The 40742-nt window shown below is 54.2% G+C and carries 35 protein-coding genes (1 of these 35 running past the window's edge); 17 read left to right on the forward strand and 18 right to left on the reverse strand.

Annotated features, from left to right (window positions below; translation table 11 throughout):
* From M2374_RS17510 to hemH, 4 genes are all read left to right on the forward strand, one after another.
* Nucleotides 1-1557: the 3' portion of a pyruvate formate lyase family protein gene (locus M2374_RS17510; RefSeq protein ID WP_181688410.1), read on the forward strand. It extends 735 nt beyond the left edge of the window; 1557 of the gene's 2292 nt are visible here — the last part of the coding sequence; its start codon lies beyond the left edge, outside the window; it ends in the stop codon at nt 1555-1557.
* A 5-nt stretch (nt 1558-1562) separates the two neighbouring features.
* A complete protein-coding gene (locus tag M2374_RS17515; RefSeq protein ID WP_244958389.1) occupies nt 1563-2471 on the forward strand; it encodes a glycyl-radical enzyme activating protein in 909 nt (302 codons plus the stop codon).
* A gap of 165 nt (nt 2472-2636) precedes the next feature.
* Nucleotides 2637-3281 (forward strand): adenylate kinase, encoded by a 645-nt coding sequence (adk, locus tag M2374_RS17520; RefSeq protein WP_115259192.1) that lies wholly within the window; start codon nt 2637-2639, stop codon nt 3279-3281.
* Between the two features lie 222 nt (nt 3282-3503).
* The gene (hemH, locus tag M2374_RS17525; protein ID WP_115259982.1) at nt 3504-4466 is read left to right on the forward strand and encodes a ferrochelatase; all 963 of its coding nucleotides are present in this window, start codon (nt 3504-3506) and stop codon (nt 4464-4466) included.
* Here the strand turns inward: hemH and aes are convergent.
* Nucleotides 4463-5422: an acetyl esterase gene (gene aes, locus M2374_RS17530; protein ID WP_115259191.1), complete on the reverse strand. Its 960-nt coding sequence runs from the start codon at nt 5420-5422 to the stop codon at nt 4463-4465. The two genes, hemH and aes, sit on opposite strands and share 4 nt — an antisense overlap.
* A 153-nt stretch (nt 5423-5575) precedes the next feature.
* On the opposite strand from aes, the gene M2374_RS17535 reads away from it, so the two are divergent.
* Nucleotides 5576-6880: an inosine/guanosine kinase gene (locus M2374_RS17535; protein WP_135912448.1), complete on the forward strand. Its 1305-nt coding sequence runs from the start codon at nt 5576-5578 to the stop codon at nt 6878-6880.
* A 104-nt stretch (nt 6881-6984) separates the two neighbouring features.
* Here the strand turns inward: M2374_RS17535 and ybaL are convergent, their stop codons facing one another.
* The gene (ybaL, locus tag M2374_RS17540; RefSeq protein ID WP_115259190.1) at nt 6985-8664 is read right to left on the reverse strand and encodes a YbaL family putative K(+) efflux transporter; all 1680 of its coding nucleotides are present in this window, start codon (nt 8662-8664) and stop codon (nt 6985-6987) included.
* A gap of 225 nt (nt 8665-8889) precedes the next feature.
* A complete protein-coding gene (locus tag M2374_RS17545) occupies nt 8890-10110 on the reverse strand; it encodes an MFS transporter (protein ID WP_181688409.1) in 1221 nt (406 codons plus the stop codon).
* A 162-nt stretch (nt 10111-10272) separates the two neighbouring features.
* On the opposite strand from M2374_RS17545, the gene ushA reads away from it, so the two are divergent.
* Nucleotides 10273-11925: a bifunctional UDP-sugar hydrolase/5'-nucleotidase UshA gene (gene ushA, locus M2374_RS17550; protein WP_137400394.1), complete on the forward strand. Its 1653-nt coding sequence runs from the start codon at nt 10273-10275 to the stop codon at nt 11923-11925.
* A 241-nt stretch (nt 11926-12166) separates the two neighbouring features.
* Here the strand turns inward: ushA and ybaK are convergent, their stop codons facing one another.
* From ybaK to copA, 3 genes are all read right to left on the reverse strand, one after another.
* Nucleotides 12167-12646, reverse strand: a complete 480-nt coding sequence (ybaK, locus tag M2374_RS17555; protein ID WP_181506133.1) for a Cys-tRNA(Pro)/Cys-tRNA(Cys) deacylase YbaK — start codon at nt 12644-12646, stop codon at nt 12167-12169.
* 201 nt (nt 12647-12847) lie between these two features.
* Nucleotides 12848-13642, reverse strand: a complete 795-nt coding sequence (locus M2374_RS17560; RefSeq protein ID WP_146717220.1) for a TraB/GumN family protein — start codon at nt 13640-13642, stop codon at nt 12848-12850.
* Nucleotides 13643-13795: 153 nt separating this feature from the next.
* Nucleotides 13796-16297 carry a copper-exporting P-type ATPase CopA gene (copA, locus tag M2374_RS17565; RefSeq protein ID WP_181688408.1) on the reverse strand — a complete coding sequence of 834 codons (2502 nt, stop codon included), beginning with the start codon at nt 16295-16297 and terminating at the stop codon, nt 13796-13798.
* Nucleotides 16298-16406: 109 nt separating this feature from the next.
* Here copA and cueR point away from each other — a divergent pair, with 109 nt between their 5' ends.
* Nucleotides 16407-16817, forward strand: a complete 411-nt coding sequence (gene cueR / locus M2374_RS17570) for a Cu(I)-responsive transcriptional regulator (RefSeq protein ID WP_096758018.1) — start codon at nt 16407-16409, stop codon at nt 16815-16817.
* Here the strand turns inward: cueR and M2374_RS17575 are convergent.
* Genes M2374_RS17575 through M2374_RS17590 form a run of 4 tightly spaced genes read right to left on the reverse strand, consistent with a single transcriptional unit; the run spans nt 16814 to nt 21037 of the window.
* On the reverse strand, nt 16814-17530 hold the full coding sequence (locus M2374_RS17575; RefSeq protein ID WP_137400391.1) for a DUF3142 domain-containing protein: 717 nt from the start codon (nt 17528-17530) through the stop codon (nt 16814-16816). The genes cueR and M2374_RS17575 overlap by 4 nt on opposite strands.
* Nucleotides 17500-19644, reverse strand: coding sequence for a hypothetical protein (locus M2374_RS17580; protein WP_181688407.1), 2145 nt, complete (start codon nt 19642-19644; stop codon nt 17500-17502). Before M2374_RS17580 ends, M2374_RS17575 begins: the two co-directional genes overlap by 31 nt.
* A gap of 26 nt (nt 19645-19670) precedes the next feature.
* A complete protein-coding gene (locus M2374_RS17585; RefSeq protein ID WP_181688406.1) occupies nt 19671-20123 on the reverse strand; it encodes an NfeD family protein in 453 nt (150 codons plus the stop codon).
* Nucleotides 20120-21037, reverse strand: a complete 918-nt coding sequence (locus M2374_RS17590) for an SPFH domain-containing protein (protein WP_096758014.1) — start codon at nt 21035-21037, stop codon at nt 20120-20122. The genes M2374_RS17585 and M2374_RS17590 overlap by 4 nt, the downstream gene beginning before the upstream one ends.
* Before the next feature lie 132 nt (nt 21038-21169).
* Between M2374_RS17590 and fetA the strand changes: the two genes are divergently transcribed.
* Together fetA and fetB are read left to right on the forward strand one after the other, a co-directional pair.
* Nucleotides 21170-21847, forward strand: coding sequence for an iron efflux ABC transporter ATP-binding subunit FetA (fetA, locus tag M2374_RS17595; RefSeq protein ID WP_181490491.1), 678 nt, complete (start codon nt 21170-21172; stop codon nt 21845-21847).
* A complete protein-coding gene (fetB, locus tag M2374_RS17600; RefSeq protein ID WP_117342149.1) occupies nt 21834-22613 on the forward strand; it encodes an iron efflux ABC transporter permease subunit FetB in 780 nt (259 codons plus the stop codon). The genes fetA and fetB overlap by 14 nt, the downstream gene beginning before the upstream one ends.
* A gap of 105 nt (nt 22614-22718) precedes the next feature.
* On the opposite strand, the gene M2374_RS17605 is transcribed toward fetB, so the two are convergent.
* The 3 genes from M2374_RS17605 to tesA form a co-directional block, all read right to left on the reverse strand.
* Complete coding sequence (locus tag M2374_RS17605) at nt 22719-23573, reverse strand: co-chaperone YbbN (protein WP_115259180.1); 855 nt, start codon at nt 23571-23573, stop codon at nt 22719-22721.
* Nucleotides 23574-23632: 59 nt separating this feature from the next.
* Nucleotides 23633-24403, reverse strand: coding sequence for an SDR family oxidoreductase (locus M2374_RS17610; RefSeq protein WP_096758010.1), 771 nt, complete (start codon nt 24401-24403; stop codon nt 23633-23635).
* Between the two features lie 163 nt (nt 24404-24566).
* Nucleotides 24567-25181, reverse strand: a complete 615-nt coding sequence (gene tesA / locus M2374_RS17615; protein WP_135953037.1) for a multifunctional acyl-CoA thioesterase I/protease I/lysophospholipase L1 — start codon at nt 25179-25181, stop codon at nt 24567-24569.
* Here tesA and ybbA point away from each other — a divergent pair.
* From ybbA to M2374_RS17645, 6 genes are all read left to right on the forward strand, one after another.
* Entirely contained in the window at nt 25152-25838 is a 687-nt protein-coding gene (gene ybbA / locus M2374_RS17620; protein ID WP_181688405.1) for a putative ABC transporter ATP-binding protein YbbA, read from the forward strand. The genes tesA and ybbA overlap by 30 nt on opposite strands.
* Nucleotides 25835-28249, forward strand: coding sequence for a putative ABC transporter permease subunit YbbP (ybbP, locus tag M2374_RS17625; RefSeq protein ID WP_259155291.1), 2415 nt, complete (start codon nt 25835-25837; stop codon nt 28247-28249). The genes ybbA and ybbP overlap by 4 nt, the downstream gene beginning before the upstream one ends.
* Nucleotides 28250-28439: 190 nt before the next feature.
* A complete protein-coding gene (locus M2374_RS17630) occupies nt 28440-29573 on the forward strand; it encodes a porin (protein ID WP_135912438.1) in 1134 nt (377 codons plus the stop codon).
* Between the two features lie 283 nt (nt 29574-29856).
* Complete coding sequence (locus M2374_RS17635) at nt 29857-30687, forward strand: MetQ/NlpA family ABC transporter substrate-binding protein (protein ID WP_117342153.1); 831 nt, start codon at nt 29857-29859, stop codon at nt 30685-30687.
* A 62-nt stretch (nt 30688-30749) separates the two neighbouring features.
* A complete protein-coding gene (gene sfbB, locus M2374_RS17640; protein WP_181688403.1) occupies nt 30750-31766 on the forward strand; it encodes a virulence-associated ABC transporter ATP-binding protein SfbB in 1017 nt (338 codons plus the stop codon).
* Nucleotides 31759-32418, forward strand: a complete 660-nt coding sequence (locus M2374_RS17645; protein WP_005125237.1) for a methionine ABC transporter permease — start codon at nt 31759-31761, stop codon at nt 32416-32418. The genes sfbB and M2374_RS17645 overlap by 8 nt, the downstream gene beginning before the upstream one ends.
* On the opposite strand, the gene mnmH is transcribed toward M2374_RS17645, so the two are convergent.
* The 5 genes from mnmH to M2374_RS17670 all read right to left on the reverse strand — a co-directional run bounded on the left by mnmH (nt 32415) and on the right by M2374_RS17670 (nt 36597).
* Nucleotides 32415-33500 (reverse strand): tRNA 2-selenouridine(34) synthase MnmH, encoded by a 1086-nt coding sequence (gene mnmH / locus M2374_RS17650; RefSeq protein ID WP_181490488.1) that lies wholly within the window; start codon nt 33498-33500, stop codon nt 32415-32417. The genes M2374_RS17645 and mnmH overlap by 4 nt on opposite strands.
* Nucleotides 33501-33596: 96 nt before the next feature.
* Nucleotides 33597-34664 carry a 5-(carboxyamino)imidazole ribonucleotide synthase gene (purK, locus tag M2374_RS17655; protein ID WP_115259173.1) on the reverse strand — a complete coding sequence of 356 codons (1068 nt, stop codon included), beginning with the start codon at nt 34662-34664 and terminating at the stop codon, nt 33597-33599.
* Nucleotides 34661-35170, reverse strand: coding sequence for a 5-(carboxyamino)imidazole ribonucleotide mutase (gene purE / locus M2374_RS17660; protein ID WP_096758002.1), 510 nt, complete (start codon nt 35168-35170; stop codon nt 34661-34663). The genes purK and purE overlap by 4 nt, the downstream gene beginning before the upstream one ends.
* Nucleotides 35171-35276: 106 nt before the next feature.
* Nucleotides 35277-35768, reverse strand: coding sequence for a hypothetical protein (locus tag M2374_RS17665; RefSeq protein WP_135912434.1), 492 nt, complete (start codon nt 35766-35768; stop codon nt 35277-35279).
* Nucleotides 35752-36597, reverse strand: a complete 846-nt coding sequence (locus tag M2374_RS17670) for a winged helix-turn-helix domain-containing protein (protein ID WP_117342275.1) — start codon at nt 36595-36597, stop codon at nt 35752-35754. Before M2374_RS17670 ends, M2374_RS17665 begins: the two co-directional genes overlap by 17 nt.
* 588 nt (nt 36598-37185) lie before the next feature.
* Here M2374_RS17670 and M2374_RS17675 point away from each other — a divergent pair.
* A complete protein-coding gene (locus tag M2374_RS17675; RefSeq protein ID WP_220133086.1) occupies nt 37186-37554 on the forward strand; it encodes a hypothetical protein in 369 nt (122 codons plus the stop codon).
* Nucleotides 37555-37868: 314 nt separating this feature from the next.
* Nucleotides 37869-40742 (forward strand): inverse autotransporter beta domain-containing protein (locus tag M2374_RS17680; RefSeq protein WP_404979246.1); only part of this gene is annotated, 2874 nt, incomplete at its 3' end.

The following is a 40742-nucleotide window of genomic DNA, read 5'->3' on the forward strand; positions in this document are numbered from 1 at the left end:
GACAAACCTGCAACTTTCATCCAGGGGATTGAACTGAGCTGGCTCTACAGCCTGTGTGCTGGCGTGGTGAATTATGGCCGTATGGATGACTACCTGGGTGATTTATTGGTGGCCGATCTTGACGCCGGACGTCTAAGCGAACGTCAGGCCATTGCGTGTATCCGTTCCCACTACCGCCTGATTGAAGCGCGGAAAACCACGGTGAATGGTCGCGTGGTGGTTGGCGGGAAAGGGCGGCGTAACCCGAAAAATGCGGATGTCTATTGTCGACTGGCGATCCAGGCCGTTGAGGAAAATGGTGATACGGAACCGCAATTTACTTTACGTATTTATCAGGGAATGGACAACGCAATCTGGCAACAGGCATTGACGGTGATTGGCACCGGCCTGACCTATCCCATTCTGTATAACGATGACGTCAATATTCCGGCGGTGATGGACGCGATGCAGGTGGAGGAAACGGAGGCCGAGCAGTATGTTCCTTTTGGCTGCGGCGAGTTTGTGCTGGCCGGGCGAAGCGTAGGCACGCCGAATACCTGTATTAACCTGCTTAAAATTCTCAATATCTCGCTCAGCGGCGGCATCGATTTTTGGGATGGTAAACAAAAAAGCGGCGGTGTGGCGTTAACCCCGCCAGAACAGATATCGTGCTTTGATGACGTGCTGAATAACTACCAGCGGTTGCTGGATTACTACATTGATATCACGGCGCACGCTCAGGCGTTGTCGTATCGGGTGATGAATGAACAGGTCGGCTTCTTGTTTACCTCGATCCTGACGGCAGACTGCGTGGCGCGCGATAAGGCGCTGCTTGACGGCGGCGTGCGCTACCTCGGCGGTACTAACGAAACCTACGGCAATACCAATGCGGCAGATTCACTGGCGGCAATCAAACAGGTTATTTTTACCGAGCAGCGTTATGACTACACAACGTTGATTGCGGCACTGAAAGCGGATTTCGTGGGCTATGACGACCTCAAGCGGGCACTGATCGCGGCGACCAAGTTTGGTAATGATGACAATGCGGCGGATGACCTGGCGGTGATGATGCATCGCTATGTTTGTACCGGCGTACGCGATGCGGCGAAGCGGGTAGGGCTGGACAGCTATCTGGTGGTGATCATCAACAATCAGGTGAATACCGAATGGGGGCGTGCAACCAGCGCTTCAGCCGATGGGCGGCATAAAGGTATTTATATGAGCAACGCCAACAACCCGCAGAGTGGGGCGGATAAAAATGGTCCGACGGCGATGCTGAACTCACTGCTGAAACTGGAGGCAAAATATCACGCCGGTTCGGTACAAAACATCAAATTCAGCAAAGGGTTATTCAACACCCGTCGCCCGCTGGTGGAGGCGTTGATGCACTCTTATTTTGAGCGCGGCGGGCCGCAGTTGATGGTCAGCGTGGTGGGTAAGGGGGAGTTGGAGGCGGCGTACCAACACCCGGAAAACTACCCTAATTTGATTGTTCGCGTCGGTGGTTTTAGCGCGCGTTTTGTCAATCTGGACCGAGATGTACAGCAGGAAATCCTGAACCGTACGCTGAACGACTGAGGTGGATGATGAGCGAAGCGGGCACGGTTTTTGATATTCAGAAATTTTCACTGCACGATGGGCCGGGGATCCGCACCACCGTCTTTCTGAAAGGATGCCAGATGCGCTGCGTCTGGTGCCACAATCCGGAGTCGCTGAGAGCCGAAAAGCAGCTGGCGTTTCTGGAACATAAGTGCCTGCAATGTCAGCGTTGCGCAGAGGTCTGTCCGCACGGATGCCACCAGTTTGCCCAAGGGCGGCATGAGATAGATTATGCCGCCTGTCAGGCGTGCGGACGCTGCGTTGAGGCATGCCCGGCGCAGGCGCTTAAAATCTATGGGCAGACCCGGAAGGTGACTGAGATCCTTGAAGAGGTCATCAAGGATAAACCCTACTTTGACAAAACCGGGGGCGGCATAACCTTGTCCGGCGGGGAGGCGATGTTCCAGTTTCCCTTTGCGCTGGCGCTGGCAAAAGCGGCGAAAACCGCCGGTTTGCACGTCTGTCTTGAAACGAACGGCGCCTCTCGTCCCGAGCGGTATCGCGAAATCGCCCCGTGGGTGGATCTGTTTCTTCTCGATTACAAAGTGACCGACGCGCGTGCACATAAAGCCCATACCGGTATTGCGAAACACGTGGTGGAGAGCACGCTGGACACGCTTAATGAGATTGGCGCACAGGTGATCCTGCGCTGCCCGCTGATTCCGGGATATAACCTCAATGATGCGCATCTGGCGGCGATCCGCACGATAACCGAACGCTATGCGGCTATCCTGCACAGTGAAATATTGCCCTACCATAATCTCGGCATGGCGAAACATCGTGAGCTTGGACAGATCCCGGTATGCACGATTAGCGTACCGGATGAGGCAACGGTGGCACAGGCACTGGAAAAATTGAATCAGAACGCAGGAAAGACCGTGCGTCGGGGGTAAGCGCGGGGTGTTTGGGTAGAATATAGCGTACGCAATTAATGATATTTCACGATATCCTGCTGTTAAACGTTTCAGCGTCAAGCGCCTTTCTTGAGCCAATTGCGTGATGGTGGTATCGTTTAGCGCTTTTTTAAAATATCGACAACCTTTAAGGGGATTTTCGTAATGCGTATCATTCTGCTTGGCGCTCCGGGCGCGGGTAAAGGGACTCAGGCTCAGTTCATCATGGAGAAATATGGTATTCCGCAAATCTCCACCGGTGATATGCTGCGTGCTGCCGTGAAATCTGGCTCCGAGCTGGGCAAACAAGCGAAAGACATCATGGACGCCGGTAAACTGGTGACCGATGAGCTGGTGATCGCGCTGGTCAAAGAGCGTATTACACAGGAAGACTGCCGTAATGGTTTCCTGCTGGACGGCTTCCCACGTACTATTCCGCAGGCTGACGCCATGAAAGAAGCGGGTATCGTGGTGGATTACGTTCTGGAATTCGCGGTACCGGACGAACTGATCGTTGACCGTATTGTTGGTCGTCGCGTTCACGCGGCATCTGGCCGTGTTTATCACATCAAATTCAACCCACCTAAAGTTGAAGGCAAAGACGATGTGACCGGCGATGAACTGACCACCCGTAAAGATGACCAGGAAGAGACCGTGCGTAAGCGTCTGGTTGAATACCATCAGATGACTGCCCCGCTGATTGGTTACTACCAGAAAGAAGCTGAAGCGGGTCAAACCAAATACGCGAAAGTTGACGGTACGCAGGCTGTTGCCGCTGTTCGCGCTGACCTGGAAAAAATCCTCGGTTAAGTTTTAGCGTTGTGAACCCCTTATCAGGCCTGCCATTATCTCGTAGGCCTGATAAGCGCAGCGCCATCAGGCAATCGGTGCCGGATAGCGGCGTAAACGCCTTATCCGGCCTACCGGTATCGTTAGCGCCATCAGGCATATTCTTACCTCTCGCAGCAATTAGTTCTTCTTCCTCGCTTTTCCGCTACAATTATCAACAATTTGAATCAATACGAGGCGGTAATGCGTCAGACGAAAACCGGTATCCTGCTGGCAAATCTCGGCACCCCCGATGCCCCCACACCCGAAGCAGTTAAACGTTATCTGCGCCAGTTTTTAAGCGACACACGCGTGGTCGATACTCCCCGTCTGCTGTGGTGGCCGCTGCTGCGCGGAGTGATCCTGCCGCTGCGCGCGCCGCGCGTCGCGAAGCTATACCAGTCAGTCTGGATGGATGAAGGCTCGCCGCTGATGGTCTACAGCCGCCGTCAGCAACAGGCGCTGGCAAAATGCCTGCCGGATACGCCGGTTGCGCTGGGGATGAGCTACGGTTCCCCCTCGCTGGAAAGCGCGGTCGACGAACTGCTAGCGAGCGGCGTTGAACACATTGTGGTGTTAACGCTGTATCCGCAATACTCTTGTTCAACGGTGGCCGCGGTGTGGGATGAACTGGCGCGCATTTTAGCGCGCAAGCGTGCGATCCCCGGCGTCTCCTTTATTCGCGATTACGCAGACGACAGCGCGTATATTGATGCGCTGGCCAAAAGCGCCCGTGATGCGTTTGCCCGGCACGGCGAACCCGATTTACTGCTGCTTTCTTACCACGGTATTCCACAGCGCTACGCTGATGAAGGCGATGATTACCCGCAACGCTGTCGCGACACCACGCGGGAGCTGGTGTCGGCGTTAGGGCTGCCGCCGGAAAAGGTGATGATGACCTTCCAGTCACGCTTCGGTCGGGAACCATGGCTGACGCCATATACCGACGAAACGCTCAAAATGCTGGCGGAAAAAGGAACCCGGCATATCCAGGTCATGTGTCCGGGATTTGCTGCTGATTGCCTTGAAACTCTGGAGGAAATCGCCGAGCAAAACCGAGAAATTTTCCTCGAAGCGGGCGGGCAGAAATACGAATATATTCCGGCGCTGAATGACGCACCGGAACACATCGAAATGATGCTGAAACTGACCGCTGCCTATCGCTAAAGCTGCGCTCTGAAGAAACGCGCGCCATCCCGCAAGGCATCGTCGGCGGTTTTCATCATCCGCGAGTAATGCAGGAAGGCGTGCAGCGTGCCGAGGTACATTTTGTACTGACAGGGCTGCCGATGCGCCTGGAGCGTCTGGAACAGTAAGCGGCTGTCGTCAATCAGCGGGTCAAACTCTGCACTGGCGATAAAACACGGCGGCACATCGCGGGTGAGATCGTTGTTAAATAAACAATAGTACGGCGACTCGCGGTCATCGACGCTGCGCAGATAGGCGTCTTCGTACATCTGCAGATCGTCTCGCGTTAAGCCATCCCATTCTCCGCCCATCAGTCGTCGGCTGATCGAATCCCGTAAACCGTACAGCCCGTACCACAACAGCACGCCCGCGACCTTACCGCAGGCTATTTGCTTATCGCGTAGCCACAGTGCGCTGGCAAGCGCCAGCATGGCGCCTGCGGAATCACCGGCAAAACCGATATTCTCTACGTTCAGCGCATAGTCAGCGGCATGGTGATGAAAGTACTGGCAGGTCGCGACAATTTCTTCGATGGCCTGTGGAAAGCGCGCTTCCGGCGAAAGTGAATAGTCGATGCCAATTACCGTGCAGCGCGTGTAACTCGCCAGCAAGCGCATAATGCGATCGTGCGTATCCAGATTACCGAGAATAAAACCGCCGCCGTGCAAATAGTACAGCGTGGCCTGGCTATGGGGTTGGGGGGAGTAAATCCGCGTCGCCACCGGGCCGCACGCGGTAGAAATGACGCACTCCCGGGTACTCATCTGCGGAGCATCGGCATTCCAGAACTGACGCTCATGCACGTAGTGTTGGCGTTGGGCAACGAAATCATCCGCGGCGGGCCACGGCGGCAGGTCATCGCGATGAAAGTTCACCACGCTTTTCATTTCGTCTGAAATAAGGTCGAGGACGGGGATCTTGTTTTCCGGCTGCATAAAACGCTCCTTGTAAAAGGTGATGTATTGTAGAAATTAACGGCAGATAAACTGCGATCTCACCGCCCGATATTGAAAATTAGCACCGCATCGCGCGCGCAGGAGGGAATGTGCTACCATGCATCGCTCAGTTAACCACCCGTAAAATCGACCATGAAATTTCCCGGCAAACGCAAATCCAAACACTATTTTCCCGTCAGCGCGCGCGATCCGTTGCTGCAACAAATTCAGCCTGAAAACGAGACCAGCGCCGCCTGGGTCGTCGGTATCGACCAGACTCTGGTGGATATAGAAGCCAAAGTCGATGACGACTTTGTGAAGCGTTATGGATTAAGCGCCGGGCATTCTCTGGTGATTGCTGATGATGTTGCTGAGGCGCTCTATCAGGAACTGGTGCGTGACAATTTAATCACCCATCAGTTTGCGGGCGGAACCATCGGTAACACCATGCACAACTATTCGGTACTGGCGGATGACCGCTCTGTATTGCTGGGCGTCATGTGTAGCAACATTGAGATTGGTAGCTACGCGTATCGCTATTTATGCAATACCTCCAGCCGTACCGATCTGAACTACCTGCAGGGCGTTGACGGGCCGATTGGTCGCTGCTTCACGCTGATTGGCGAATCCGGCGAGCGTACCTTCGCCATCAGCCCCGGTCACATGAACAAACTGCGGGCGGACAGCATTCCCGAGTCGGTGATTGCCGGTGCCTCTGCGCTGGTGCTGACCTCATATCTGGTGCGCTGCGAACCGGGCGAGCCGATGCCGGAAGCGACCATGAAGGCCATTGAGTTCGCCAAAAAGCACAATGTCCCGGTGGTGCTGACCTTAGGAACCAAATTCGTTATTGCGGATAACCCGCAGTGGTGGCAGGAATTCTTGAAAGAGAATGTCTCCATTCTGGCGATGAACGAAGAAGAAGCCGAAGCGCTGACCGGCCTGAATGACCCGCTGCTGGCATCTGACAAAGCGCTGGATTGGGTGGATTTGGTGCTGTGTACCGCCGGTCCGGTGGGCCTGTATATGGCTGGGTTTACGGAAGATGAGGTCAAACGCAAAACGCAGCATCCGCTGCTGCCGGGCGCCATTGCCGAATTCAACCAGTACGAGTTCAGCCGCGCGATGCGCCATAAAGACTGTATCAACCCGTTGCGCATTTATTCGCACATTGCCCCGTACATGGGCGGCCCGGAGAAAATCATGAACACCAACGGCGCGGGTGACGGTGCGTTGGCGGCCCTGCTGCATGATATTACGGCAAACAGCTACCATCGCGGCAATGTGCCGAACTCCAGCAAGCACAAGTACACCTGGCTGACCTATTCCTCGTTAGCGCAGGTGTGTAAATATGCCAATCGCGTGAGTTATCAGGTGCTGAACCAGCATTCACCGCGCCTGACGCGCGGATTGCCGGAGAAGGAAGACAGCCTCGAAGAGGCTTACTGGGAGCGTTAAGCGGTATTGCGCGACATTGCCCGGTGGCGTTATTGCTTACCGGGCCTGCATAATGCGGTGTACCCGCAGGCCGGATAAGCGCTAGCACCATCCGGCACACAACATTAACTGGCGGTAGCAACGTTACCCGCTGGTGGCGTTTCAATAAGTTCCAGCATGGTGCGCGCGATTTCACGTTCACCCATCACCACCTGATTAGCACCACGCTCGGTAATGTATTCCACTTCATCGTCATAATGCGCGCGGGCGATAATCTCAATCGTCGGGCACTTCTCACGCGCGGAAGCCACAATCTCACCGGCTTCATAACCATTCGGGATGGTCAGCAGCAGCCAGCGCGCACAGTCCAGATGTGCCAGGTTCATGATCTCTTCGTTTGCTGCATTGCCCAGTACCGCGCGGATCCCACGTTCACGTAGCTCGTCCACGCGAGTCCGCGACGTTTCGATAACCACCAGCGGGATACCCGCAGCCATCAGTTTTTCACCTAACAAGCTACCGACGCGGCCAAAACCGACCAGCAGGGCATGATTACAGATATCGACCGGGATTTGCTTCTCTTCTTCGATAGCTTCTTCCAGCGTCTGCTCTTCCAGCGTTTCGGTTTTTGCGAGGTATTTTTCCAGCACGGCGAACAGCACTGGATTTAGCATGATGGACAGGATGGCCCCGGCCAGCACCAGGTTTTGTCCCGCCTGTGGTAACAGGTTAAGCGCCATGCCAAGGCCGGCGAGGATAAATGCAAATTCGCCAATCTGCGCCAGGCTGGTGGCAATGGTGAGCGCTGTGCGCTGAGAGTGACCGAACAGGCGCACCAGGAAATAGGCGGCGAGGGATTTACCAAAGATGATAATTGCCAGCGTGCCCAGCACAGCCAGCGGTTGCTGGATCAGGACCAATGGGTCGAACAGCATGCCGACGGAAACAAAGAACAGCACCGCAAATGCATCACGCAGCGGCAGGGTGTCATGCGCCGCACGGTGGCTCAGTTCAGATTCGTTCAGCACCATACCGGCGAAGAACGCGCCCAGTGCGAAGGAAACATCGAATACTTCTACGGCACCAAACGCGATACCTAATGCGAGTGCCAGTACCGACAGGGTAAACAGTTCACGCGAGCCAGTGGCGGCGCTACGGGCCATGATCCACGGCACCAGGCGACGACCGACCAGCATCATAATGGCGATAAACGCGATTACTTTACCGATGGTGATGCCCATATCAACGGCCAGTGACGCAAAGCCAACGTTGTCTTTTTCCAGCATACCGGCGATGGCTGGCAGGAGAACCAGCGTTAGCACCATCATCAGGTCTTCAACTATCAGCCAGCCAATGGCGATCTGCCCGCGCTGGCTGTCAATCAACTGTCGTTCTTCAAGCGCGCGCAGTAGCACCACGGTACTGGCGGTAGACAGACATAATCCAAAGACGATACCGACCATCAGCGACCAGCCCAGCACAGCTGAAAGCGCCATACCCAGCAGCGTCGCCACGGCTATCTGGGCTATCGCACCGGGAATGGCGATGGACTTTACCGCCATTAAATCCTTCAACGAAAAGTGTAGCCCCACGCCGAACATCAGCAGGATCACGCCAAGTTCTGCCAGTTCCGGCGCAAGCTTGGTATCCGCAACAAAACCAGGTGTAAATGGACCGGCCAGAACGCCCGCTAACAGATATCCCACCAGAGGAGAAATACGCAGTTTATTGGCAAGCATGCCAAATATAAAAGCGAGCACAAGGCCGCCAACAATGGTGGTGATAAGCGGGGTGGCGTGATGCATTCCGTCTCCTTTGATTGCTGTGGTGATCCTGAAAACCCTAATTACGAGTAATAGTTTATGACAATTTTAATGTTTATGTTTATGAATAATTATTGAAATTTGATGAAAACAGGAATTTAGTCGTAAAAAAGCACGGATCGGATAACTGCGGGGGGGAGCATAGAGCAAACGCTGATGGTCACTGTAAGTGATGGCGGCCAAAGTTTACTTTTGGCCGCCATAAAATCAGGCTTTATGTCGGTTATCAGGTAAGAATATGGTCAGTATCCCCAGAAGAGGCAGGAAAGCACATATTTTATAGACCAAATCAATACTGGTATGGTCGGCAACCAGCCCTAACACCGCGGCCCCTAAGCCGCCCATGCCAAAGGCAAAACCAAAAAACAGCCCAGAAACCATGCCGATACGCCCCGGAAGCAGCTCCTGAGCGTATACCAGAATGGCAGAAAAGGCCGATGCCAGGATAAAACCAATGATCACGGTTAAAATCCCGGTCCATTCCAGCGTTGCATAGGGTAAAACGAGGGTAAACGGCGCTACGCCGAGGATAGAGCCCCAAATGACATATTTTCTACCGATTTTATCACCTAGCGGTCCGCCAATAACCGTCCCTGCCGCAACGGCAAACAGGAACGCAAACAGGTGGAACTGCGCATTTTGTACCGATAATCCGAATTTTTGCATCAGATAAAAGGTGTAATAGCTGCTGATGCTCGCCATATAGAAGTATTTGGAGAAAATCAGCACCAGCAGGATGCTAATCGCCAGCACCACCTTGTTGCGCGGTAGTGGGTTAACGATGGCGACTTTCGGCTTACCTTTACTCATCCGATGTTGGGCCGAATACCAACGGCTGATTTGCGCCAGTACCACAATCGCTAACAACGCGGCCAGCACGAACCACGCTACATTACTCTTACCGTATGGCGCGATGATGACAGCCGCCAGCAATGGCCCCAGAGAACTGCCGAAGTTACCGCCCACCTGGAAAATAGACTGGGCCAGACCATGGCGACCGCCGGAAGCCATCCGGGCCACGCGGGACGATTCCGGGTGAAACACCGATGAACCTGTGCCGACCAGCGCGGCGGCGAGCAGCACCATATGGAAATTACCGGCCATTGCCAGCAATACCAGTCCACTCAGCGTGAAGCACATGCCAATAGGCAGTGACCATGGCATCGGATATTTGTCTGTCCAGTAACCTACCACCGGTTGAAGCAACGAGGAGGTAAGCTGGAAAGTCAGGGTAATCATCCCGATCTGCATAAAGCTCAGCGAGAACTCTGACTGCAACAGCGGATAAATCGCCAGGATCAGCGACTGGATCATATCGTTGAGCAGGTGAGAAAGGCTGATCGCCCCTAAAATGCCAAACGAGGTGCGTGCTTTTTGCGACGGCGCAGCAGAGCCGGGGAGCGGTTGAGCGGTTTGATTGGTAGCCATAGGTCCACTTCAGTAATGATGAGACAGGAACAGGTGTAATTATTATCCGACTAACATACCTGCGGAAGGTGTTTGAAGGAAGTCTCATTTCTGAAAACATTTTCGGCTATTATTTCATATCATTGTAATTTCAGCGGTTGATATTGGGTCAGGGAGAGAAGCATGAAATTTTTGAAACGGGGCGTGGCGCTGGCATTATTTGCCGCCTTTGCGCTGGCAGGTCAGCCTGCTCAGGCTTACGAAAAAGATAAAACCTATAAAATAACCATTCTGCATACCAACGATCATCACGGCCACTTCTGGCGCAGCGAATACGGCGAATACGGACTGGCGGCGCAAAAAACGCTGGTAGACGGTATTCGTCATGAGGTGGCAGCCGAGGGCGGAAGCGTCCTGTTGCTTTCCGGCGGTGACATTAATACCGGTGTACCGGAGTCCGATCTTCAGGATGCTGAACCGGATTTTCGCGGCATGAACCTGATTGGCTATGACGCGATGGCGGTGGGAAACCACGAATTTGATAATCCACTGACCGTGTTGCGACAGCAGGAAAAATGGGCCAAATTCCCGCTCCTCTCCGCCAACATCTACCAGAAAAGCACCGGTGAGCGTTTATTCAAACCCTGGGCCATCTTTAAGCGCCAGGATTTAAAAATTGCCGTTATCGGTTTAACCACCGACGACACGGCGAAAATTGGCAACCCGGAGTTCTTCACCGACATCGAGTTCCGTAAACCTGCGGATGAAGCCAAGCTGGTGATTCAGGAACTCAATATGGGTGAAAAGCCCGATGTCATTATTGCCACCACGCACATGGGGCATTACGACAACGGCAACCACGGCTCCAACGCTCCAGGCGATGTGGAAATGGCGCGTAGCCTGCCCGCAGGCGCGCTGGCGATGATTGTGGGTGGTCACTCACAGGATCCGGTGTGCATGGCATCGGAAAACAAAAAGCAGGTGGATTACGTACCAGGTACCCCGTGTGCGCCAGATAAACAAAATGGTATCTGGATCGTCCAAGCGCACGAGTGGGGAAAATATGTAGGCCGCGCGGACTTTGAATTCCGCAATGGCGAAATGAAAATGGTCAACTACCAGCTCATTCCGGTAAACCTGAAGAAGAAAGTGACCTGGGATAACGGCAAAAGTGAGCGCGTACTTTTCACCCCGGAAATCGCTGAAAACCCGCAAATGCTTTCCCTGCTAACGCCGTTCCAGAATAAAGGCAAAGCGCAGCTGGAGGTCAAAATTGGTAGCGTTAATGGGCGTCTGGAAGGAGACCGCAGCAAAGTCCGTTTTGTTCAGACCAATATGGGGCGTCTGCTACTGGCGGCGCAAATGGCGCGCACCGGTGCTGATTTTGGCGTGATGAGCGGTGGTGGCGTCCGTGACTCCATTGAAGGCGGCGATATTACCTATAAAAGCGTGCTCAAGGTTCAGCCGTTTGGCAACATAGTGGTCTATGCCGATATGAGTGGTAAAGAGGTGGTTGACTATCTGACCGCCGTCGCGCAAATGAAGCCGGACTCGGGGGCCTATCCGCAATTTGCCAACGTTAGCTTTGTGGCGAAAGACGGCAAGCTTAATGATTTGAAAATCAACGGTGAGCCCGTCGACCCGGCCAAAACCTATCGCATGGCGACGCTGAGTTTCAACGCCACCGGCGGTGATGGCTATCCGCGAATTGATAACAAACCGGGTTATGTGAATACCGGGTTTATCGATGCGGAAGTATTGAAAGAGTATGTGCAGAAGAATTCACCGTTGGATGTCAGTACGTTTGAGCCGAAGGGTGAAGTTAGCTGGCAATAACAGGGCTATTTTGTTCGCCATTTTGAACGCGGGCAGTGCTCGGACAAAACTCACAGAGTTTTGAACGCCCATCAGGGCGGCCCGGAGGGGGAGCGTAGCGAATAATCCTCACGTACTACATGTACGCTCCGGTTCCTGCGCGCTGGCCGAGTCCAAACTGCCTTCACCAATAGCGCCCTGTAGAGTATTCAGTTGTAGGCCTGATTAGCGTAGCGCCATCAGGCAATCATTCCAAAACAGGTTAATCGCGGCGTGCGATATCGGCGAATTTCGCATCCAGAATTTTGGCCAAATCGTCCGCCGCCAGTTCAATATCCAGCCCGCGTTTGCCGCCGGAAACATAAATAGTGTCAAACGTCCGGGCGGGGGCGTCGATAAGCGTCGGCAATCTTTTTTTCTGCCCTAATGGGCTGATGCCGCCCACCAGATAGCCGGTGGTACGCTGCGCCACCATCGGGTCGGCCATGTCGACCTTTTTCGCGCCCAGCGCCTTGGCGACCTTTTTCAGATCCAACTGTCCGGCTACCGGCGTGACGGCGACGGCCAGATGTTTCATATCGCCATTCACGGCAACCAGCAGCGTTTTATAGACCTGATCTGCATTCAGACCCAGTTTACGTACCACTTCATCACCAAAATTAGTCTCGGACGGATCGTGGTCATAGGTGTGGATCTGGAACGAAATGTTGTTTTTTTCGAGTAATTTAACGGCGGGTGTCATAGCAATTTTTCCTGGCTCAGACAAAATACGACCAAAGCATACGCCTGATGGCGGTCGAAAAAATAGTACCATCTTGCGCAATAGTATTGGCAGGATGCTGACTTTGAGCGACAATCGACCTACACCGATGCTTTAAGCGTCGGCATAATAATAATGATGAAATTCCTCTTTGACGGGCCAATAGAAATATTGGCCATTTTTTTATCGCAACATCTCCGGCAAATTCCCTTCTCCATAAAGATGCAGTGCGCCTACTGCCACCACATAATGGCCTGCGGGCAACGCGTTAAGCTTGTCCCGCCATGCCTCATTTCGCTGGTGCATCAGGACGTCATATAACGACTGACTGAACGTATTGGGTAACGTGAGATCGTTATTCTGCGGCGGTGTTTTTAACCACCAACCCATCATCTGTTGCAGCAGACGGGCATTGGTATGCCAGTGTGTCAGGGTATCGTCCAGCAACGCCAGACCGTTATCCGGTAGCTGACATAAAAGATCGATTTGGCTGGCAGCACCTTCCAGCTCGATAACCGGCTTTTGCACCTGCTTCGCCTGTTTCAGCAGTTGGTAATCAATTCCGTATTCCGCACGTAACCCCAACTGCTGCGCCTGGGTTGCCTGCAATATCATGGCGATTTGCCACAAAGGTTGGGTGGAAAACAGGGAAGGGGAAATGCCCAACTCAGCGCTGACTTTTTGCACGTGGCGGAGCTGTTCGTCGCTGATGCGGTCTTCCAGAGCAGCAAACGTGGGCAGGTTAGCAAACGGCGCATCGTCACCGGAGACATCGGCTTCGACGATCAGCGCGTCGGCGCGGTAGAGCTTTTTCAGGAGTTTGGCGGGCAGAGGGGCCATTTCACGGCTGCCCATATGAATACTGCCAATCAGATGAAAATGGCGATCGCCGGGCAACGAGATGTCGATAGCAGGCCAGGTATAATGGTGACCGCGTAGTGCAGACCATAATGCTTTTACCCGGTATAACAGATCCATACGACCTCCCGTTGAAAAATCCCATGCTAGCGCGTGGTCCGGGAAGGTGCAATGCGTGAATCGCCGGATGGCGACGCGAAAGCGTCTTATCCGGCCTACGATATCACCTGCATTTTGTAGACCGGATAAGCGTTAGCGTCATCCGGCACACGGTTACTCTTTGGGTTTAAAGCGCAGCAGTCGGTTCGCGTTGCTTACCACGGTGATGGAAGAGAGCGCCATCGCCGCCCCGGCCACCACTGGGTTAAGCAGGGTACCGGTAAACGGCCACAGGATCCCGGCGGCAACGGGAATACCAATGCTGTTATAGATAAATGCGCCGAGCAGATTTTGCTTCATGTTCCGCAGGGTGGCCCGCGAGATAGACAGCGCATCCGCTACGCCCATCAGGCTATGGCGCATCAGCGTAATCGCCGCGGTTTCAATGGCGACATCGCTGCCACCGCCCATGGCAATCCCTACATCAGCCTGGGCAAGTGCTGGCGCATCGTTGATCCCATCACCGACCATCGCCACCTGATGTCCCTGGCTTTGCAGGCGTTTAATCGCCTCTGCTTTTCCGTCCGGCAGAACGCCTGCGATCACCTCGTCGATGCCTGCTTCTTTGGCAATAGCGTTAGCGGTGGTTGGGTTGTCACCGGTGAGCATCACCAGACGATACCCGGCGCGGTGCAAACGCTGCAGTGCCGCCACGCTGTCGCTGCGCAGCGGGTCACGTACCGCGAGCAGTGCGGCCGCTTTACCGTCAATCGCCAGCAGCACCGGAGTCGACCCCTGAGTGGCTTGCGCGGTGATTTCAGCTTCCATCTCTGTGGTGACCACCTGCTGTTCATGGAGCAGCGTCTGGTTGCCCAGCAGCAGCCTATGACCTTCCGCTTCACCGCTAACGCCTAAGCCGCGCAGCGTACGGAACCCATTGACCTGCGGCAGGGCCGCATCGCCGGCTTTATCAAGAATTGCGCGGGCCAGCGGGTGGCTGGAACCCTGTTCAAGGGCTGCGGCCAGACGGATGGCCTGCGCTTCATCGATATCACCGAAAGTTTTGATGGCGACAACCTGCGGTTTCCCTTCGGTCAGCGTCCCGGTTTTATCAAACACCACGGTATCAAGCGTACTGGCACGCTGCAGCGCATCGGCATCGCGGACCAGAACACCAAACTCTGCGGCACGACCGACCCCGGAAATAATCGACATCGGTGTTGCCAGACCCAGCGCACACGGGCAGGCGATAATCAGTACGGTGGTGGCAATCACCAGCGTATAGACAATCTGCGGTGCCGGGCCAAAGAAATACCAGATTGCGGCGCTGACCAGCGCAATCACTACCACCACCGGAACGAACACCGAGGAGATGCGGTCAGCCAGCTTGCCAATCTCTGGCTTGCTGCTTTGCGCCTGACGGACCATGCGAATAATGCGCGACAGGGTGGTATGGCTGCCGACAGCGCTGGCGCGGAACAGCACGCTGCCATCCTGAACCACCGTACCGGCGTGGACGCTGTCGCCTTCGCCTTTTTGTTGTGGGATTGGCTCGCCGGTGAGCATGGCTTCATCCAGCCAGGCTTCGCCTTGGGTGATTTCACCGTCCACCGGGACGCGGTCACCGGTGGTCAGGCGCAGTAACATGCCAGCCTGAACATCGGCCAGCGGGACGTTTTTTTCGCCTTCTTCTGTCACCACGCGCGCGGTCGGTGGCGTGAGGTCGAGCAGTTTTTCCAGTGCTTTGGAGGAGCGTTGACGGGCGCGCGCCTCCAGCATATGTCCGAGGTTAATCAGACCGATAATCATCGCACTGGCTTCATAATAGAGGTGGCGTGCTTCCATCGGGAACCACTGCGGCCAGAGGTTAACGCTCATTGAATAGAGCCAGGCCACCCCGGTTCCGAGCGCCACCAGGGTATCCATGGTGGCGGTGCCGTTCATCAGGCTTTTCCATGCGCTGCGGTAAAAGTGACCGCCTGCGAAGACCATCACGGCGAGCGTCGCCAGACCGATGACCAGCCACAGGCTACGGTTATCGGCGGTGACCATCATGTTATCGCCCATCATGCCCCACACCATCACCGGTACGCCCAGCAGCAGCGCAACGGCTGCCTGCCAGCGAAAGCGTTTCATGGTGGCAACGGCCGTTTCCTGCTGGCGTTCACGACGTTTAACATCGTCTTCGATGGCTTCAGCGCCGTAGCCGGCCTTCTCTACGGCCTGGACTAATTCTTCGGCGGAAGCGCGGCCCATTACCAGCGCAGTACGCTCCGCCAGATTTACCCGTGCCTGCGTGACGCCCGGTACGTTTTGCAACGCATTTTGTACCCGGGAAACACAGCTGGCGCAGCTCATGCCGCTCAACAACAACTGTTGGCTGTCATCTTCAGCCGTCGCTACCGGAAGCTCAGAAGAGACCGCTGTCAGCGCTTCCGACGGGATTGATGACTCCGCCAGCGGTTTAGCCTTTGGGTGGCTTAACTCTGCGCCATAGCCAGCTTGTTTGATGGTTTCAATTAACGCTTCGGCGCTGGCGCTACCGGTAACGTGTGCTTCGGTAACAGTGACATCCGCTTGCTCAACGTCCGGACGTTGTTCGAGACTTTCTTTGACGCGTTTAACGCAGTGACCACAGGACAATCCGTCCAGGGTCAGGTCGATGGTTTGAGACATAACAATAATCCTCTATGATTGGTCGGTGGTTTATTGACCTTGGCAATCGTTTTGACTAACTGTTATAAAGGTTAAACCTTCCATCAAGGGGAAGGTCAAGGGGGAAGATGTGAATATATCCGATGTTGCTAAAAAAACCGGTTTAACCAGTAAAGCTATCCGCTTTTATGAAGAGAAAGGGCTGGTGACGCCGCCGCTGCGCAGCGAAAACGGATACCGCACCTATACGCAACAACATCTGAACGAACTGACGTTGCTGCGTCAGGCGCGGCAGGTTGGCTTTAACCTTGAAGAGTGCGGTGAGCTGGTAAACCTGTTTAACGATCCGGCACGCCACAGCGCGGATGTGAAAAAGCGTACCCTGGAAAAAGTGGCGGACATTGAGCGGCACATTAACGAACTCCAGGCGATGCGCACGCATTTGCTGGCGCTGGCGGACAGCTGTCCCGGCGATGACAGCGCCGAATGCCCGATCATTGATAATCTCTCCGGCTGCTGCCACCACAAAGCGAAGGCCTAAAGGCGAGGCGGTTGCAGCATAAAGACCACCGTGCCGCGATACCACGGTGATGTCTCCAACTGCGCTTCCGCCTGCACATCCCGACTACCGTGTTGTACCAGCCCGAGCTTAAACGGAATGCGTAACCGGGTGAGTGCGGGCAGATACACCTGATAATTGGCTACCGTGTGACGTCCCTGATAGCTTTGCACCACCAGTTCATCAACCGGTAGCGCATTCAGCGTGGCGACATCGCCGGTCTTGGCCCAGTCCAGCAGTCCGGTTACCCCAAGAGCGAACTCCGGCGGCAGCTGTTGGCGCAGCTGTTGCAGAAATCGGGCGTAATCGGCGAGCTGATGGGTTGCCGCGTCAAAATCAACCTGTAGACCGACCACGTGGTTGCCTGCGGCCTGCCAGCGCTGCAACAGCCGCACGATACGTGCCGGGATCGCATCCGGTACGTCGAGGGTAGTAAAACGCACGGTCAGCCAAATTGACGGAAAGGTCAGGCGGCTGACCGGCAGACCCAGACGCTGAAAGACCACCTGGCCCGAGCGGGTCAGCACTTCCCCCTGGTGCAGATACACCGTTTGCGCGTCCCGCAGCTCGTCGCTGGCTTTTACCCCGGACCATAACCAAAAGGCCTGATGTTCACGGGCAGCTACCGTTTCTGCGGCCTGAGCCTGTCCGCTCAGCAGCGCAATTACCAGTAGTATTTGAGTTTTTGCGCCCACGGGCTTCCTGGATACTGCGTCTTCAACTGTGTGTACCAGTCTTTACGCTGCGACTTGTCCACCTCTTCACCGCCGCATTCGTTATAACCCGATGGCGCATAGCACATGATGGCCCGGTACAGCGCAAAACTCTTGTCTTCGACTTCTGCGTTGGGGGAGGCGATCACCTGCTGATAATAACGCTGGCGGTCAAACTGCCCGAACGGCTCTTTGCGTGAGATGGCCGTGCCCAGCACGTCGTTACCGGCACTGTCTGCCTGCAGATCCACATGGGTTTGCGAAGTACGGAAGAATTCCCCCAGGCAGTTCAGCGCGTGGGCATCATCCGCTTTTTTGCTTAGCACAGTGACCGTTTCATCGAGGCTACGGCAGGTATAACCGGCCTGGGCGGCGTCGCCGTTCCAGTCAAAGGTACTCAGATTTACATCAGCAAACGACTCGCCAATCACCGGTGGCGTAATCGCGCCAGCCAGCTTTTTGTCGTTCAACCAGTCGCTAAAACGATTCTCGGTGAGATCGCGTACCAACAATGTATGCAGGGCGATGGTGCGTTCTTCGTTGTTGGGGCCGCGAGTGGCCTGCTGGCGCAGCAGCTCTGGTGTTGCCTGTGCTTTTAGCACCTGCGAACGAAAACGCAGGTTCGTCACCACGCTGTCCGGGGCGAAAATAGACGCAATGTCGCCGCTGTAAACCAGCGTTGCCGCCAGCTTGGCCTGTACATACTGCTGCTGTTCGGGGTCCTGACTGATTTTCAGTAGCTGCTGCCAGAACGCGCGGGCGGCGGGCCACTGCTGTTGCCCCATCAGCGCTTCTCCGTACATCACCTGCTCACTGAAGGCGAGAATGTCGTGTGCGGGGAGTTTTTGCGCCGGGGTCACCGCCTGCACAATGGCCGCGTAATTGCCCGTTGCCATCCACAGATTCAGCTGTAGATCCTGCCACAGGGCGAGTTTGCCCCCCTTTTCAAACACCGGTTTGCTGGCATCAAGCTGGGCCTGCGTCAGCGTCGGTTTGTTGTCGTTGTTCAGACGCAGCGCGCGCAGCAACTCGATATAGCTGACCAGCGGCGCGTCGGGGAAGGCCTCCACCACGGGGCCTTCAAAGAATTGCATACCGAAAACATTATCGTATTCGATGACCGTATCGCGCAGCTGCTGTGCGTCGGTTGTCTGCTGGAAGGCTTGTTCATACAGCCCAGCCAGCGGCGGCCATGCCTGCAAATACCAGTTAATCCGGCGCAGCATGCCGCGTGCGGAGTCGGCGTACAGCCCCTGCGGGAAGCGTTGCAGATAAGCCTGGGCCTGAGTTTGCGCCTGGCTGGCATCCTGGCGGTTGATTTTTGCACTATCAAAATCGCCGTATTCACCGACGCTGTTCTGGCTGCTTCTGTTCAGCGCGGTGCGCATCAGCATATATTGCGCGGTTTCTGCCAGCCACGGACTACTGCTGGTGGCTAGCTGCGTGAAATCCTGTTCGGCAGTGACGTAGTCGCCTTCGTAGAAACGGGCGGCGGCGATCAGATAGGTTTTGTATTGTTGCGCAGAGGCGTCGGCAGGGATGGTGGCAAGCGAGGATGTAATTTGCTCAGCGCTCGCGCCGGACAGTAGTCCCAGGCGTGCCCGGGCTAACGCCTGGCGTTGTTCAGCTGTTAACGTAGTATCCGCCAGCAGTGCGGCAAAGAACTGGCTGACGCTGGCTGTCGTATTCGACACATGGCGGTTCTCATGCTCTGCGTCGTCGGCGTTTGTCTCTTCGACGGTAATCTGCAGTTCGGCCATCTGGCGGGCAAGCGTATCATCTTTGCTTTGCACTGGGGCGTCGGCTGGCGGCGGAGATATTTCATCCCACTGTGGATGATATGCAAAATAGTAATCGCGGGAGCGGGTAACATCCGCAGGCAGTGACTGCACTGGCAGGGTGAATGATTTTTCCTGGCTCAACAGACGCAGCAGGTTATCACGGGAGTCGTTTTCCGGGCTGAGTACCGGGATGCCTTTCAGCAGACAGCTCGCATCGCTCCATTTGCAATCTTCCATATCAAAAGAGGCGAATGCCTGTGGGGCACCCGCCAGCACGGTACACACGGCAAAGGCGAGGGATGTCTTCCTGACCATAATCTTTATTCCTGTCATTATGTGGGTTATAAGGCTCTGATAATCAGGGTAATGCCTTCAACGGCAATCACCTCTACCTGTGTTCCTGCACTCAAATCGTCACGCGCGCTGACCGGCCAGGAGCTGTCGCCCACGCGCATATGTCCGCGCCCGTTCACCAGCGCCGTTTCCAGCACAAACCGGCGGCCGACCAGTTGCTGTCCGCGCTGGTTGAGATGGCTGTCTGCCGGTTTTTGTTCCTGCACACGCTTTGCCAACCACTTCCACCACAGCCAGGCTGCCAGCAGCGTTAAGACGGCGAACATCGCGCCCTGCCATGCCCAGTCGAGCGGCAATAGCCAGACGACCAGACCGGTGATGACTGCCGCCACACCGCTCCACAGCAGATAGCCGTTGCCGCCCAACATCTCAGCGGCCAGTAACAGACCGCCGAGGCTGAGCCAGAAGAGGTTTGGATGAACCAGAATCATCGCAATCATGATTTGTTCCGCTCGCTGGCGCTGTCCTTAATCAGTTCGCTAATACCGGCAATGGAGCCCATCAGGCTGCTGGCATCCAGCGGCATCATCACCACTTTGCTGTTATTGGACGAACCGATTTGTTGCAGCGCTTCGGTGTATTTCTGTGCCACGAAGTAGTTCACGGCTTGAATATCCCCGGCGGCAATGGCCTCAGACACCATCTGCGTTGCACGGGCTTCAGCTTCGGCGGAACGTTCGCGCGCTTCGGCCTGCAAGAACGCGGACTGGCGTTCACCTTCCGCTTTCAGGATTTTCGACTGCTTCTCACCTTCGGCCTTGACGATTTCGGCCTGGCGGATCCCTTCGGCCTCAAGAATATAGGCGCGCTTGGTTCGTTCGGCTTTCATCTGGGCGTTCATGGCGTCGATAAGCTCGGCCGGTGGGCGCACATCGCGGATTTCAATACGGGTAATTTTGATGCCCCACGGGTTGGTGGCTTCATCAACGATATGCAGCAAACGCGTATTGATGTTGTCGCGCTGGGAAAGCATCTCGTCCAACTCCATCGAGCCGAGAACGGTACGGATGTTGGTCATCGTCAGGTTGATGATCGCCAGTTCCAGATTGCTGACTTCATACGCCGCTTTTGGCGCATCGATCACTTGAATAAAGCACACCGCATCGATGGATACGTTGGCGTTATCTTTGGAGATAACTTCCTGCGACGGAATATCGAGAACCTGCTCCATCATATTGATCTTACGACCAATCCGGTCCATGAATGGTACCACGAGGCTTAAGCCTGGCTGCAGGGTTTTGGTGTAACGACCAAAGCGTTCCACCGTCCACTGGTATCCCTGAGGGACGATTTTGACGCCTGCGCCAACAATCACCAGCGCGACAAAAATGAGAATGGGGATGAAAATGAGCATCGATAAAACCTCCTGTTACGCTGTCCTTTACTGCCTGATAAGTCAAATTATACCCGATTTATCAAGGTGGCTCCCCAATAATAAATTACAGGGATAGACTGTCTGCACGAAAGCGGTGAAAAGGGAATGATAATGGAAGAAAGCAGTATTTTGCTCCAGCTCAACGATGTCGGCTGGCAGGCGGGTAACACGAAGATTCTCAATAATATCTGTTTTAATCTCCACGCCGGGGAATTTAAGCTCATAACAGGCCCATCCGGCTGCGGTAAAAGCACATTGCTGAAGATTGTGGCCTCGTTAATTAGCCCAAGCAACGGTGAGATCCTCTTTGAGGGAAAGGAGATATCCACGCTCAAACCCGAAGCGTATCGACAGCAGGTCTCGTATTGTGCGCAAACCCCCGCATTGTTTGGCGACACCGTTTACGACAATCTCATTTTTCCGTGGCAAATTCGGCATAAACACCCACAAGAAGAGGCGTTTCTCGCCGATCTGGCGCGCTTTGAGCTGCCCGAGACGATCCTCAAAAAAGGCATCAATGAACTGTCCGGCGGTGAAAAGCAACGCGTCTCGCTCATTCGTAATTTGCAGTTTTTGCCCAAAATTCTGCTGCTCGATGAAATCACCAGCGCGCTGGATGAAACCAATAAGCGGAATGTAAATGAGCTTATACATCGCTACGTTCGCGAGAAAAATATGGCGGTGTTGTGGGTGACGCACGACAAAGATGAAATTAATCATGCGGATAATGTCATAACCCTCCAACCGCATGCCGGAGAAATGCAGGAAACACGCAATGAACGAGCATAATATTACCAATGAGTCGCTGGCATTAGCGATGATGCTGGTGGTGGTGGCTATTCTGATTAGCCATAAAGAAAAACTGGCGCTGGAAAAAGATATTCTCTGGAGCGTATGTCGGGCGGTTATCCAGCTTATTATCGTCGGCTACGTGCTGAAATATATCTTTGGCGTGAATCACAGTATTCTGACCTTATTGATGGTGCTGTTTATCTGTCTTAACGCCGCCTATAACGCGCAAAAACGCAGTAAATATATCGGCAACGCCTTTATCTCGTCGTTTATTGCAATAACGGCAGGGGCCGGACTGACGCTGGCGGTACTGGTGCTGTCAGGCTCCATTGCGTTCACGCCGATGCAGGTGATCCCGATTTCCGGCATGATTGCGGGCAACGCGATGGTGGCGGTCGGGCTGTGTTATAACAATCTGGGCCAGCGATTTAACAGCGAACAGCAGCAAATTCAGGAAAAGTTGAGTCTCGGCGCCACGCCGAAGATTGCCTCCGCGCCGTTAATTCGCGACAGTATTCGTGCGTCGTTGATCCCAACCATTGATTCCGCGAAAACCGTCGGTCTGGTGAGCTTGCCGGGGATGATGTCGGGGTTAATCTTTGCCGGTATCGATCCGGTAAAAGCGATCAAATATCAGATTATGGTGACCTTCATGCTGCTTTCTACCGCCAGCCTGTCGACCATTATCGCCTGCTATTTAACCTATCGGAAGTTCTATAATTCGCGTCACCAATTAGTCGTAACGCATCTGAAGAAGACGTAATGTGAAGCCGGATGGCGGCTACCGCCTTATCCGGCCTACGGGATCGGTATTTGTAGAATTTGTAGGCCCGATAGGCGCAAGCGCCATCGGGCAACATCACGCGGATTAGTACAACAACGCGTACAGCTGACGACGATACTTCGACGCCAGCGCATCGCCGGTGCCCAATGCGGCGAGGATCTCCTGGAAGGTCTTACGCGCCTGGCCGTCAGCGGCAGCAAGATCTTTTCTCAGGTGGCTGAACAGCAGCTCCAGCGCTTCTTCGTTACGTCCGACCTGATGCAGTTGGATCGCCAGTTGGGTGGCCAGTGCGGCATCCTGCGGGTTGTCTGCGACCTGCTGCTGCAACAGTTGGATTTCCGGCGTGTCCGCCGCCTGCTTCAGCAGTTCAATTTGGGCGACCAGACCCTGATAGCGGGTGTCCTGATCCTGTAACGGAATGGTTTTCAGCACCGCTTCGGCATCGTCGGAGCGGTTCAGGGCGATTTGCGTTTCTGCCAGCAGCAGGCCAATTTCGCTGCTCTGGTTGGACATCTGCCAGGCTTCTTTCAGCAGCGGCAGTGCGTCAGCGTGGTTGCCAGCTTCAATGAATTCGATGGCCTGGCGTGCTTTCAGCTCTTCTTCACTTGGCAGGACTTTCTCGAGCAGCGCACGGATCACCTCTTCCGGCTGCGGACCCTGGAAACCGTCCACCGGCTGACCGTTCTGGAACAGATACACCGTTGGGATGGCGCGCAGGCCAAACTGCGAGGCGATCATCTGCTCGGCGTCGCAGTCCAGCTTGGCGAGAATAAACTGACCGTTGTACTGCGCGACCAGGCTTTCCAGCACCGGCGTCAATTGCTGACAGTGCTGGCTGCGTTCAGACCAGAAATAGAACAGGACCGGCGTGGTCATCGACAGTTCAAGGGTCTGCTGCAGGTTAGATTCGTTAATATTGACAATATTTTGTACGGACATGGAGTCACTCTCTATTCGTCGATTTGTTTTTACATGGGGGCAGACGCGCTGGCTTCAACTCAGCCCTGTAAAATTTTGTCCATTACGCGACCTGGCAACAGGCGCTTCAACAGCATGACTGCCCAGGTCACCAGGGTGACGGGGTAGCGCAGTTTCGGTTTATCGCTCTCAAAAGCATGACGCACTTTGGCGACCACGGCCTCAGGTCCTAACGTAAAACGTGCGGCAATACCGGGGTTTTCTACCGGGGAATCGCTCTGTGTCTGGTTAACGTTCTCGGTGAAACGGGTGCGGATAGGGCCGGGTTCAATCAAACTGACTTTAATGCCGCTGTGACGTAATTCCATACGCAGTGCATCGGACCAGGCTTCCAGCGCGTATTTACTGGCGGCATAGGCCCCACGTCCCGGCGTGGAGATCAGGCCCATCACCGATGACGTCATCACAATACGCCCTTCGCCGTGGGGCAACATGGCGGGCAGCAGGCGCATGGTCAACTGATGCGCACCAAAGAAGTTGGCGGAAAACTGCTGTTCCATCTGCTCACGGCTGATGGTCGGCAGCGGGCCATACACGCCGAATCCGGCGTTATTAAAGATCCCATACAAACGATTATCGGTCAGGGCGATCACCTCATCGGCTGCGCGATCCACGCTTTCTGTAGAGTCCAGATCCAGCAAGATGCCGGTGAATCCCATACCGTTCATGCGTGCGACATCGTCGGGTTTGCGGCAGCCTGCCAGAATTTGAAAACCCTGGCGCTTTAGCTCAAGCGCGCTTTCCAGGCCGATTCCACTGGAACATCCTGTTATTAAGACCGATTTTTGCATAACTTTACCTGTCAGGATCTCCGTTGTTTTACGAGTCGTGATTTACTATATCCGTCATACTTCAAGTTGTCTGTGCGTTGGCTACGCTCGCTCACCCCAGTCACATAGTTATCTATGCTCCTGGGAACTCTCTCACTTGCCGCCTTCATACAACTCGAATTATTTAGGATAGAAAAGGTGTGAGTTGTTTCACCATCCAGTCGGCAATAAACGGCTGGGCGTCACGATTAGGGTGGATACCATCATCCTGCATCCATTGGGGTTTCAGATAGACCTCTTCCATAAAAAAGGGCAGCAGAGGAATATCAAACTCGCTGGCGAGCTTTGGATAAACTGCGCTAAAGGTTTCATTATAACGGCGACCATAGTTGGCTGGCAGACGAATTTGCATCAGCAGCGGTTCGGCCTTTGCCGCTTTGACGTCGTGTAAAATTTTACGCAAGGTTTGTTCAGTTTGCGCAGGTGAAAACCCGCGCAGGCCGTCATTGCCGCCCAGTTCGACCAGCACCCAGCGTGGCTGGTGTTGTTGCAGTAATGCGGGCAGACGCGCCAGGCCCTGTTGTGAGGTGTCGCCACTAATGCTGGCATTCACCACCGATGTTTTGTTTTGCCATTTGTCATGCAGCAGCGCTGGCCACGCTGCGCTGGCCGACATTCGGTATCCGGCACTCAGGCTGTCACCCAGAATTAATAACGTGTCCGCCGCGGCGGCGCGGAAAGTTAACAGAACCAGGAACAGGAAGGGCAAATGCCAGCGGAAAACATTGTTGAAGTTCATCATCTTAAGAAATCCGTCGGTCAGGGTGATCAGGAGCTATCCATCCTTACCGGAGTTGAACTGGTTGTCAAACGCGCCGAGACCATTGCGCTGATTGGTGAGTCGGGTTCGGGGAAATCCACGCTGCTGGCGATCCTCGCCGGGCTGGACGATGGCACAAGCGGCGAAGTCAGCCTGGTCGGGCAACCGTTGCACAGTATGGACGAAGAAGCCCGGGCGCAGCTGCGCGCGCAGCATGTCGGCTTTGTCTTTCAGTCCTTCATGCTCATTCCGACCCTCAACGCACTCGAGAACGTCGAACTACCCGCGTTATTGCGCGGGGAAAACAGTGGCAGCAGTCAGGCTGGAGCCAAAGCTTTGCTGGAGCAATTGGGGTTAGGCAAACGCCTTGACCACCTTTCGGCCCAGCTGTCCGGCGGGGAGCAGCAGCGTGTGGCGCTGGCGCGGGCGTTTAACGGACGCCCGGACGTGCTGTTTGCCGATGAGCCGACGGGCAACCTCGACCGGCAAACTGGAGACAAAATTGCCGATCTGCTGTTCTCTCTCAACCGTGAACACGGCACCACCCTGATTCTGGTCACGCATGACCCGCAGCTGGCGGCGCGCTGCGACCGGCGTTTACGTCTGGTTAACGGGCTGCTACAGGAGGAGGCATGATTGCACGCTGGTTCTGGCGCGAATGGCGCTCGCCCTCATTATTAATTGTCTGGCTGGCGCTCAGCCTGGCGGTGGCCTGCGTGCTGGCGCTGGGGAATATCAGTGACCGCATGGAAAAAGGGCTGAGCCAGCAAAGCCGCGAATTTATGGCGGGTGACCGGGCGCTGCAAAGCTCGCGGGACGTGCCGAAAGCCTGGATTGACGAGGCGCGACAGCGCGGCCTGAAGGTGGGCGAACAGCTGACCTTCGCCACCATGACCTTTGCCGCCGATACTCCGCAACTGGCGAACGTCAAAGCGGTGGATGACGTGTACCCCCTGTATGGCGCGCTGCAAACCAACCCGCCAGGGCTGAAACCGCAGCCCGGTTCGGTGCTGCTGGCCCCGCGTCTGATGGCGCTGCTCAATTTGAAAATCGGTGATGCCATTGATGTCGGGGACGCCACGCTGCGTATTGCTGGCGAGGTGGTACAGGAGCCGGATTCCGGGTTTAACCCGTTTCAGATAGCACCGCGTCTGATGATGAATCTTGCCGATGTCGAAAAAACGGGGGCCGTCCAGCCTGGAAGCCGTGTGACCTGGCGTTATAAATTTGGCGGCACGCCGCAGCAGTTGGAAGATTATGAAAAGTGGCTGTTGCCGCAGTTAAAACCGGAGCAGCGTTGGTACGGGCTGGAACAAGATGAAGGCGCGTTGGGGAAATCTCTCGAACGCTCGCAACAGTTCCTGCTGCTGTCGGCACTGTTAACGTTGCTGCTGGCGGTTGCCGCCGTTGCCGTGGCGATGAATCATTACTGCCGCAGCCGCTACGATCTGGTGGCGATACTAAAAACGCTCGGCGCGGGCAGGGCGCAGCTACGCAAGCTGATTGTCGGCCAGTGGCTGATGGTGTTGGCGTTGTCCGGTATCACCGGCGGGGCGTGTGGTCTGCTGTTTGAACGCATACTGGTGCTGCTGCTCAGGCCCGTTTTACCGGGTGAATTGCCGCCTGCCAGCCTGTGGCCGTGGCTGTGGGCGTTCGGCACCATGACCGTCATTTCACTGCTGGTCGGGCTGCGTCCCTATCGTCTGCTGCTGGCCACGCAGCCGCTGCGGGTGCTGTGCCGCGACGTGGTGGCCAACGTCTGGCCGCTGAAGATCTATTTGCCTGTGGCGACGATCGTGGTGGTTGCGCTGCTGGCCGGGCTGATGGGCGGAAGCATGCTGCTGTGGGCGGTGCTGGCCGGTGCGGTGGTGCTGGCGCTGTTGTGCGGCGTGCTGGGCTGGATGCTGCTCAACCTGCTGCGCGGCCTGACGCTCACCTCGCTGCCGCTGCGTCTGGCGGTCAGTCGTTTACTGCGCCAGCCGTGGTCAACGCTGAGTCAGCTGTCGGCCTTTTCGCTCTCTTTTATGCTACTGGCGCTGTTGCTGGTGTTACGGGGCGATCTGCTCGACCGCTGGCAGCAGCAAATGCCGCCGGAAAGCCCGAACTACTTCCTCATCAATATTGCCACTGAACAAGTGGGGCCGCTGAAGGCGTTCCTGTCCGAGCATCAGGTGATCCCTGAGTCGTTCTACCCGATTGTGCGGGCGCGTCTGACCGCCATCAATGACAAGGCAACCGAAGGTAATCAGGATGAGTCGCTTAACCGCGAACTGAACCTGACCTGGCAGGATACCCGTCCGGATCATAACCCGTTAACCGCCGGAAGCTGGCCGCCAAAAGCAGGTGAAGTGTCGATGGAAGAAGGGCTGGCGAAGCGACTGAACGTCAAACTTGGCGATCGCGTGACCTTTATGGGGGACACCCAGGATTTCAGCGCTACGGTCAGTAGCCTGCGTAAGGTGGACTGGGAAAGCCTGCGGCCTAACTTCTTCTTTATCTTCCCGCAGGGCGCGTTGGACGGGCAGCCGCAAAGTTGGCTGACCAGCTTCCGTTGGGAAAATGGCAACGGCATGCTGACGCAGCTTAACCGCGAGTTTCCGACCATCAGCCTGCTGGATATCGGCGCGATCCTCAAACAGGTTGGCCAGGTGCTTGAACAGGTCAGCCGGGCGCTGGAGGTGATGGTGGTGCTGGTTACCGCTTGTGGCGTGCTGCTGCTGCTGGCTCAGGTGCAGGTCGGCATGCGTCAGCGGCATCAGGAACTGGTGGTCTGGCGGACGCTGGGGGCGGGCAAGAAATTGCTGCGCACCACGCTTTGGTGCGAGTTCGCCATGCTGGGGATGGTCTCCGGGCTGGTTGCGGCCATTGGCGCAGAAACCGCGCTGGCGGTTCTGCAAACCCGCGTGTTTGATTTCCCGTGGGAGCCTGACTGGCGGCTGTGGGTCATCTTACCGGTTTGCGGGGCGTTGCTGCTCTCATTATGCGGTGGGTGGCTCGGCGCACGTCTGCTAAAAGGCAAGGCCCTGTTTCGTCAGTTTAACAATTAATTCATTTTAGTGATGATTACGCACCGGTTTTTACACCGGTGCATATTTTTCGTTTATCCCGCACAAATTGATAACTCCTTGATATTTAACCGCACGGAACAATAAAAACCCGCCAACACGCGAGTGTTAATAAACGTTAATATTTGCGTGCTGAATAATTGGCAGGCTATCTATCAAGGTAAAACAATCCATGACTATAAAAAAAACAGCGCTGGCGGTATCGATCGGCGCAGTAGTGGCATTAACGACGTTCGCCGCCCAGGCGGAAATCACCGTCCTGAAACAAGATCCGCAGGCGGGTAATCCGCTGAGCCGTCTTAACTTCACCGTCGGTGGCAGTATCCGTCCCCAGTTCCAGAACATGGCGGGCGACGATGGCAAGAATGGCTACAAGCGTAACGGTTTCGATGGCGGTACCCGTTTCCGCTTCGCCGCAGACTACTATCTGTTTGATGACATCAGTTGGGTAAGCTACTACGAGCTGGGTGTTAACTTCCCGGCGATGTTCGACTGGGATAATCACCATGCCGACGGCGCCAACGACACCACGCGTCGTATGCTGTACACCGGGCTGAAGAGTGCGACCTGGGGTACGCTGACCTTTGGTCAACAGAACAGCATTTACTATGATGTGGTCGGTGCGAAAACAGATATCTGGGACTACGACATGATCGGTCAGGCACCAGGTAACGGGATTAATGGCGACTACGATGGTTCATATCGTACGCGTAAATCACTGAAGTATAAGAAAACCGTGGGCGATGTAGATCTCTATGCCTCTTATCTTTTCAGCGATGACTACAACCCGAACAACGGTCTGCGCTACAAACGTAAAGGCGGCGGCTCGCTGGGTGCCGATTACCACATTACCGACGACTTAACCTGGGGTACGGCGTGGAACTACACCCGTGCGGAAATGCGCGGCAATGGCAGCAAAACGTACGATCAGAACATCGTGGGTACTGCGCTGAGCTGGAAACCGGACAACTGGACCTTCTCCCTGGGTGGCGGCTGGTATCAAAACTTCATGACCACCAAGAAAGTGTCGGTTAACGACTATTTTGCCGGTGACGCGTGGGGTCTGGAATACTTTGCCGGTTACACTTTCCCGGTTGGCCAGTATGCACTGAAATCCGTTCAGCCTTACTTTATGGGCGATCGTATTGAATACGTGAATGGCCGTAACTACCTGCGCACCGACAACGGCGTGGGGATCAGCTTCCAGCTGGACTACGGCTTCCGTGTAGATTACGAACACGTCTTTACCTCCAGCACCGACAACCTGGGCGACATGAACCTGGTGCGTCTGCGTTACGATTTCTAATCGAACACCTGCCAAACGGAATGCCCGATGCACGTGTGCTATCGGGCCTACGAGAGCAGCGTAATCGAGTTATTTGTAGGCCGGATAAGGTGCTTGTGCCGCCATCCGGCTTTTTTCATGCCTTCCCCTTCAATTACACACTCTGCAATATCATGAAATAATTTCAAGGACAGCAGGTTGTGATCTGTGTCATGTTAACAATCAGCCTGTTAGGCAGGTCAACAACAACAACGCCGCATGAACGGCGTGAGATACCACATCACAACGTTAAAATGGAGAGATTATGGGATTGCGCCACAATTTACGCATCGCGACCGGAGCATTATTACTGGCCTGCGGCTTACAGTTTGCTCACGCCAATAGCGATCCACAGACTATCGTTTTCGGCGTCGCGCCGGGTCCGTATGGTGACATGGTAAAACAGGCTATTGCCCCGACGCTGAAAGAAAAGGGCTACAAGGTGGTGGTGCGCGAATTCAGCGACTACGTCCAGCCCAATATGGCGCTTTCCAACGGTAGCATTGACGCCAACCTGTTCCAGCACTCGCTGTACTTTGACAAATTCACTGCCGACAAAGGCCTGAAGCTGAGCAAATTGATTGTGGTCCCGACGGCCGGAATGGGGTTCTACTCACATAAAATCAAAAGCCTGGATGAGCTGAAAAAAGGGGACGTGATTACGCTTTCCAACGATCCCACCAACCTGGCTCGCGGGCTGCGCTTCCTGCAATCTATCGATTTGATCACCATTAAAGATAATATCGATCCCACTAAAGCTTCCGAGCGTGATATCGCCAGCAACCCGAAAGGGCTGATTTTCAAACCGCTGGAAGCTGCGCAGTTGCCGCGTACGCTCGACGGCGTGACCGGCGCGCTGGTCAACGGTAACTTCGCCGTTGCCGCAAAACTGGATCTCGCAAGTGCGTTGAAGCAAGAGAATCTGGATGAAAACCTGAAAAATATCATCGCGGTACGCAGTGAAGATGCGGATAAACCGTTCGCCAAAGACATTGTTGAGGCGGTGAAATCACCGGCTTATCGCGCGGTGATTGACGACCCGAAAAATATTTACAGCGCCTTCCAGAAACCGGAATGGATGTCGGCAGCCCAGTAATCGCTGCGCCAATGGGTTAACAGGGCAGCGATGACTGCCCTTTTCGCATTTCTGAGGTGGCTATGATTGAGATAGAGAAGGTTTGCGTGGACTTCGCCGCAGGCCGTGGGCCGTCAACCCGTGCGGTTGATGACGTCAGCCTGCGGATCGGCGCAGGCGAGATATTCGGTATTGTTGGGACCAGCGGCGCGGGAAAAAGTACCCTGCTGCGTACCCTGAACGCCTTAACGCGCCCGAGCGAGGGAAGCGTAAAAGTGAATGGCGTGGAAATCTCCGCGCTTGAGGGACGTCAATTACGCAAGGCGCGTCAGCGTATCGGCATGATCTTCCAGCACTTTAACCTGATGCATACCCGCACCGTGGCGCAAAATGTGGCCTTCAGCCTGAAGGCTGCAGGCTGGGAGGGCAGTAAAATTGCCCCACGCGTGACGGAGATCCTGGCCCTGGTGGGACTGTCTGATAAGGCCAACCATTATCCAGTGCAGCTCAGCGGCGGGCAAAAGCAGCGTGTGGGTATTGCCCGTGCGATTGCCAACCACCCGGATGTGCTGCTCTGCGATGAACCGACTTCGGCGCTGGATCTGGAAACCTCCTCCACCATTCTGGCACTGCTCAAGCAGATCAACGCCCAACTGGGGATCACGATCGTCCTGATCACCCACGAGATGAACGTGATCAAATCTATCTGCGATCGCGTGGCGGTGATGTCCGGCGGCAAGGTGGTGGAGTCCGGCGAGGTGTTTGATGTTTTTGCCCATCCGCAGCACGCGTTTACCCAACAGCTGGTATCACACACGCTCAACCTGACGCTACCGGATCGCCTGCGGCAACATTTGCCGGGGCAGCTGTTAAAAATTCTGTTTATTGGCGATTCGGCAGAACAGCCGGTGCTGTCCGAGGTGGCAGTGAAATTTGGCGTGGCAGTGAATATCCTGCACGGCAAAATTGAATATATTGGCGAGCGGGCGCTGGGGATTTTGGTGGTGCAACTGACCGCGCCGCATAATCCTGCGGCGGTCGATGTCGCCGTGGAGCACATTCGTCAACGTACCGCACAGGTGGAGGTGATTCGTGGATGATTTATTGCCGGATTTGACGCTGGCGTTCAATGAAACCTTCCAGATGCTGAGCATCTCAACGGTGCTGGCAATTGTTGGCGGCCTGCCGCTGGGTTTTTTAATCTTCGTGACCGACCGTCATTTATTCTGGCAGAACCGTTTTGTGTATCTGCTCAGCTCCGTGCTGGTGAATATCATCCGTTCGGTGCCGTTTGTGATCCTGCTGGTGCTGCTGCTGCCGTTAACTCAGTTTTTGCTCGGCAATACCATCGGGCCGATTGCGGCGTCGGTACCGCTGTCGGTAGCGGCGATTGCATTTTATGCCCGACTGGTGGACAGCGCCCTGCGCGAGGTCGATAAAGGCATTATTGAAGCGGCGGAGGCCTTTGGCGCCAGCCCGATGCGCATCATTTGTACGGTGCTGTTACCGGAAGCCAGTGCCGGCCTGCTGCGTGGGTTGACGATAACGCTGGTCAGCCTGATCGGCTATTCCGCGATGGCCGGGATTGTTGGTGGCGGCGGCGTTGGTGACCTGGCGATTCGCTTCGGTTATTACCGCTACGAAACCCAGGTCATGATCGTCACCGTGGTGGCGCTGATTATTCTGGTACAGGTTGTTCAGGTGCTGGGCGACTGGCTGGCGAAACGCGCGGATAAGCGCGACCGGCATTAATGCGTCTGAACCCAGTCATTCACCTCCTGCCATGTGCCGCGAAAGACGATTTTCGCGGCTTTCTTCTCTAACTGGTAACGATACATCGGATCGTAATATTCGTTGAGTAACGGCACCAGCCAGCCCATGTGACCGTCGGTGCTGCCGCTGGCCTGTTGCTCGTTCAACGCGACGTCGAGCAGTTCGGTCAGTTCCGCAAAACGTTGTAACCCTAAACGACGGCGGATGGCGAACAGACCGTGGTGCAGGTATTCGCTGTATTCCTGCCAGCCCTGGGTTTCCCCGTACGCTTGGGTGAAATCGTGGTGCATGCGGACAAAATACTCTTCACGCAGCCGCTCAAGGCGCAGTTCAAAGGGATCGTCAACCACCGCAATCGCGGCCTGAGTCATGCGCTCACGCAAGCACTCGGGCAAATGATTGGCGCCAATCATGCGGCCTTCATCTTCCAGCACCCAGCGATGCAGGTCCTGACGGCTGTCGGTTTTCAGCATCTCGACCGCCAGCAGGTTTTCAAAACTGGCCTGGCTCAGTTGCGGCTCAACCGTGCGACCAAAAGAAGAGCCGCGATGGTGCGCCAGACCTTCGAGATCCACGCCGTTTGGCTGCAATTGCACCAACTGCGTTTTACCGCTGCCGGTACAGCCGCCAATTAAGACAATTGGTTTTTGCACCAACTCTTCAGTTATTTGTATCGCAGCCTGACGCAGGGCTTTATAACCGCCGCTGACCAGCGGGTAGTCAATGCCGGATTCACGCAGCCATTGCTGCACAATGTGTGAACGCTGACCGCCGCGTGCGCAGCATAAAATTCCCTCAGGGTGTTGGCGACACGCCGCTTGCCAGGCACTCATTCGCTGCTGGCGGGTGTCGCCGCTCACAAGCTGATGTCCCAGTGCCAGCGCAGCGTCCGGTCCCTGACGTTTGTAACAGGTCCCGACCGCGGCACGTTCGTCATCGTTCATCAGGGGAAGGTTGATTGCACCCGGCATCGCGCCTTGTTGAAACTCAACGGGGGCGCGTACATCGATTAAGGGCGTACCGGCGAGCAGAATCGCGCGATAGTCCGTTCCATCGTTCATGTTCAATCCTGAAAATACAAAACAGCAATGGAGGGGATTTTACGCGCCAGAGGAGGGGCCGGGGAAGGACAAATTCCATTCCCCGGCATTAATGGCTTATTTCAGTTTGGACTGTGCCCAGATAATGCCGCTGGCATATTCCGGCGGTAGCAGGGGAATCAGTGCTTCCAGCGTGGCGCTCAGGCGAGCGGTATCGTTGTCGGTCAGGTTCAGGTGACCAACCTTACGACCTGCGCGCACCTCTTTGTCATACCAGTGCAGATGCACCAGTGGCAGTTTCAGCCAGTCATAATTCAGGTCGCTGCCAATTAAATTCACCATCACTGACGGACTGTTCACCACCGGCACAGGTAACGGCAGGTCGGTAATGGCGCGCAGGTGCAGTTCAAATTGGCTGATGCTGGCGCCGTTCTGTGTCCAGTGTCCGCTGTTGTGTACGCGCGGGGCCAGTTCGTTGATCAGCAAGCCTTCCGGGGTGATAAAACACTCCATCGCCATTACGCCAACATAGCCCAGCTCGTGCATGATGGCAGACAGCATCGCCTCGGCCTGATCCTGCTGTTTAGCATTGGCCTGCGGGAACGCGACGCTGGTGCGCAGAATGCCGTCCTGATGCAGGTTATGAGTCAGTGGATAGAAGACGGTGCTGCCGTCGTGGGCGCGGGCGCCAACCAGTGATACTTCGCCGGAGAAGTTAATACCCTGCTCGACGATACACTCGCCGTAGCAGTCGTCCGGCAGTTGTTCTGTTTCGTGGGCGCGTAAACGCCACTGCCCGCGACCGTCGTAGCCGCCGACGCGGCGTTTGACGATCGCCAGCTCTCCCAGCGTTTCAAATACCGCAGACCATTCGCTTTTGTCTGCCAACAGCTGCCACGGCGCGGTAGCCAGCTTCAGTTTGTCAAACAGCTGCTTTTGCGTCAGACGGTCGGCAATAATAGGGAAAATATCACGGTTGACGAACGCCGGATGGCGCGCCAGTTCGCGGGTTAGTGCGGTTTCCGGCCAGCGTTCAATCTCGGCGGTAATCACGCTTTGCTGAAAGGGAACGGCAGCGGGTTCGGCATCCAGCCCGACGGGCCAAACCGCAATCCCCAGCGGCTCACCGGCCTGGCGCAACATGCGTCCTAGCTGACCGTTGCCGAGTACGCAAACCTGCTTCATGCCGCACCTCGCGGGTCCGGGTTCTCCAGTACTTCGTCGGTCTGTGCTTTACGCCAGTCATGCAGACGCTGATGCAGTTCTTTATCGTGTGTCGCCAGAATTTGTGCCGCCAGCAGGGCCGCATTCGCCGCGCCCGCTTTACCAATCGCCAGCGTGCCCACCGGAATACCGCGCGGCATCTGCACGATGGAGTACAGGCTGTCTACGCCGCTCAGCGCTGCGCTTTGCACCGGAACACCTAATACCGGTACCAGCGTTTTGGCGGCAATCATACCGGGCAGATGTGCTGCACCGCCTGCGCCTGCAATAATCACCTGATAGCCGTTCTCTTCAGCACTTTCGGCGAAGCTAAACAGTCTGTCGGGGGTGCGGTGGGCAGAGACCACTTCAACGTGGTGCGGGACATTCAGGATTTCGAAGATTTCGGCGGCGAACTGCATGGTAGCCCAGTCGCTTTTGGACCCCATCACGATGGCGACTCGCGCCGGATTATTGCGGGAAGACATGCGTCTGAAAACTCCTGTGGTGCACAACACTCGACTTTTGAGACCACAGAGAATAGCATGTTTTAACGTCAAGGAAAACGATTGCGCAGTAGGAGGGAACGCGTAGTTATCCCTCTTTATTTACACATAACGCAAAGGGTGACTGCAGGTTTCCGATTAACCACGCATTACCTGACGGACTCAGGTGCATTTGTCTACTTGTTCCTTTCTGAGCATAAAAGAAGCTATTTCTAAATAACTCATCGTTTGCGGTATCGCGCGCGTTCTTCATATATTCCACATTATAGATTGAAATCTCGTTTGGGGAGGTTATTTCATAATCAAACACGGCCATTCGCGAGATGGTTTGTACATTGCTACCCGTTTTGATATTTCCTGATAATATTACTTTACCATTGTGATCCTTACCCAGACGAAAGTTCATTTCAATAGTAGAGATAAAGATGGGATCTAGATGATCGTAATGTATAATTGTTGCACAGTTAATATCTAAACCGGGAGTCTGGTACCGATTGAATATAAATCTGTAAAATGAGAATGCTAATAGCAATAACAGCATAAAGGGGAACAGCCATTTTTGTTTATATATTACTTTCATGACCGCTCCAGTAATAGTTCAGGCAAGATATATAGTTTCTATCTTTAGAGGTGCAGCGACTAATAAATACACGGCCTTCTTTACCATACAAATAAGATTCAGAAGCATGGTAAGTAAAAGAAGCACCGGTAAGACATGATATATTTTCTCGTCTAACGAGCTCCAGAAACAATCTTTTTTTCTTCTCTGTAAGTGAAATTGAATTTTTCTGAATGGTGTAGACTGGACACGTTTCATAGTTAAATAAAAAATATCTCGGGGTATCTTTTATGTCTGCGGTTCGGTTCTCGGGATACCAGTATTTCTCTGTTAACATGATAATGCTCATTATTACAATAATTAACGATAATATTGTGTATCTGAATCGCTGATAGGGTGTTTGTTTTTTTTCTACCAGATCGCTACGGCTTTCTTCTGCTTGTTTGCTTATCTGTAGGGTGTTTTCCTGTTGCAATACCGTTTCAGACTGAGAAAGGCTTTCAGGAATATCATTATCGATAATCTGGACGTCAATATTACGGCTGAACATAAAACCAACCCGGGGTACGGTCGTAATACATTCGGCAGAAATACCTAAACGGGAAAAACATTTTCTGAGTTCGGATATGTATTTATTCAGTGTATGATTTGATGAACGCAGACCATGGGCATCCCAAACATCATCAAGCAGTTCATTACGGGTCAGGACTTGTCCATGGCGATTAAGAAGACATGCCAGGAGTCGGTTCATGGTGAGGGTCAAAATGACAGTTGATTCCTCATCGCCCAACGGCCATATTGAGCCATCCTCAGTACGATATTTTATCCGTTTATCAATCAAATAAACCATTCCCGCCTCTCCGTGCCTCATGGTGACATAATGGCTTAAACCACCTGCATTCCTCGTGCTGTTTTCTTATCAGCATTGATGTTGGCATGATAGCACATTTAGATAGCCCTCACATTTTCGTAGTTAAATTGTTTGTACTTTAACTATATTTAAGTTTATGTGTCTGTAAATGCTTAAATTTTCGATACAAGTATCTTATTGCGGCATTGAGTTGTTAGGATTAGTCGTATAAGTAAATGAGTAAGGACTGAACGGTTTTAGCTGAGGGCGTGTCTCTAACGTTCACACTTCTCGCCACGCCTGAGTTAGTGCGTATAAGGAGCAACACAATGACAATCACCAGACCACTCGGGAGAACAACTCAGGTTTTTGATGGTCTCTTTAAGTCTTTCAGACAAAGGTTTTTATCTGCTTTCATTGTTAATGAGTTGTATTGTTGTTATGAGGTATAAAATTCTGTCGAAAAACACATATATAAAATTAGCATTTAGATATGTGCTTAAAAAGTGTGATTTTAACTACAAAATATGCATTGTTGATATCGACTCGTTTTATTCGTTTGGTGAGTTATTGGATGTTATTGAGTATATGGATATTGAACAGAATGTCTTTCTGATGAAAGGTATTAGCGTTCATTCTAAGGTTCTGGCACCTATTACAGCTTTTGATCGAGATGATGGTTTGAGTGAAATATTGTGTTGTATCAAGAATGGCCGCTCGATGACCTGGACAGATATTAAAGATTATATAGCCAGGGTGCAGGAACTTTCCATGATGACTGAAAAAGAGAAGAAGATTGCTATTGCAGTTGCGCAGCATTCGAATATATCTGCAGTGGCAACATTTCTTAATGCGAATAACAAGACGGTTTATTCGCGAGTGGGAGTGATCGCCCGCAAACTCAATCTACAACATGTTACTGAAGTCAGGCAATTTATCGGAATTGAAATAGCTTAATTTATAATGTGTAAATAATGGTTGACGGTATCGCGGCCATGCTGGCCAACTTTTATATAAACGACGTAATTATATCCTTTCTGTCAAGGAGGGGGTGGTGCATTCCTTTTATACAGGTATTTTAATGTATGCGAAATTTTTTTCGACGTTTTGTTTGGATTAATATAATAACCCAGTTCTTATTCCCCGTGACGGTTGCGTTCACGCCAGCGATTGCTGGTACGGGAAGCGAACGGCGATTTCTTAATACACCATCGGCAAATTCTACAGTAGATATTCCAACCCAGGTGTATATTCTCCAGCCTGGCGAAAGTGTGGATTCCGTTGCGGCGAAATTCAACATGAGTACGGATGCGCTGAAAAGACTCAATCAATTACGTACCTTTTCGCGCGGTTTTAATGCATTGCAGGCGGGTGATGAACTGGATGTGCCGTTAACCCCGTTTCCTGAGATAGCCTGGGGTGAAAACGACCCGCTCCCTTCAGTTGACAATGAACGCGAGAAAAATATTGCCGGAATTGCGTCCCGCGCCGGGAGCTTTTTGGCTAACAACCCTGATACGGATGCGGCCGTTACCCTGGGCAACAGCATGGCAACCACCGCGGCCAGTAGTGAGGTGCAGGAGCTCCTGAACCGCTTCGGAACCGCCCGCGTGCAGCTGGAGACTGACAAAAAACTGTCGCTGAAAAATTCTCAGCTTGACCTGCTGGTTCCACTTTACGATCGGGGGGATAGGGTGGTGTTTACCCAGGGAAGTCTCCATCGTACGGATGACCGCAACCAGTCGAATCTGGGGGTGGGGATTCGTCACTTCATCTCTGATTATATGCTGGGCGTTAATACGTTTGGCGACTATGACCTCTCCCGCGAACATGCCCGCGCCGGTATTGGTGCGGAATATTGGCGTGACTTTGTTAAATTAAGTGCGAATGGTTATTTCAGACTCACCGGCTGGAAGGATTCCCCGGATGTCAGAGATTATGATGAACGCCCGGCGAATGGCTGGGATGTTCGGACACAAGGCTGGTTACCGTTTGCCCCGCAACTGGGGGGGAAGCTGACCTGGGAGCAGTACTATGGCAAAGACGTTGCACTATTTGGAAAGAATAATCGCCAACGTAACCCGTTTGCGGTCACGGCCGGCCTTGAATACACGCCGATCCCGTTACTGAGTTTAAACGCTGAGCAGCGTCAGGGGCAGTCGGGCAAAAATGATACCCGTATGGGGATCGGTTTTTATTATCAACTGGGTATGCCGTGGAATCAGCAGATCGATCCGTCATCAGTGGCGGCAATGCGTAGTCTGGCTGGCAGCCGATACGATCTGGTTGATCGTAACAACAATATTGTTCTTGAGTATCGTCAGCAGGAAGTGCTGCGTATCAGTTTGCCGGATGTTACAGAGGCGCGCTCTTCAGAGCTGATCCGTATTCCTGTTACCTTGCACAAGGATAAATATGGGCTGAAAGAGACGCAATGGACGTCATCGCCAGGATTCGTAGAGCAGGGAGGGACCCTGCAGAAACGTTCAGAAAGAGAAATTGACGTTCGTATCCCTGCTTATACCCAAGGGACACGTAGTGGGGCTGCGCAGGAATACACGCTGACTGCGGTAAGCTTTGATAATAAAGGTAATCGTTCGAATACAGCCAGCACAATTATCCGTGTTAGCCCCTCTCACCACGAGATGGGGGAACTTGTCGTCACGCCGAAGAGCCCCGTTGTCGCAGATAACAGCAAGTTTGTTTCACTGACGGCCGCCGTAAACGATGAGTCTGGTTTAGGCGTGCCTGGGCAACAGCTGACTTTCAGCGTATCGGGCCTGACGGATGAGAATAACAACCCCTCGGCCACGCTTTATACCGATACGCAATCGAACAGCAAAGTACTCTCTGTTACCACGGATGCGGATGGAAAGGGAACGGTTATGCTACGCAGTAAGGTAGCAAAAAAGGGTTCTGTGACGGTCACAACGGATGACGGGAGTACCAGGGAAGCACAGGTATTATTTGCCGCTGATGCTAATACTGCAATGATCAGTGGTCTGAACGTGACCAAAAATCATGCTCATGCGGATGGTTTAAGTTCGAACGAAATTGAAGCTGTTGTTCTGGATGCGCAGGGTAATCCGCTGGCGAATTTTACCGTTGAAGCGGATGCAGATAATGATGGTGTGGTCGATACATCATTGTTAACCGATGCAAAGGGTAAAACGACGCTGAAGATCACCAATGAGCGTGCCGGAGAAACGAATGTTGCCGTTCGCTCAGGATCGGCAACGCGAGCTGCGTTGTCGACTACGGTGCACTTTGTCGTAGACAAATCAGCCGCGCATATTGCTGAAGGTGATCTGAGGGTTACGGCGGGTGCCAAAGCCAACGGAATGGACAGCAATGCGGTAACGATAAAGGTGACGGATACCCGGGGAAATATTGCCGGGGGGGTGATCGTGGATATTAGCGCCGTTGGCGAAACGGCGGAAGCGACGGTTACGGCAGACACGTTTGCAAGTAATGATGAGGGTCTGGTGAATGCGATTATCAGAACTCAGACTGCCGGAGAGTATAAGGTCAACGCATCTATACGTGAATCCGGAAGTTCAACCGACACGACAACGCACTTTATCGCCGACCAGGACTCCGCCAATATCACCGACAGCAATCTGAGCGTCACCTCCGGAGCGAAGGCGGACGGGCAGGCAGGCAACGCCGTTGTGGCGCTGGTGACGGATGCGCAGGGCAATCCGGTGGCAAAGGCCGACGTGACGTTCACGGCAGATAACACCGGGGTTACGTTTGCGTCTGGGGTGGTGACCACGGGCGATGACGGTAAGGCCAGCACCACGCTGACCAGCACCGTGGCCGGGAAAATTATCGTGACGGCAACGGTAGGCAATAATGCCGCCAGCAAGGAGACGGCATTTATCGCCGACCGGGACACCGCCAACATTACCGACAGCAACCTGAGCGTCACCTCCGGAGCGAAGGCGGACGGGCAGGCAGGCAACGCCGTTGTGGCGCTGGTGACGGATGCGCAGGGCAATCCGGTGGCAAAGGCCGACGTGACGTTCACGGCAGATAACACCGGGGTCACGTTTGCGCCTGCGGTGGTGACCACGGGCGATGACGGCAGGGCCAGCACCACGCTGACCAGCACCGTGGCCGGAAAAATTATCGTGACGGCAACG

Source organism: Citrobacter sp. JUb117 (assembly GCF_024809055.1).
In the GTDB taxonomy this organism is placed as follows: Bacteria; Pseudomonadota; Gammaproteobacteria; order Enterobacterales; family Enterobacteriaceae; genus Citrobacter; species Citrobacter gillenii.

Coding starts and splice junctions, on each gene's coding strand:
- M2374_RS17515 (WP_244958389.1), top strand. CDS start 1,563: ATGATGAGCGAAGCGGGCACGGTTTTTGATATTCAGAAATTTTCACTG.
- adk (WP_115259192.1), top strand. CDS start 2,637: ATGCGTATCATTCTGCTTGGCGCTCCGGGCGCGGGTAAAGGGACTCAG.
- hemH (WP_115259982.1), top strand. CDS start 3,504: ATGCGTCAGACGAAAACCGGTATCCTGCTGGCAAATCTCGGCACCCCC.
- aes (WP_115259191.1), bottom strand. CDS start 5,422: ATGCAGCCGGAAAACAAGATCCCCGTCCTCGACCTTATTTCAGACGAA.
- M2374_RS17535 (WP_135912448.1), top strand. CDS start 5,576: ATGAAATTTCCCGGCAAACGCAAATCCAAACACTATTTTCCCGTCAGC.
- ybaL (WP_115259190.1), bottom strand. CDS start 8,664: ATGCATCACGCCACCCCGCTTATCACCACCATTGTTGGCGGCCTTGTG.
- M2374_RS17545 (WP_181688409.1), bottom strand. CDS start 10,110: ATGGCTACCAATCAAACCGCTCAACCGCTCCCCGGCTCTGCTGCGCCG.
- ushA (WP_137400394.1), top strand. CDS start 10,273: ATGAAATTTTTGAAACGGGGCGTGGCGCTGGCATTATTTGCCGCCTTT.
- ybaK (WP_181506133.1), bottom strand. CDS start 12,646: ATGACACCCGCCGTTAAATTACTCGAAAAAAACAACATTTCGTTCCAG.
- M2374_RS17560 (WP_146717220.1), bottom strand. CDS start 13,642: ATGGATCTGTTATACCGGGTAAAAGCATTATGGTCTGCACTACGCGGT.
- copA (WP_181688408.1), bottom strand. CDS start 16,297: ATGTCTCAAACCATCGACCTGACCCTGGACGGATTGTCCTGTGGTCAC.
- M2374_RS17580 (WP_181688407.1), bottom strand. CDS start 19,644: ATGGTCAGGAAGACATCCCTCGCCTTTGCCGTGTGTACCGTGCTGGCG.
- M2374_RS17585 (WP_181688406.1), bottom strand. CDS start 20,123: ATGATTGCGATGATTCTGGTTCATCCAAACCTCTTCTGGCTCAGCCTC.
- M2374_RS17590 (WP_096758014.1), bottom strand. CDS start 21,037: ATGCTCATTTTCATCCCCATTCTCATTTTTGTCGCGCTGGTGATTGTT.
- fetA (WP_181490491.1), top strand. CDS start 21,170: ATGGAAGAAAGCAGTATTTTGCTCCAGCTCAACGATGTCGGCTGGCAG.
- fetB (WP_117342149.1), top strand. CDS start 21,834: ATGAACGAGCATAATATTACCAATGAGTCGCTGGCATTAGCGATGATG.
- M2374_RS17605 (WP_115259180.1), bottom strand. CDS start 23,573: ATGTCCGTACAAAATATTGTCAATATTAACGAATCTAACCTGCAGCAG.
- M2374_RS17610 (WP_096758010.1), bottom strand. CDS start 24,403: ATGCAAAAATCGGTCTTAATAACAGGATGTTCCAGTGGAATCGGCCTG.
- ybbA (WP_181688405.1), top strand. CDS start 25,152: ATGCCAGCGGAAAACATTGTTGAAGTTCATCATCTTAAGAAATCCGTC.
- tesA (WP_135953037.1), bottom strand. CDS start 25,181: ATGAACTTCAACAATGTTTTCCGCTGGCATTTGCCCTTCCTGTTCCTG.
- ybbP (WP_259155291.1), top strand. CDS start 25,835: ATGATTGCACGCTGGTTCTGGCGCGAATGGCGCTCGCCCTCATTATTA.
- M2374_RS17630 (WP_135912438.1), top strand. CDS start 28,440: ATGACTATAAAAAAAACAGCGCTGGCGGTATCGATCGGCGCAGTAGTG.
- M2374_RS17635 (WP_117342153.1), top strand. CDS start 29,857: ATGGGATTGCGCCACAATTTACGCATCGCGACCGGAGCATTATTACTG.
- sfbB (WP_181688403.1), top strand. CDS start 30,750: ATGATTGAGATAGAGAAGGTTTGCGTGGACTTCGCCGCAGGCCGTGGG.
- mnmH (WP_181490488.1), bottom strand. CDS start 33,500: ATGAACGATGGAACGGACTATCGCGCGATTCTGCTCGCCGGTACGCCC.
- purK (WP_115259173.1), bottom strand. CDS start 34,664: ATGAAGCAGGTTTGCGTACTCGGCAACGGTCAGCTAGGACGCATGTTG.
- purE (WP_096758002.1), bottom strand. CDS start 35,170: ATGTCTTCCCGCAATAATCCGGCGCGAGTCGCCATCGTGATGGGGTCC.
- M2374_RS17665 (WP_135912434.1), bottom strand. CDS start 35,768: ATGAAAGTAATATATAAACAAAAATGGCTGTTCCCCTTTATGCTGTTA.
- M2374_RS17670 (WP_117342275.1), bottom strand. CDS start 36,597: ATGGTTTATTTGATTGATAAACGGATAAAATATCGTACTGAGGATGGC.
- M2374_RS17675 (WP_220133086.1), top strand. CDS start 37,186: ATGGATATTGAACAGAATGTCTTTCTGATGAAAGGTATTAGCGTTCAT.